We start from the raw sequence: 57,671 nt of genomic DNA on the forward strand, positions 1-57,671 counted from the left end.
GCAGTTGTTGCCGATGGTTGGCTTTCCCTCTGGCTAGAATAAATCAACCCTACCACTCTGGGGGACTTTGAACCTTGGGTTCCCCTTCGCATTGGAGGCAATTCGTCCCCTGATTCAGCAACGCCCGGCTATTAATTCGGCAGCCCCCTAAATCCCCCACGTGTGCAGGACTTTGAGCCGGAAATCTGGTTCTAAAAGTCTCTCAGAATTAGCAGCTTGGGCGGCAGAAGATTCAAGTAACGAATCGGAGATCGCCTTATTGAATTGATGGGGAAATGAAGGTAGATAATATCTGTTTCGTCGCTGCGGGAATGGACGTAAAGTAGCCGTGATAACAGGGCTGATTGGCGATCGCTTGTTCCACAATTTTGATGTAGAGGTCTTCTCCGGGGGCGGCGGCGAGCGTGATTTTGAGGTTACTGAGCAAGGGAATGGGCTGCTCGGTTTTGAGTTCTGCTTGTTTGGGCGAGAGTTTTGTAATCCATCCAGAGCGTTGACTGCCTGAAATGTGTTTGCCGTCGAGAACAAAAAACTGGATAGGAATGGGGGCGGTGAGTTCGTGAAAAACCTGTCCTGTCTTGGGTAGAAATAGATTGAACGGTTCCCCAATACCACCGATGTCGTAGATCATAATTGGTTCTTGAAAGCCTTTGGGCTGGATGGGAATTTGCCCATCAATGCGAACGATCGCCCCGACTTCGTGCAGTGTGGATTCAGAAATCAGAATCTGACCGCCGACGGTGTAAGACTCGATGCGCCCGGTCAAATTAACATTGCTGCCGACGACCCCGTATTTTGCTCGCTTGATCGATCCAATGTTGCCAACGACGACTTCTCCTGTGTTGATTCCGATTCCAGTTTCTAAATTAGGGATGTCTAAAGACTGGATCTGTTGATTGATCTGATTCATGGCCAATTGCATTGCAATAGCGCAGGCGATCGCGCGATGAGCATCATCTTCTGACGGCTGTAGCGCCCCAAAAATCACCAAAATTCCATCACCGATAAACTCATCGATCGTGCCGCCGTATTGGGTGATCACATCGGCCATCACTTCGAGATAAATGTTGAGAAAATGCACGACTTTTTCGGGCGGACAGCGCTCAGAAATGGCCGAAAATCCGCGAATATCGGACATGAGAATCGTGACTTTGCGACGATCACCGCCAAATTTTAGACCGTCCGGCGTTTCTAATAAGCTGGTGACAACCTGTTCGGTGAGATAGCGGCCAAACGTACTGCGAATTCTGGCGGAGAGTTGAGCAAAATAAGCCGTCACCGCCAAAGTCGAACCGCCCAAAGCCAGCAGTCCCGGCACCAAAGGCAGCCACCAACCCACGAGAAACGCTGCATAAGCCGCCCCGATCGACCCCACCGCCGCTAAGGGAATCAGCGATCGCCGCCCAACAATCTGAAGCGGATGCCGAACCTGACCCGTCGGACGCAATAACCAGCTACCTGCCGTTCCTACAATCGACCAGACGAGAATCCACAGTAGCTCGATCGATTTGTCCCAGGTTTTGATCAAGGGGCGATCGTCGAGGGCAGTACTCAACAGTTGGCTGGTCAGATTGGCATGATAATAAACCCCTGGCATCTGAGGAGGCAGTTTGGCAATGTTTCGCAGATCGTTACTGTAGGGTGTGTAAAAAACATCTCTGAGACTTTCGGCAACGGGGCCAATTAGAACAATGCGATCGCGCAGTAAGTTAGTAGGAATTTTATTTGCCAAAACGTCTGACATCGAAACCCTCAAAAAGCTGGATTGAGTACCGCGATAGTTCAATAAAATTTGGTAGCCACCATCGTCCGATCGGACATAGCCACCATCATTTTCACGAAAGGCAGGTAATACAGCTTCACCAAATTTGATCTGTTCTTGCTCAGATACGGTTAAGGGTTTATTTTTCTGTTCTAGATAGATGGTCGCCAGCATTAACGGAAGTGACATCACATTGTTGTCATTTTGATCCGTAAGATAAAGAATTCCCCGTCTAATTTTTCCATCTGAATCGACGATGACATCGTTCGCTGCAACTTGATCGAGTTCTTTTAATTTGGGTGGCGGATCGATTGCGGCTCCTTTTCCATCACTGATTGCTTTTTTGATTCCAATCAGATTCGGGGTGGTTTGAAAAATTTGATTTAGCTGTTGATGTCCCGGTTCGACGGGCAAATCTCGGTAGAGATCCAGCCCGATCGCGGCTGGGGTTTGTTGTCTAATTTTGGTTAATAAATCTGCCAGCATTGTGTCTGACAGGGGCCATTTTTTGACTTTTCTCAGGTCAGATTCCTGAACCTCAACGACGACAATTCTTGACTCTGGCGATTCTACAGGGCGCAGACAAAACAATTGATCCAGGCTCCACCACTCTAGCGGTTGCAGCGATCCGCTATATCGAATGAGCATGACAAGTCCGGCGACACTGGGGGCGATCGCAATCACAATTCGCCATTGCCAGACTTTGTATCTTAACTGCTTCCACATATGTTGAACGCCAAAGATTTGATGTAGTTATCATGCCCACATGCTAGAACCTAATTCCTCTGGAATGTTAGACCGGAGTGCGAGAGGTGGAACGTTAGACATTATTGGACGTTAGACGTTAGAAATGAGAGTTCAATAATATCGAATCTTGTAGAGTGGGTTGAGCACTAGGGAAAGGCCCCGCCAACGGTTGAAATCGTGGAACTTTGCGTGGCTCAACCTACCTACCAATCGTCGGTTTTATTCAATCTACACTCCTTAAACTCGAACCTTACGTCCAACGTCCAACGTCTTCTTCAAGCCTCCTGTGTTGTATCCGAATATTTACTTAAATGAATTCCGGAGGACTGGATCAAAGCTTTGGTAAATATAAACATCCTCAACCATGTATTTTCTGTAGGGAATAATTTTTTTGGGCTATAACGATTGAGTGTTAGCCGTAATGTTCGCAAAGCTTTTTGTATAAAAATCACAAGACAATCGACAGACTTCTCAATCAAACTACTGTGAAAATGATGCGTCCATTTAGATTAGCGACTTTGATTTTGACGGCCGTTTCTATGTTGACTCTTTCAGAGTTAGCAGCGATCGACCTGACTTCTAATCCTTCGCCCTTGAAAGAAAACGCTGCGATCGCGGCTCCTCGTTCTAATTTTCGCTATCAACTGCCCAAAACCCGGAAGATTGTCAGCACTCAAGGAGCCGGGTCACGGACGGGTGGAGAAGCCTTACGGGTCAAAGTAGAACTGCTGGTGCCCAAAGATCACATAGCATTGACGACGGCTGGGCATCCTGCTTTTTTCTGGTATTTCTCCAGCGTTCCGACGGTGCCCGTAGAAATTGCTTTGTATAAACGAGGCGTGGGCACTCCGATTTTTGTGCAGCGTGTCCAGGTCAAGCAGGCGGGAATCTCGAAAATCGAAATGCCACAAAACTTACCAGAACTCACCCCCAATGCTGACTATCGCTGGTCAGTGTCTTTGATTCGTTCTGAAGATGAACGATCGACCAATCCCACCTATCAAGCCTGGATTCAACGAGTCCAACTGTCTGCCAAAGAAACCAAACAATTTCGGTTAGTTAACTCTGCTCGCGATCGCGCCATGCTCTACGCACAATCGGGCTACTGGTATGACGCATTGACGGCGATAGCCACTCCCTACATCAGCAAACCCAACCCCACATTACAGTCAGACTTAGCTCTGTTGCTCGATCAGGTTGGACTGGCGAGAACGATTCAGAAATGAGGGAGGAGGGAGGAGGGAAGAGGGAAGAGGGAGGAGGGAGGAGGGAAGAGGGAAGAGGGAGGAGGGAGGAGGGAAGAGGGAAGAGGGAGGAGGGATGGGTTCTGTGTTTTAAATTGATCTGAATTTGATGAATTTCTTTGCTTCGGTTGTAAATTCAGATTGCCTCCCAAATCTCCATCAATGAAGGCTCAATTAGAACGCTTGTTTAAAGTCCTCCAGAATGGGGGGGTGGGGGGCAGAAGCGCTAGACAACGAAGCGAAAAATCTCGACCCCTTGCGGGTAACTCGAAGAGATCGAACTACCGTCAAACCACTTATTCAACAGTCATTCCTCAAACCCAAAATCCAACACTCTGAACCCAAAATTCCACATCACCTTTTATCCCTCCTCCCTCCTCCCTTAATACCCTTCATCCTTCATCCCTTAATTTAGAGGTTTCCATGACTACGCTAGTTTCTATTGTGATGCCCAACTACAACCGGGAAAAGTACTTGGCAGCCGCGATCGAGAGTGTTCTCAAACAAACCTATTCAAACTTTGAGCTATTGATTTGGGATGATGGCTCGACGGATCAATCAACAGCGATCGCTCAACAATACGCGCAGCAAGACCATCGAATTCGAGTGGTGACAGCAGAACATCAAGGCGTGACGAAAGCGGCTCACGGCGCGATCGCTCAAACTCACGGCACCTACATTGGCTTTGTAGACAGTGACGATCTTCTAGCATCGACTGCACTCGCACAAACAGTTAGCATTTTGGAGCGGGAGGCGGCGATCGGGCTGGTCTACACCGACTATGTTGAAATGGACGCAGCCAGCAAGATTACAGGATATGGTCATCGCTGTCACATTCCCTACTCTTCAGAACGGCTGCTCGTCGATTTTATGACGTTTCACTTTCGGCTGATGCGGCGATCGACCTACGAACAATCCGGCGGCATCGATCCCAGCTTTTCGGGAACGGCTTATGACTATGATCTATGTTTGAAATTGTCCGAAGTTACCAAAATCCATCACCTCAGCCAACCGCTTTACTTTTATCGTCGTCATGCTGAGAGTATTTCAACCACTCAAAACGTGGAGCAGATTGTTTGGTCACAGCGAGCGATTGAGCAAGCGCTTGAGCGTCGAGGATTAAACGATCGTACAATCGAAGTGCAATGGTCTAATCGTGAGTTTCAGCTACGACGACGGACTGTAAACCCTTCAAAACAGATTCGTCAGGCTGCTGTATGTTCTCTGTTGGCAACCATTCCGTTAATGGCTCTCGTCGAAACACCGCTTTTAGCTCAAGTCACACCTGCGATCGATGGAACGGGTACGATCGTGACTCCCAATGCTACCCAAGTTAACGTCACGGGTGGAACACGCAGCGGAGCAAATCTGTTCCATAGTTTTAGTGAGTTTGGAGTAAGACCAGAGCAGATTGTTAACTTTGAATCAAGTTCGGCGCTACAAAACATTCTGGGGCGGGTTTCGGGCGGAAATGCATCGGTCATTGAGGGGCTGGTGCGGGTTAGTGGCGGTAGTACCAATCTGTTTTTGATGAATCCGGCTGGCATTGTTTTTGGGACGAATGCTCGGTTAGATGTGCCAGGTTCCTTTACTGCAACCACTGCAACGGGGATTGGATTTAACAATCAATGGTTCAATGCAGCGGGAGCTAACAACTACACCACGCTAGTTGGAACACCAAACGCCTTTGCTTTCACAACCACTCAACTAGGAGCGATCGTCAACGCTGGAAATCTCAGGGTGAACACTGGCAGTCTGATGCTACTAGGCGGGACAGTCATGAATACGGGACAACTCACAGCCCCACAAGGACAGATCACACTAACATCGGTGCCTGGGCAAAGTGTAGTTCGTCTCGGTCAAGTTGGGAGTCCTCTGAGCTTAGAAGTAACGCCCGATTCTACTTCCTCAAACTGGAGGCTCCCGATCGCGACGCTGCCCCAACTACTCACAGGTGGCAATCTTAGCAGTGCAACAGGCATTACGGTTAATCCGAATGGCACGATTCAACTGACTAGCTCGACAACTCCACTCCCAACGACACCAGGAACAACTTTAATTAGCGGAGAAGTAGTAGCTCCCGAAATCAATGTATTTGGCAACCAAGTTGGACTAATTGGAGCGAATCTCAATGCCTCTACACCCCAACAAGGAGGAACCATCCGGATTGGTGGTGACTACCAGGGCAAAGGAACCGTTCCCAATGCTGCCCAAACGTTTGTGAGTCCTGACACTCAAATTTTGGCTAATAGCCTACTAGATGGCGATGGCGGGCGCGTCATTATCTGGTCAGATCAGAACACTCAATTTTTTGGGTCGATCGCGGCTCAGGGTGGTAAGAATTCGGGTAATGGAGGCTTTGTCGAAGTGTCGGGCAAAGAGGCGCTCACGTTCAAAGGTCAGGTCGATGTGTCAGCGCCCAATGGTCGTTTGGGTAATTTGCTACTTGATCCAACGACGCTGACCATCATTGATGCCCCCGCAGGCGGAACCTTTGATGCAACAGCGGGAAACATTCCTTTTGGACTACCGGACAATGGAGCAAATACAGTCTCGTGGGGAGCGATCGGCGCGTTAGGATTTGGAGCGAATGTTAGCTTACAGGCGACGGGTAATATTACGATTAATCCGATCACAGGCAATACTCCCGGAATTACAACACCTGGTCTAGCTAGTTTGAATGCCGCTAACTTTAGTTTGACTTCTACCAATGGCTCTGTTATTTTTGCTAATCCAACCGACACTATTCAGGCAAGGGGCGGCAACATTACGATCGCTGGAAACAGTCTAAATTTGGGCAATCTAGATACTCGTTTTTTAGGCAGTACTAACAGTGGCATTGTCACGCTGACTGCAAACGGCAACATTACCGCCAATGATATTATTACTACGGGAAATGGCTATTCGGGTGGCAATATCAACATTACTAGCAATGCTGGAACCATCAATCTCAGAAACATCGACTCTAGTACTCTCGAAAGTGCCGGGCTTGCGCCAGTTGCCGGAAATGTCCAGATCACAGCCCTGGCAGGAAGCACTACGGCAAACTCTGTAAACGCATCTGCGACAAAAATTAACCCAAGTGGAGATTTTACAGCAACCGCAGGAACCATCAATTTAACTGCTAGAAACAACGTTACGGTAAACGGGGATATTAACGCTTCTGCGATCGCCACCAATGTCGATGGAGTAGCAGGCGCGATCGCAGGAACAGTCACTCTCAACTCAACCAATCCAACTCCCGGCAACAATATTCTGTTTAGTAGCATTAACACTCAAGCAACCAGCGATTTTGGAGCAGCCATTCTCGCGGGTGGGGCTGTTCAGATTGCGACCAACGGCCGCATTCAAGGCATCGGAACAACCGCAACAGGTGACACCATCAATACACAGGGGATTTTGGCTGGGGGCGGCGCAGTTCCAGGTGTTAGCTTGCAAGGAGGTGGCGTAACCATTCAGCAGGATGGCGGAGCGAACAATGATCCCTTTACGATCGGGAATTCTGCCCTAAACGGAACAGCCGGACCGATTAATACAGGCGGAGGCACGACGATCGCCGCAGGGACTTTTCCCGTTCTTCCCAATGGTGGCACTGCTGCCGGAACGCCTCCCGGTACTACCATCATCTCGGTAAACACGCCGCCCACCGTCACCACTAATCCGCTTTTATCTAACAATGCTCTCCCCAACCAAGCATTCTCTTTTACCTTCACTGCGAATACAGGAGATACTAACTTAGATAATACAACCGTAATCATTGATGCGATCGCTTCAGGAACACTGCGTCGAGGTAATACGATTCTTAATGTGGGCGATACGATCGTCGTCGGTGAAACACTCAACTACACGCCACCGACTAACACACTGGGCTTGCTGAATGCCTTTCGAGTCCGGGCCAGCGATCAAGTGTCTGACTCAACCCCCCAAGCGATCGCACTCAACATTCCCAGCCCGACAGTGACAAACTGCACAGTTGACTGTGTGAACAATCCTCCTGGCGGTCTCCCCACGCCCGATCAAATTACTCCTGCCAATCAGCCGCTACTCAATCCCAACATCACCCCCGAAGACCGATTTACGTCTTCTTTTGCCGACTATTTGGGAATCTTTAGCCCCGATCGCAAGACCGAAGATGATGGTCAAACCCTGGCTCAAAAGGTTGAAAAAGCCACCGGGGCCCGACCCGCATTTATCTATGCTAGTTTCGTCCCGGCTGACTTGAGTGGCACTGTTAGAACGGCCCGCACTACAGCCGCCCAGGAAAGCGATCAACTAGAACTACTCGTCGTCACTGCCAAAGGGCAACCCATTCGCAAACGCATTCCCGCCGCGACTAGAGCCAAAGTCCTGCGCGCAGCAGACGATTTTCGCAACGAATTGATTAATCAGAGAAACCTGGGAACCGACACCTACTTACAGTTATCACAACAGCTTTATGGCTGGATCATTGCTCCGATCGAGTCCGAACTTCAAACTCGCAACATCAACAATCTCGTGTTTTTGCCGGATACTGGATTGCGCTCAACGCCGATCGCTGCGCTCCATGATGGCAAAGGGTATCTCGTCGAACGGTATAGTGTCGGATTGATGCCCAGTCTGAGTTTGACCAATACAGTGATCACCGATATCAAGGATTCTCAACTGTTGGCGATGGGTGTGTCTCAAAGTACTCAAGGTCAGGAGCCATTACCCGCCGTCCCGGTAGAGTTGTCTACACTGGTCGCTAAAATCTGGCGTGGTCAGCTAGTTCTCGACACCCAAACCACGCTGCAAACTCTGAAAACCCTCCGAGGTCAACAGCGCTACGGCATTCTCCACATGGCCACTCACGCTTCATTCAATCCGGGGCCCGTCGGAGACTCTTATATTCAACTTTGGGACGACAAACTGAGACTTGATCAGGTGCGGCAGTTGGGGTTAAACGATCCGCAGGTTGAGATGATGGTATTGAGCGCCTGCAAAACCGCCCTAGGTAACGAGGAAGCCGAACTAGGATTTGCAGGGTTAGCCGTCCTTTCGGGGGTGAAAACAACGGTTGCAAGCCTTTGGGCCGTCAACGATGCTGGAACGGCTGCTCTAATTATCAAGTTTTATGAGAACCTGAAAACGGCTCCCACTAAATCAGAAGCCCTACGACGGGCACAGTTGGCTATGATCAAAGGAGATGTCTATCTCAAAGACGGACAGATTCAAGGATTAGGGGCGATCGGGGGCATTCCGTTACCTGCTGCCAGCGTCGATACTGTCGATGAGCCACTTTCTCATCCCTACTACTGGTCAGGCTTTACAATGGTCGGCAATCCCTGGTAAGCGTCTGCTGATACAAAAGATTGAAGGTCAAATAGAGGGTTGAATAGGGGCATCCCAATTGTGCAAAATCTCGGATTGCCCTCCTCACGAAGTGGGGCGAAGGGAGTCAGATCTCTGTTCCCTCTCCTTGGGGAGCTACCGTGTACACACAAGTCCGGAATCGCTTCGTTTCAATCGGCTTCAGCCCCCTAAATCCCCCATTCTGGGGGACTTTGACAAAGGAAAGATTTCCAAAGTTCAAAGCCATTACAACATCTCGAAGTCCCCCAAAATTGGGGGACTTAGGGGGCGAAGGGTCTCGGCAATGATCAATCAACTTGTGTGTACACGGTAGCCTTGGGGAGAGGGTTAGGGTGAGGGCAGAAAGACTGTGCTACACAATTGGGATGCTCCCGTTGAATCGTCTTCTGACAGAAGTGTTCAACAGCCGCAAAACCTGTCCTAAAGTGCTGATGTGATTGGTGAGTGATTGCGATCTGGATAAGAGACTTTAGACCATAGACTTCGGACTTCAAACTAAGTAGATTCTTAATTGTCTGTCTAATGTCTTTTGTCCAGGATCTGAAGTCTCTGCTACCCATGCTTCACTTGTTTGGAGGGTAACGGCTAGCCGCTTATCGTTAGCTCGGTTACTCTGCTACTTTGTTGCCACTTAAGAGATTTGTTAGAAACGATCGCGCTTGCTCTAGTGGCACATGTCTGGGCTTGCCTTTGTAGACAATCTGATACTCGCCTTCAAACTCTCCGTCGCCATACCCAGAGATCAAGTGTTGGTGAAAAGCATCTTCGGCAAGTTGGTGAACTTTATCTCTAAGACCAGCGTTTTCTGTAACAGTCATTGCTGTCTCCTTATGTACGCTTATAGTCTAACTGTATTAGATTTTACTTAAAAATACACCTACCTATAGTTCTAGCCCATTGGGAGGAGTTTATTTACAGTTGCTTTCTAATGGAATTGCAGCAAAAATCAACAGCCCACGACAACTTGCAGGGAACGATCGAGACAAAATTTTAGTTAAAGTTCTCCAAACTTGAGAGGCAGAAGCTCTGAGCAACGCAGCAGGAGAAGTCTATCGAATTAAGTTAGGAATCAGTAACACTCAGGATAGCGGCTCAACTCCTTAGATAGACGCAGACGACTCAAGCTAATGTTATCGTCTGATCGCACAAAATTACGGTTTAGCTATGGTTCTTGATCAGGGCACTGATGTCGTTCGCGTGAATGCTAGGAGAACCGATGCCTTCGACATTTTTAGCATTCAATATTATGTTGGGCCAAATCCTTATTTAGAAACAGCGGCAACGGTTTTTGACTTTGCGCTAACAGGGAATGCGGAACTGCTCCCTCTAGAGGAATACATCGCTGGCGTAGGCGATCGCTATCCCCATCTGCGCGAAGACTCTTATCCTACAGTCGCCCATTTATTTGCTCGTACCCTGACAGAAGTCAGCAAACTAGAAATGGATTTGCACTTCGATCGCTGGAGTCTCACCCCTATATCAAATTCTTCTGTTCGCATTGCGGTTCAGGCGCTTCATGCTCGGACTAGTCGCTCGATCGTTTATTGTGTATGGGATTGGTTTGAGGCACTGACCCAAAAGCAGCCGTTTTATCTCGATGATCAAATCGAAGTGCTGCAAGTGCTATTTCGGCAGTCGGTCTATGGTGGCCCGACGGTCTATGCATTGCTCAAAACGGCTCACGAGTTAGACATTCCTGCTTTCTATTTATGGGATGAAGGGCTAATGCAGTATGGCTATGGTCGAAAACAAGTGCGAGGAGTGGCGACAACGTTTGATACTGACAGCCACCTGGATTCTGACTTCACCACTCGCAAAGATGACTGTAAGGCGTTTCTGAGTACATTGGGATTTCCGGTGCCGACGGGCAAGATTGTGGGCGATGTGGAAGCGGCTCTCGCAGCAGCAAAACGAATTGGCTATCCGGTAGCCATCAAGCCTGTGGTTGGGCATAAAGGAATTGGGGTGACAGCAGATGTTAAAGATGCAGATGATTTAGAGTTGGCATTCGATCGCGCCGTTCAAGCCATTCCTTCAGAACAATCGATTCGGGTGATTGTAGAAACGAGTATTTCGGGGGCAGACTTTCGGTTGCTTTGCGTGAATGGTCGATTTGTAGCAGCGACTGAGCGCCGTCCGGCTTCTGTGGTCGGAGACGGGAGTTCTACGATTCAGGAATTGATCGATCGGGCTAATCAGACGGTCGAGCGATCGGATACGCCCACTTCTCCACTCGGAAAAATCAAGTGTGACGATGCAATGGAGCGTTATCTAGAGGAGCAAAATTTAACGTTAGATAGCGTTGTCGAATCTAATCGCACCGTTTATCTGCGTAAGGTTGCAAATTTATCTTCTGGTGGTCTGAGTAGTGATGCAACTCGTATTATTCATCCTGACAATATTGTGTTGGCGCAAGATATCGCCCAGCATTTTCGATTGACTTGTCTTGGGATTGATGTGATTGCCCGTGATCTGAGCCAGTCATGGAAAGCAGGAAACTTTGGCATCATTGAGATCAATGCGGCTCCTGGCATTTTTATGCATCTCAAGCCGTCGATCGGCGATCGGGTTGATGTCACGCATCACATTCTCAAAACCTTTTTCTCATCCAGCACTGATGCCCGGATTCCGACCATTACTTTCAACCGAATTTCTGTCCCACAGCTTGAAGAGATTATTGATCACATTCTGCTACACCACCCTGACTGGACGATCGGAGCCGTTTGTCGGTCTGCTGTGTTTGTCAATCGGTCTAAAAAGAATCTACATCCCGATTACAATACCAATGTTCAAAATCTATTACGCAATCCCAAACTAGATTTACTGATTGCTGAGTATGATGAGGCGGTACTAGACAAAGAAGGAATGGGCTACTACGGAAGTAACCTTGTAGTGTTAGACCAGCCTACTTCTACTGAGCAAATGCTGGCGCGGGATGTTTTTGAGGACTCGATCGTGGTCACAACCGAAGGAGAGAATGTTTCAATCCGCCGTGAGGGTCTTGTCGAACAATATCAACTCGGTGCCCAAGAGCCACTAAGTCGCGTCTATCTCAAGGAGATTGCAACGTTTTTATAGCAGCTTGTTGAGAGTTTAATTAGCAGCGTTGCCGAAGGCTCCTACGAAGCTAGGGTGTGTTTTAAAGCCCTTGGCTGCCGCTGCATTCCACCCGTGATTAGAATCCGGGCTAACAGAACAAAGTCCACTGAAAGGACTGAAACCAAGGAGTACTCCCTTTAATGGACTTATACCCAATCAATTAGTTAATGCTACAGATCCTTCGCCCCCTAAATCCCCCATTCTGGGGGACTTTGAGAATCCGAGACTTCTTTGGCTTGAAGTCCCCTACAAGTGGGAATTTAGGTTGTTCTCCAAGATCTGTAGCACTCAAAGATCAATGTGGTATGAATTCTGTTAGCGTGAACTTTCAGTTCAATGTGGGTCTGCAACAATAGCGAGAGAGTGTTAAAACGCATCCTAATATCACCTGACAGATATTCATGCAGGAAGTCGATTGATTAGATCGTCTAACTTGTCAGTAGCTCAGAAGGTAAGCCACTGGTTTTACCAGTGCGACTTGAACAGCTTTTAGCGTTTCCGGCGTTCCTGAGCGCGTGTAAAGTAACTCCCACGGTGGCTTGAACCGAACCGTAGGAGGATAAACACATGTCGGAATTGTATCAAAGCCTTTCTCACAGCAAGTGGGATTGCAAGTATCACGTGATTTTCGTGCCCAAGTATCGTCGAAAGACCATGTTTTTGGAGTTGCGGCAATATTTGGGGCTGGTGTTTCATGAGTTGGCGCGTCAAAAAGAATGCCAGATCATCGAAGGACATTTGCTGGTGGATCATGTGCATATGTGCATTGCGATTCCGCCGAAACATGCAGTGTCGTCCGTGATCGGCTTTCTCAAGGGCAAAAGTGCCATTGCAATTGCCCGTCGATTCAAAGGCAAGCAGCGCAATTTTGAGGGAGAGAATTTCTGGGCACGGGGCTACGCCGTCTCAACCGTTGGATTTGAAGAGGAGGTGGTGCGTCGGTATATCCGAGAGCAAGAAGTGTTTGAGCAAAGTGGACGATTCTAATTGACTCACAGACACCTTCAGCAAGGACACCCGCCCTTGGGGCGGTCACATTCATCAAGCCACCAGCTTTGCTGGGGGTGTCTGACTGTAGTGCCAAGTCTAGAAATTATTCTTCTTAGTGACTATGATTACAGAGACTCACACCCCAGAAACATGAAAGAAATCACACGTCGTCAATTCATTACAACCGCTACGATCGCGACAGGGTTTGCGCTGGCAGTGCAGCCCGTTTCCGCTAAAACAATCACTACAGATGCGAAGGGGTTAGTTGCAGGCGCAGTCAAGATTCCGGTTAAAGATGGCTCGATTCCTGCTTACAGAGCCGCACCTGCTACAGGGAGCAACTTCCCGATCGTGCTTGTCATCCAGGAGATCTTCGGCGTACATGAACATATTCAAGACATCACTCGGCGGTTTGCGAAGTTGGGCTATTTGGCGATCGCTCCCGAATTGTTTGTGCGTCAGGGCGATGTTTCTAAATTGAGTAGCATTGATCAGATTCGTTCGATCGTGGCTAAAGTACCCGATGCTCAAGTTCTATCTGATCTGGATGCGACGGTCAATTGGGCTACTAAATCTGCCAAGGGCAACGCCAATAAACTAGCGATCACAGGCTTTTGCTGGGGAGGGCGAGTTACTTGGCTCTATGCGGCTCACAATCCTACAGTGAAGGCGGGTGCTGCTTGGTACGGGCGATTGGTTGGGGATGCGACTCCGTTAAATCCTAAGCACCCGATCGACATCGCATCAACCCTGACGGTTCCCATTCTCGGACTCTACGGCGGCAAGGATACCGGGATTCCCGTTAACACGGTGGAACAGATGCGCGATCGACTCAAATCCAGCCGCAATAAGTCTGAAATTATTGTCTACCTTGATGCCCCACACGCCTTTTTTGCAGATTATCGTCCTTCTTATCGAGAGACGGATGCTAAAGACGGCTGGAAGCGTTTGCAAGCGTGGTTTAAGCAGAATGGAGTTGCGTAGGTTAAATTATTTTGTGCTGTTTCTCTCAATTTTATCCATTTGATGAGATTCGATGCGTAGAAAAGGTAGCACAATCAGAACAAGAATAATGAATGGGTTCTGACAGAGGGGCTACCAAAAGACTGATTAAATTTGATGCTTCCGTTTGCCGTCGTGTTTTCCAAGTGGGTGTGGCAAATCATATTAGTTGTGGGAGCCATTAGCACTAGGGAAACGGACGGTGAGCGCGATTTGGCGAGTGATGAGGTTAAAGCAATGTCATTTCCAGAATTATCATCGGGTGCTGAATCGAGCAGTGTGGTCAAGCCACAGGCATAGATTGCAGGAGAATTTGTTGCTTACCTCGGAGGTTTCAGTCCCGTTGCCGGGATTTAGGTTTGTGAAAGGCTTGCCCAGAGTCGGCACGGCTCAAGATGTCACGGAGTTTCAGTCCCGTTGCCGGGATTTAGGTTTGTGAAAGTCAGCCTCACTCAGTCCTTGCCCATTGCGAGTGGCGTTTCAGTCCCGTTGCCGGGATTTAGGTTTGTGAAAGTCCGTCCTCCAATAAAGATTCAATCAAACCAAACATGTTTCAGTCCCGTTGCCGGGATTTAGGTTTGTGAAAGACTCCAGTCTCAAGAACGAGAAAATCGAAGTCTAGGTTTCAGTCCCGTTGCCGGGATTTAGGTTTGTGAAAGCCCAGGCGCAGCTTGAGCAGGCTGAGAGATGATAGAAGGTTTCAGTCCCGTTGCCGGGATTTAGGTTTGTGAAAGGTTTCGTTGAGAAGCCAGGGTTGGGGTGATTCATCAGTTTCAGTCCCGTTGCCGGGATTTAGGTTTGTGAAAGATGGGCGGTGACACCCATACTCTACGTGAAATGCAGTTTCAGTCCCGTTGCCGGGATTTAGGTTTGTGAAAGCTTTGGCAAACCAATCAAAAATGGCGCGTTAGGCAAGTTTCAGTCCCGTTGCCGGGATTTAGGTTTGTGAAAGGTCAGCAACGGCCAAGAAAGTTAGCCCAGAGCAAGCGTTTCAGTCCCGTTGCCGGGATTTAGGTTTGTGAAAGATAGGCGCGACCACACCCGCAAAAGCCAATGTGAGTTTCAGTCCCGTTGCCGGGATTTAGGTTTGTGAAAGGCGAATCAGATTGCCAGTGGGGATGGCAAACGTGAGGTTTCAGTCCCGTTGCCGGGATTTAGGTTTGTGAAAGAGAAAGACAGTCTCGCAAATTAGAAGCCGATGCTTAGTTTCAGTCCCGTTGCCGGGATTTAGGTTTGTGAAAGGTCAGTGTGGGCAATGCCAACAATTCGTCGGGCATGTTTCAGTCCCGTTGCCGGGATTTAGGTTTGTGAAAGCTATGCCTATCTCTACTCTCCCTAATCGTCGCGCTTTCGTTTCAGTCCCGTTGCCGGGATTTAGGTTTGTGAAAGGTCAGTGTGGGCAATGCCAACAATTCGTCGGGCATGTTTCAGTCCCGTTGCCGGGATTTAGGTTTGTGAAAGCTATGCCTATCTCTACTCTCCCTAATCGTCGCGCTTTCGTTTCAGTCCCGTTGCCGGGATTTAGGTTTGTGAAAGGCGTGTTCGCTCTGTTCACGATCGCACCTCCCTTTCTGTTTCAGTCCCGTTGCCGGGATTTAGGTTTGTGAAAGTCGGGCATCATCACGGGCGCAAGTTGGAGCATCTCTTAGTTTCAGTCCCGTTGCCGGGATTTAGGTTTGTGAAAGGATAACTGCGCTCCGCAGGAAACACTATACAATGCCGGTTTCAGTCCCGTTGCCGGGATTTAGGTTTGTGAAAGTTGAAGTTCTTGAAAGTATGGTCAAGGGCGGTGAAATGTTTCAGTCCCGTTGCCGGGATTTAGGTTTGTGAAAGCCGAGCCGCGATCATTCGTGGATCGATAACAAGAGGGTTTCAGTCCCGTTGCCGGGATTTAGGTTTGTGAAAGCGTCGAAGGGAGGTTCGCTTAATGTCTGGAGCTTTTGGTTTCAGTCCCGTTGCCGGGATTTAGGTTTGTGAAAGTGTATCCGTGTCGGTTTGCAGGCGGGACAAGTGAAGTTTCAGTCCCGTTGCCGGGATTTAGGTTTGTGAAAGCTGTCAAATCACCGCTACTGATTCTGCTGAGGTCTAGTTTCAGTCCCGTTGCCGGGATTTAGGTTTGTGAAAGGCCGCGCTCTGAAACATTCCCTGGCAGAGGGTTCTACAACCGATTTTGGCAAACCTCAACTGAAACATTGATTTCAGCCAAAATAATTTTACCAGAGCATATGCGCGATTCTTGAAACTATTGGATTGTCAAGGTTCTGGGGTTTGGCAAACCCCCCAGGGTTTTCGCCCTCGCTTTGGTTTGCCAAAAATCGAATCACGCTCATCATAAGATAATACTCGTTTCCTGTCGAGGCTTTTCTGACCCATAAGAAATCGTCCGCCTCACCGCCCCCGCATCCAACACATAAATTCGCACCGAATCCTCATCCGGCTTGATCAACTTCTCCACTTGCACCTGAAGCTTTGCAAACTGAACCGCACTCAAAAAACACTCAAACACACTGTACTGCGTCCATTTACCATATCCACACAGCAACTTGTGCAGCCGAGTCCGTCGTTTGTTGGCAGCCTTGCTATCCGGCAGATCATAAATAATCAAGTAAAACAAAGTAGACATCATGATTAACGAAGGATCAGCGGCTTATAGTCCACCCCCTCCTGCAAATGCCGCGCCAAAAGCCTTGCCTGCAACTCAATCGATCGCCGATAGGTACAGCGGTACCCAAACACCGGATGCGTAAACTCATCACTCAACTTTCGCTCAAACGCCACCAAAAACGTCTTCCGCCCCCCATCCGAAAGCAAATACGCCCCCAAACTCTCCGTAAAATCCTTGGGTTGAAGCTCCCGATTGTTTAGCACCGACAGCACCACATTATCCGCAATCAGCGATCGCATCTCCTCCATCAGATCCAACACCAAAGCTGGCTGCCCCCGCGTCACCTCATGCAAATAGCCAATATAAGGATCAAGTCCTGCCAAATGAACCGCCGCCGTCACCTGCGACTTTAACAACCCATAAGCAAACCCCAACAGCGCATTTACCGGATCAGTCGGCGGGCGGCGCGTGCGTCCCGAAAACGTCCAAGGTTCCTTCAACATCTGCGACCAGCAGGCAAAATACTCCCGCGCTGCTAATCCTTCCATCCCACGCACCTGGTCGAGCGACGACTGCCCCTCAACACTCGCCTTTCGCTGCTTCAAAGGATGCTCCTTGACCCCGTGACGATACAACACCGTTGATTGATTGTGAATCTTGGCAGTCACGATCGCTTTCACCAACGCCAACTTCTGCCCCTGATCCTCATACCTCCGATACTGCGCCAACCGCAACTGACCATTGCGCGACTCAGACGGCAAAGCAGACCCCAAATGCTTCCCAAAACTGGACAGATAATGCACCGACATCCCCAACTCCAACGCATACATCAAGGCATCGCCTGTCACTTGCGGATTGCCCATCAGCACCACTTGCTCAACCGTCTGCGCGGGAATCGTTTGTTTTTTCCAAGACCCATCCGGTTGTTTGAGCTTAACCGTAAACGCCTCATAGGATTTATTTAGAATGGCATCTGGCTGAGTCACATAGAGAACAGACATCTTAGCTCCTTAATTGCTTTATCTCGATCGGTAGACAAATACTCTGCAAACTACACGCCTGACATTTTGTTTTGTGGTCGATCGGGGCAGGCATCGGACGCGACTCTGCAAGCTGCGCCGCCCAAATCGCTTCCTCCGTCATCTGTCGCAGCTCAGTCGAAAACTCCACCCTCTGTCGCCGCCGATTTGCATGATAGAAAATTTCGCCGAATGCAATGGCCTTCCCAGTACGCTCCTCCAAACACAACGCCGCCGCACAAAGCTGAAAATGATCGCTCAAATGCCGCCCCATTTTCCCCTTCTTGTACTCCAGCGGAACCAGGTTGCCCGATCGCTCCTCCACTGCATCAATGATTCCGCTCACCCGTAGGCGTTCTGACCAAACCCACTGCTGTTGATGGATGACCGTCTCGCCTTCCTGCGTCACCCCGGCTTCATTGATGTTGCGATGCAAATGAGTCCCCAACACGATATGCTCATTTTCCGCCATTTCTCCCAGCACATATTCCAAATAAAACCGCCGCGAACAGTACTCCCAAGCATTCAAATACGAGAGAGGCAGATAGTTTTCAGAATTCATGATTATCTTCTTCGTACCATTCCCATTCCCATCGGTGTTTTCCGGCCCACTCCGGCATACAGTGCAAAATCTGCTAACGTGTTAATCTGCCGAATTGTTTGAGAATCCACATCGCCCAAGATTTGAAACGTCACTTCCCCGACACAGCCAATCAACTTACTGCGACTATCCATCACGATCTCAGTCCGAATATCAAAGTAACTCGGAAAGATCGCTTCAACGATCACGTCAGAAAACGGAATCTCACTGTATTGATTCCACCGCCGCAACAAACTTTGAAACACTAATTCTTTCGTCGGCAATGCGCTGTCATACTTAGTTTGCCGAAACGTCGTCGGCGTACAGAACTGAAATTTAATCTGACGATCGTGCTCTGATGCCTGCTCATACAGTTGGGTATACGACCTAAAGCCTGCCCAGGGCTGTCTCGCTTGCGCCGTTCCCAAAATGCTCGTCACGCTCAGATTGGCGGCTCCCAGATGCCACGGTTGTTTTGGACTCAACGTCAGCCAAAGCTGCGCCAACTGACCAAACAATGCATCATCCAAGAGTGAGATTCTCCACCAGCAAGGGGTTGCAGCGGCGATCGCCCGTTCATGCTGATATTGAAGTACATGACCGCGATTCTGAGTCTGCAAAGCACTGAGCGTAAAGGACTTATCAGCGGTCTGTTTGTGCAGGGTTTCGCTAAGCGTGGGAGAGTGCGATCGTACCAAATCCAAAAACAACGCATGGAGATGTCGCCCACTCAAATGACTTGCGGGAATTGGAGATTGAGGTAAGAGATTTAGGACTAAACTATGAGGCATAAGCTGTTCATCATGGGATAGGAAGAGCAATGCAAATTGATGATTACGCACAGGCGATGGAGCTAACTGAAAAACTTAAAGCTAGTCTCCCGCTCCAGGTTTACCCTACTAAGCAAATGGCAAAAAGGTTGAAGGCCCAGGGCAAATTCCTTGACCCAAGTCGTGAGTACACAGTAGATTCAGTGATCTACGCTGGAGACATGGGTGGCATTACTTGTTCCCTCAAGGGTGATCCTGAAGGTAAGGAAGTCTTTTCAGTTTCAATTACCCATTGGTTGATCCAGCGCATCCTCTAGCAGAAGAGCGACAAGCCTACCAGAGCAAACGTACCCGTGGGCTGGCGATTCAAGATCGAGGTGGATTTGCAGCAGAATTTTTGGGGGAGCGCCCAACGTCTGCTAAAAAGCAGATTAAGAAGGGCTTTGGCAAATCGCTGTAAAGATTACTTGCCATGCCAGTCTTTATCAGCAATATGGTTGTAGCTATGAAGGTAAGCAACTTGAGTCGTCGGAAAATCAGGAAGTGGCTTTAGCTGATCATCGTTGCTACCGTGATCGCCGTAGTACCAGATGCGATTCACGTTTAGTTGAATTGAGCATTTCTCAACTTCAATGATGTCATTGTAGCCGCCTTCATAGCCGCGAACAACCACGGGAGTCGATGGATCAAACTGAGAAAGTGCTTCTATGAGTTCTGCGATCGTCATCGTAAATTTTCCTCGCTGTATTGCAAACTTAGAAGGGGATTGTAAAATAAATTGTGTCAAAGGTCAGAAGTTGAGATCTAATGAACTACTGAACCGGAGACATCAAACCTATGATCTTTCAACCTGAATTACTGGACGAACTCCTTAAAGGCTACAAGACCCCCGAAGACTTAATCGGAGAGGGTGGAATTCTGAAACAACTCACCAGTGCCCTAGTTGAACGCTGCTTAAACGCAGAACTGAAAACCCATCTAGAGGAGCAAGACCCTGAACCATCGCAGACGGGTAAAGCGAGTCGCAATCGCCGCAATGGACACAGTAAAAAGACGATCAAAGGCGAGTTTGGAGCGGCACAAATCAGCATTCCGAGAGACCGGAATGGGGAGTTTGAGCCAATCATTCTCAAGAAAGGACAGACCCGGTTCGACGGCTTTGACGACAAAATTCTGTCGCTGTACGCAAGGGGCATGAGTGTACGGGACATTCAAGCGCAACTGCAAGACCTCTATGGAGTGGAGGTATCGGCAGGACTGATCTCCAACATCACCGATGCGGTGGAAGAAGAGCGCAAGCTTTGGCAGAATCGGGGGTTAGAGGCAGTCTACCCGATTGTTTACTTCGATGCCCTGGTCGTCAAAGTGCGGCAAGAGGGGCGTGTTGTCAACAAAGCGATCCACTTGGCGCTGGGAGTTAACCTCTCTGGCACTAAGGAGCTTTTGGGGCTATGGATGACCCAGAACGAGTCTGCGAAGTTTTGGCTTCAGGTGCTGACCGAGTTGCAAAATCGGGAGCTGAAAGATATCTTCATTGCTTGCTGTGACGGGCTGACGGGATTTCCCGATGCGATCGAGGCTGTGTTTCCCAAAACCCAGGTGCAACTGTGTATCGTTCATCTGGTGAGAAACTCCTTGTCCTATGTGTCCTACAAAGATCGCAAAGCGGTGGCGGCAGACTTGAGGTTGATCTATACCTCCGCGACGGAGGCAGAAGCCGAACAGCAATTGGTGGCATTTGCTGAAAAATGGGACAACCAGTACCCTACCATCAGTCGATCGTGGATGAGTCACTGGACAAGAATTATTCCTTTCTTTGCTTTCCCACCGGAAATTCGTAAAGCGATCTATACGACTAATGCCATTGAGTCCGTGAACATGACCTTGAGGAAGGTGCTGAAAAATCATCGGGCTTTTCCCACTGATGAATCAGTGCTCAAGGTGGTTTACCTGGCGATCCAGAATATCTCCAAACGTTGGACGATGCCGATCAAGGATTGGAAAGCTGCTTTAAATCGTTTTGCGATCGTATACGAAGACCGATTTCCCCTCTAACTTTTCACCTTTGACACAAAACTATTGACATACCCCTTAGAAGATCAGAAATTCTTCATCATCTGGTAGTTTAAGCTTTACGCCACACATTGCCAAAGTTAAAATTCCTGGCAATCCCGGCAAAAAAGCGTACTCTCTCTCAAAATCTTTTCCACTAACAACAATTGGATACGCTGTAATTCTCTCTTGCCGAAGGCGATAATAGGCAGGTGCATTGGCAATTTGACACATCACAACGCCTGGAACTAGCTCTTTTTCCAATTTCTTTAGCAGCGGGGTGGGTGCGATCGCATTGTCTCTTCTGCGTTCAACCCGACAGTTTTCAAACGCTTTCAACTTATTCATCTGAGTTGCTAAAAAGCTCAAACGATCACCGTGGTATCGGAGGCGAAAACTGATTTGATAGGGTGGTTCAGATCGATCAATGATTTCAGTTTCTTCATTCTGACTTGCAAACTCGTAGTAGCGCAGTAGATGAATGGGATCAATCAATGTCTCCTCTGAGAGATCCAGCACAAAACCCTTTGGATCTTTAATGTTGAGGCTCTCAAATAGGCTAGAGCGAAATCCAAATAAAGGAGCATAGCTTGCACTAAAGGACTTACAAAATTGCTTCAGCGCCGCTGCTGCCTCAGAATTTTCTTTGAAAACGGTTTCATACTGTTGAAATGTTGTTCGGTTTTCTTCAAAATCTGCCCATTCTTCGGGACACTCTGCTTTCAGAAATGTCGTAACGAGTTCCCGTCTAGCTTTACCCTTGACAAATTTGAGTGGGTCATCTGTCAGTTTTTTCTCGTTTGCGATCGACTCCGCCGCTTGCAAAGCTTGCATTCGCCTTCGATAATAAGCCCAATCCCGCTTTCCTCCTAAAACTCTTTTCAGAGTGTTGTAAAGCTTGGGTATTAGCTCACTTTGCGCTAGTCCTTGCATCATTTCTTCTAATTTTAGAAGAGGACGAGCAATTTCCAAGAAGGCTTCAGATTGCCAATAAATGCTGAGAAAAGGTCGATCGAGACAAGCAAGTTCAGAAAGTTTTTGCTGAAGGCTGAATCGTCCACCAGAGCAATCTAATGAACCTAATCCTTCTTCCCAGGCTTTTTCAGAAAGATAAGCGATCGCTTCCGAAGGTCTGTCTGTTTGTTGTCTACCTAAAACTCGTCCAACTCGCCCAATGCGTTGCCAAAATGCAGCGCGATCGCGGGCGGAAAAAATTAGCCAATCTAAAGTTTGGCGATCGGAAGCAGGATTGCGCTCAAAGTTAAAACCAACATCAACCGTGCTAGTCGCTAGAATAATGGGGCATTGGATGGCGCGTTGACGATCTGCTAAGGGAGACGGGCCTGTGATGCGCCCAACTTGATTAGCTAATCCTTTCTTCTGAAGTAAATCTGAAAGTCGATTAATCTGATCTAGGGAATCTAAAATGACTGCACCATATTGATCAGGTCTAGATTGAAAGCGCTGAACCACTTCATCTCTCAATTCCAATAGAAACTGATCAGAGTCAGGCTGAGGAAGTAATTCCAGATTGACCCCTGTTTGAGAGGGTAAAAGATGCATTGTGCTGGTTTCCCCATCCACAAGCGCTATTTTAACCCCCTGATTCTTCAAACTAGCAAGTGCAGTATCACAGGCAGGCTCAGGCGTTGCAGTTAGTAGAACAACTCGACGACCACTGTTAAAAAATCCGAACTCATGAGATAGCGCTAAGTAGAACAGCAACCCGACTAGTTGTTTAGCATCGTACAGGTGAAACTCGTCGAATATTACTGTTGCAAACGAACTATAAAATTGACTAGCAATGTTGACTCGATCTAACCGTTGATAGGCAAAAAATGTTGCATAGTAGAAGATATCAGGGTTTGTGACTAATAGAACTGGGCGATCGCCTCCCACCTCTGGAAAGATCGTCGCAGGATTTCTCAAGAGGTTATAAATCTTTTCCCCTCGACGTATTCCTACTTGATCAGACCAAGTTCTGACCTCCTTCGCAGAAGCCGCAATCACAAAATGAGGTAAGCCTGCTTTTCGTACAAAATCCTCAGCCGCCTGCTTCTGTTGCTCAACGAGCGCATTGGTGGGAGCAATGTAAACAGCATTCCGATTGCAATTGTTCTCGTGTAGAAGAACCGTGAAAGAGGCTTTCGTCTTACCTGTTCCAGTGGGAGCAAGATCAAGAATGATATCGTGATCACGAGCCATTTCAAAGACATCGACCTGATGCTGCAAAGCTTGACCCATGAAAACGAGTTCAGGAGGTAGATCAGTACAAGCAGAAATACTTTTAGCTTCTAATTCAATGGTTAATTTCTTATGTGCCATTCGTAAGCTGTCCTCCACAGAACCGTAGATTTGCTGGAACGATGAACTCACCCATCTGCCATGCAGCACCTTGAAATCGAAGATTCTTGACCAACGATACGGGTGGTATGGCAATGAGATCGAATGCTAGAAGATTCAAATCAGGCGGTAAATCAGCCGTGTTAAGCAAGGCATGACTTGTATACTCACCGACAGGCAAAGCCACTAATGGAAACTGCTGTAGAACAGAAAGTCGAACTTTGCTCCTAAATTTCCCAATCCGAAAATAGTCTGGCAGTTCACGATCACCAAAAACCAACGTCTGGAAGCAATTTCCTCGATCGATCATGCGGAGTCGTCCTGTTTGCGGAAAATTGCTAGGACTGAACGATCGATGCTTTGGCTTATCTCCCTTTTCTTTTTGCAAGCGTCGATATTCAGGTAAGTTCTCGCGTGCAGTTGCTACCCGATTATTGGTCATGGAGTACCAGTAAGCATCCGATAGTGCGTTGAATCGCTGAAACCGAAAGGAAACTTGTCCGTTTGATGACCACGCTGGGAGAATGTAGGAAGATTGAGCGATCGGGACTAAATCCTCTAGATACGTGGGTCTACCTGTTGCCTGTCCTACTAAACGGTAAGGAGAACTAGCCCAATCTAGGGCGTAGGCAAGAGCATAGTTTCCCAGTACGCCTTCTGTGTAATAACAGTCAGAGATTTCTCTAGAAGCAAAGAACACAGGTTCTGCACACCATAGCTCAATTAAGCGCACTTGCTTGAATGTTGGTTGTGATGATTCTTGAGATGACAGTAAATTAAGTTGCTGAGTTGTCACCATCTCTAACTTCCTGCCTCAACTGCTGCATTTTTACCTTTCCCTTTCGTCTTTTTAGTTTCTGTTGCAGGAGGTTTACGGAAAGTTTCATAGGACTGATCTAAGCGTTTCAAGAATGCTTCTCGATCGGTATCTGACCAATGGCGATCGACATCTGCGATCAAAGCTTTTACTTCATCTTCAGACAGTTTCACTGACACTCCTCGCCGATTTTTCCAGCTATCAATGACAGTTTCAACTTGAGCGATCAATCCACTCATTTCTAGTGGATGCTCTAACAGTTCTTCGCGAGTCGCCATTGCATCATGAACAGATTGAACCAATTCTAGTGAACTAGGCAACTCAGCAGTTCCACCAAACACGCCCAGAATCTGATTTTCCATCCGCCCTACTCGACTAGAAACTGCACCATAGCGGCTAGTGAGCAGAATATTACCGATCGTATACCGTAATTCATCGGCAGTCACATCCTTCAGGGTAACAACATCCAGAAAATGGACTCCTGGCTTGATGTATTCACTGGTATTGAGTGATGTAGAGGCTTTGTCTTTATCTTCGTCTTTGCGTAGGCGCATAGTGCCGTTTTCATACACCCCGTTGAGGGTACGATCGCCAATCAAATCGTTAGCAGGCAACAGACTAAAAGCATCCTCAGTCCAAACTCGACTTTTTTGGGCACCACCACCACCCGCCGCGAAACCGTAGAGAAAGCAATCTACGCACATTTCACAGGGAGCATTTGTATTAAGAGAGCAAGTGAGTTCTTCTTCTTTTTTCTTGACTTTGTATAGGAGATCATAAGCCCTGAGAAATTCACGCCCGCGACGACGCTCTGGTGCAACTTGCTTTCGCTTGGTCATCACCAGTCGCTGAACCAGTTTTTTGCGGCTATCACCAGCCAACCCAGCTTGCACAAATTCTCGACACATTGGCTCACCCGTTCCTTCAGTCCGAAGAATCAGTTCAGACATTGATGTTCTCAGAACTATTAAGCCAATCATTCGCCCCTTGGGAAAATTCTCATAGGTAGGTGCAAGATAAGCATTCAACTTTTCGATCAACATTGTTCAGTTCCTCAAAATTAATGGTTGTGCAAATTTAAGCTGCTTCGTCCTGAGCATCAGTCTCAGAATCTTGTGCATCATCCTTTTTCTTTCTCAACGGCTCACGAGCTTCCTCTAGAAAAAAGAGGTATGCAGCTTCGAGCGTTTTCTGATCGGCTAGAAACTTCTCAGGGCGGGCTTGGTAAACTTCCTCGAACAATTTACGCAACACATTGTAGTAGCGTTTAATCTGTTCAAGTTTAGTTGCCCCTACACCATGCTCACGAATCCGATCGAGACGAGTGTGGTATTGCTGAACTAAAGCAGCAAACAGCACATCAAGAGGCATATGCTCCTTTTTGCTCCGTAATGCAGACACCAGTGCAGCAAAAGGTTCTAAGGACGGACTGCGCTCCCAGGAACTACCCCAAATCCTCCCTTCGGCAGCAATCTGAGTTGCTTCTTTGAGATATTGAGTCAAATCATCAGTTTCACCAGGCATAAGGCTCTCCAGTAGGTTTTTCAAAGGTTCACGGATTTGCCTCCAGAACATGATCAGGTTTGGCTTATCATGTTCTCGAAGAATCCAACGTAAAAGAACGTGATACAAACTCAATGGTGTAGAAGTTGCACGAGCAAGGTCATAGAGGCAGTCATCAAATTTAGGAATACTGACAACTGCTTGTACGAGATTGCCCAGCCATCGGAGGCGATCGCGCACAACCTCTGCATCTTCCCGGCTGTATCGTCCAGATCCCAACAGCCGAGTGAACGAGGTTGGAATGCCCTCTACCCGCCCGTAGAATTCTGTTGACGGCTCAATTTGCAGACTTGAACTCAACACAAAAGGAAATCCAAAATCTAGAGCGAGTGAAAGCTCCAAGGCTAATCTCAATGATTTTAGTAGAGCCACTGAAGTATTTGCTTTCCCCCAAACCATTGGTAACACAACCGTATTGTGAACAAATTCCGGACGTTTTGGGAAAGCAAAGCCTTCACCTTTACCAGCCTGAAATTCAACTGCATTATCCTTGTAAAGCTTGACAGGATTTACAGATACCACGTCTTCTGCATTCGTTGCAGCAAAGTCCCGTAGGCATTCTCGCCATATCCGTAATAGTTCTGGGCAGGAGCCTTCTGGAAGTGTGAGATGCAAATAGCACGGCGGCTCTTTCTGCTTTTTGGGGAAATTAGCCCCAATACTTAGAAGCTGATACGCTTGAAGTGTTGTTGGTTCTGCTTGTCTTTTTGGTTCCGTTGTTGAGCCACCGGGAAGCCGATTAGAGAATACCTGAACTTTAGTACCTATAGGCATTGCAACCGAAACCATTTCACTGGTTTCATTGATTGTAGAACCAAGAGAACAACGTTTATTAGGTCTAGCTTTAACATAAGCATTGAGTTCATCGAACCCTCTTAAAAAGTTTGTATTTGGCAAATTTAAGGTTCGATATGTTAATTGAATTAACTCTTCATCTACTTCAGATTCTTCTGATTCATCGCCAATTGAACCTTTTCTCATTTCCAGAGATTCCATGAGAGCCGCTTGAATTCCTTCTATCCCCTTAGTGATTGCTCGTGCAGCAAGGAGCGATCGACCATATTGCTCATCAAAGGGTTGCAAAGCTTGACGCTGCTGTTCTGATAAACCCACATGCTCAGCTATCTTGTCCCATACTTGATCAACAGGAATTTCAGGTTTAACCTTCCGATAGCTCACGAAAGCTGCTTTCAGTCCCTCTGATAAAGCAAATTCCTCAGCATTGCTCACTGGTAACATTCCAGCTTGGTTCGCAGTGTCTAGAGCCGTTTGATCGACTTTGGTAATATGTTTGTTGACCTCTGCTTGAACTTTTTCTGCTTTGTATCCAGCTTTTTTCTTCTCCAATTGATATAGAACAACGCTAACAACTTCCTTTAGATCTTGCTGAACAGCTTGAGACATGATTCTAATCCCGTTATTTCCGGGCTTTACAAGCTGATCAATGTTGTTACCAAAAACCGCATCAATCTTAGATTGCCAACGAGCAGCAATTTTAGGAACAAGGTCAATGTCTGGAAAATCGCCGCCTTCAAACAATTCCCCATCTGGAAAAATTGCCAGTGGAGTCAGTTCGTATTCAATTAAAACTTCTTCGCAAGCCGCCAGCAGCAAAGCCGTCATATAACCCCGATCTTCAGAAACCCGAATCCTATAAAGCTTGCTTGGACGATTCAGCGCTACAGTTAATTCCTTTTGCAGTTTCTTGGTCAAATCCTGGGCAGGTAAATCCAAATCAAACAAATCTGCGGCAATTAGAATGGATGCCCACCGCTTGATTCGTGAATCTTCGGGTAAAAACAATGCGCCATCGCTGGCGTTATGTCCTGAATGTCGCTCAATCAATCGCCTCGCCAATTCAAGTTCAGCTTCTCCTGGCACAAAACTGATTACCCCAGCTTTTTCTAACTGTTCTCGTAGAAACTCTTTGCTCCTGGCTAAAGTCTTCAGATTACGCCCAGACTCATCCAACTTATTCAGATCATGTACGGCTGTAGCAGCAAGGATCACAGAACGCTTATCATCTGGAACCCCTGCCATTCGGCTAACTGTCAAGACAAATTGGCAAGCAGAATCAAGATGTTCTGCCAAAGTATGTTTTTCTCTGGTTCCCCATTGATGATGGGTTCCATGCCGTTCGTAGAGCAATGGGCGAATTTCACTGAAGTAGCGTTCTTCGAGAGTTTTCGGAGGACGGTTTAGCAATCGCATCGCAAATATCCTTACTTTTTCTACTTTTGATTTTTCGCTGCAACTAACAATCGATACTCAAATTGGTTGCCAGACGATCGCACTTTCTCAATCTGGTAATGATGCTGATGAATCGCAATATGAATGGTTGCTGAGAACCGATGACCCACAGCTTGTACCAATTCTTCGGTCGAATGCCAATTTCCATCCGCCAAAATGCTCTCTAATTTTTCAAGCTTTGTCATAATTTATACCTGCAATCTTAGTTAGTGCATAGAGTTTAGTAAAGTTTACATTTCTGATTTGCCTTTATTTTCTGTCCGTCAAAACTTGATTGACTCGAATATAACAGCGATCATAGAGATTGAGAAGACGTTAAACGGACAAAGTACACGGACAAATTATGAGTCGAAAAGGTCAGTCAATTACATTGTCAATTTCTGAACGGGATAAAGCGCAACTCGAAAGTCTTGCCCTGGAATTAGGCATGACCTGGGGCGATCGTGCCAACATCTCGAAGCTAGTGGAAGCGATCGCACGTCGTCAGTTGCTGATTGCTCCCAATCACGACTGGAAGATTGAGCGGATTAATGCTCTAAACCAAGCCAGATCTGCTTTAGTCGATGCTGGAAGAATTGAGGCTGCTTTGGCGATCGCACAGCTTTTACTAGAGCGCGGTGAACTCACGATTCCTTTGAGGATGCAGTTAGAGCAATTTGTGGCCCAGCCGACTCAGCCCTGGCGATTGGGGGTAGAGCAATATATCCGACAGCAGCAACCCTTTCAGTTGTCGTATCAGGATGCGGCGGAGCGGTTGTGGCAGTTTACGATTCGCTATGCTGCGATCGCGCCCCACGAGGATCGGCAATATCTCGATTGTTGGTGTGAGGAAACGGAGGACACACGAGGATTGCCAGAGTTACAGCACAATCGATCGTTGCGGATTGATCGGATTACCGATGCGGCGGTTAGTCGTGTTTCGGGGCAATGGTTGTTGTCTGGGTTGACCACGATTCCGGTAGAGTTACATTTGTTTGGAGGGTTGGCGTTTGCTTATCGAAGTAAGCGTGCGATCGATGAAGTTAATGAGTGGCATGAGAGTTTGCCGCAGGTAAAGCGGGTTGTCCGGCAAGTGTCGAGTACGTTTTGGCTGATTCGGGAGATTCTGCGATATGGACAAGATTGTGAGGTTGTTTCGCCGGGGTCTGTGCGCGAGTTGGTTAAGCAGGAAGTGTTGGGGATGTGCGATCGCTATGAGTTGCGGTAGATGAGGGTTGTTGGGGTTATGGCTGGTTGGAAAAACATCGACAGATCAGGAGGTTGGGTTTATGATGTGGCAAGTGACTTTTGGCAAACCAAAGCGAGGGCGAAAACCCTGGGAGGTTTGCCAAACCCCAGAACCTCGACAATTCAATAGTTTTGAGATGGAGCTAAATTATGTCGCTAAATGATTTTGGCTGAAACCAATATTTCAGTTGAGGTTTGCCAAAATCGGTTTTGAACATCCCTCCTCGTGGGGGTTTTAGCTGACGGGGTTTCACAAACCCAAATCCCGGCAACGGGACTGAAACACTTTCTTGCAGGGCGATCGCAACCTTACTATGGGGTTTCACAAACCCAAATCCCGGCAACGGGACTGAAACAGAACACCCGCGATCGTACTCACGCTTCCCAGTCCTGGTTTCACAAACCCAAATCCCGGCAACGGGACTGAAACCAGCGATCGGTATGCCTGTACTCCAGAAATGCCAGGTTTCACAAACCCAAATCCCGGCAACGGGACTGAAACAAATGGCTTGCCGATCGGGTTTCTGTCAGCATCAACGTTTCACAAACCCAAATCCCGGCAACGGGACTGAAACTCAAGTTGCGAGAGGTTGAGCATGTCTGAGCAGCAGGTTTCACAAACCCAAATCCCGGCAACGGGACTGAAACATAGCGATCGTGCTCCTGTTCTGCTTCAAGTTCTTGGTTTCACAAACCCAAATCCCGGCAACGGGACTGAAACTTCTTGGCATTGCTCGTTATGTGCGTTACTATATCGTTTCACAAACCCAAATCCCGGCAACGGGACTGAAACTGGATGAGTGCGAAATAGCCGAAGCTCCCGCTTGGGTTTCACAAACCCAAATCCCGGCAACGGGACTGAAACAACTGTAGTCACTACAGAAAATTAATCTTCTTTCGGTTTCACAAACCCAAATCCCGGCAACGGGACTGAAACTTGTAAGTCTGATAGCCTGCCGTAATGAGGATTGTGTTTCACAAACCCAAATCCCGGCAACGGGACTGAAACAAAATTTTCAGCGTTTAAATCTTCAATAAATAAACGTTTCACAAACCCAAATCCCGGCAACGGGACTGAAACTTTATGATGAAGCAATAGAAAATCAAAATATTGGGTGTTTCACAAACCCAAATCCCGGCAACGGGACTGAAACATTGAGCGAAGTTACATGGGCTTGCCCCTCTTAGAGTTTCACAAACCCAAATCCCGGCAACGGGACTGAAACTTTCCAGCAAAGCCCTGCCGCTTCCCCAGTCCTACGTTTCACAAACCCAAATCCCGGCAACGGGACTGAAACGTCTATCCAGCCGATCGTACTCCCAAAGCCCCCCGATGTTTCACAAACCCAAATCCCGGCAACGGGACTGAAACACATAGCTGGAAAAGCTGGAGCCGTAGTGATTGCGAGTTTCACAAACCCAAATCCCGGCAACGGGACTGAAACGTTGTGCAATAGTCCCGCTTGGCTTGCCTGTTGTAGTTTCACAAACCCAAATCCCGGCAACGGGACTGAAACTAATGACGCTACCAAGTCGGTGCCTCATGGAGTGGCGTTTCACAAACCCAAATCCCGGCAACGGGACTGAAACTCTCCTTAGTTATGACATTGTCATTGTAACGCGTAACGTTTCACAAACCCAAATCCCGGCAACGGGACTGAAACCTAGAACCAGGCGGAAGCAACGCCACGATCGAGCGTTTCACAAACCCAAATCCCGGCAACGGGACTGAAACTCAGGGAGTGTGGAATGAAACTAACATCCTATGAAATCAAATGTTTCACAAACCCAAATCCCGGCAACGGGACTGAAACCAGCCACCTGAACGAAGCGATCGACGATGATAAAGTTTCACAAACCCAAATCCCGGCAACGGGACTGAAACAAAAGGTTGACCCTACACCAGGGATGAAAATTGCAAGTTTCACAAGCCCAAATCCCGGCAACGGGACTGAAACCCCCCTGCAACCAGGCTGACAGTTACTTAGGTCTGTAGTTGGATACCGACTTGTGAAGATGCCCAGGAAAGCAGAGCGATCGCGCTTTCCACATTCAGCTAACTTCTAGCTTAGGCGATCGAATGTTCTCCTAAATTGATTCATTGCCTTCAGACTTTGAGCTTCTGGGGGCAATTCATTTTGAGTGCGTTGCTTGTAGTCCGATTGATTTTCGACATAGGCTCTCGATCGCCGCCCTTTGGGATAGGTTATCGCAAAGCGCAACTCCGTGGAAACGCAAACAATCCCATCTGTCGCATCAGGCGTTGAACTCATTTAGCGATCGAGCCGATCATATTTGATTGCATTTTCTAGCGAATAAATTCTGTTGGGGCGGGATGAGCATTCGTGCGGCGGTTTTCAGGAAACGCTAAGTTGTTTGGATTGGGAGCTTCTGGTGGAATTAGATAGCGTCGTCCCCAACCGCCATTAATATCTTTGTCCTGTATGGGCGGTGGCGTAGTACTGCCTGTGGGCAAAGCAACTGTCAACACCTGATTGGACTGGAGATAGCGATCGCCGACGACTGTTTGCCGAATCAAGGCAGTGTCGATTACCTTCTTACTCTTCTGCAAACTAACTTCGACCTGCTGGAGTTGATCAGCTTTATCACCCGGAGCTAGGGTCGCCAGAAATACAACATCTGAAGCTGGTTTGAGGGAGAGTTTTAGTTTTTCGTGGAGTTGCCAATCCTCCTGAAATTGACCATTGGGGGCAACTTGCCAGAGGTTCAGTTGTGCTTGCCATTGTCCCTCTTTCACCTCTGTCGTCTGATAAGCCAGAATGGAGTACGTGGGTTTGGGAGTCAGGCTATTGGATGCCAGGGTTGTGGGATAGAGATATCGGACTGCCGCAACGCGAATTTCGGTCTGGTCGGGCAGATCAGCTTTACCGACTACTTTGTATGAACCGGATAGATCACCCGGCGTTACTTGAAACTGAAGGTTAGCTTGCCCTAATTTTTCGCGCCACAAATTTCGCACCTGCGTACAGCCGCCCAGCAAAACCAAGGGAAGGATTAACCAAAGAGTACGATGATTGTGGTGCATAATTCCTCAAGCAGGCAAACAGTAATATCAGCGATCGAGCACTATAAATCTTGCATCCCATCAGTCAATAGCTTGTGTGTAGAAGTCCCTGCCTCTACGGCTCATTAGCCAGGATGGTATCTGTCAAGTTAGCTTCTAGCAAATTAGCATTGGTTAACTCAGCGTCTTCTAAAATAGCACCCGTCAAGTTAGCGCCCCAGAGGTTAGCCTGAGTCAGATTTGTGCCCGTCAAGTTAGCGTAACTCAGGTTAGCTCCCCAGAGATCAACACTTTCAAAGTGAGCATCGCTGAGATTGGCGTAACTAAGATCGACCCCGACTAACTTGGCTTCACTTAAATCCTGACCGCTGAGGTCAATGCTAGGAGCAATTAAAAGCGCTCCCAACTTAGCCGGATCAACGCCTTCAGGAAATTGGGTATCAAGGTCGTAGAGCGCTCCTTCTAGTTGGGTTTCACTCAGGATAGCCGTGGTGAAGTCTACTCCAAACAGGTGGGACTGCCGCAAATCAGCCCCCGTCAGGTCAGTGTTGATCAAATTAGCATGATTGAGCAACGATCGCCGCAAATCGGCACCCCTCAAATCGGCAGCTTGCAGATTAGCACTACTCAAGTTAGCAGCGCGTAAGTCCGCCTCGGTCAAGTCAGCAGCGGTTAAGGTTGTTCTTGTGAGAATGGCTTTTTGGAGACTAGCCCCAAAGAGAGTCGCTTGCTGCAAATTGCTTTGAGTGAAATCAACCTGAGTGAGGTCTGCCCCACTGAGGTCGGCATCTGCTAAATCAGACTGGCTGATGACTGCACCCGGAACTAGCTTAAAAGCTGCGATCGGCTCATAGTTACTCGGAAACAATGTGGTGTCATCATACAAAGCACCTTGTAAATCAGCAGACTGCAATTGAGTTTCCCGCAGATCGACTTCGCGCAGGTCGGCTCCCCGCAGATTAGCGCCCGTCAAATTAGCGCCCCGCAGGTTTGCCCGTCGCAGGTTTACTTGTTGCAGGTCGGCTCCCCACAGATTAGCGTCGCGCAGGTCAGCAGCCCATAGATCAACGCCTCGCAACAGCGCCCCACTTAGCTCAACTGACTTTAGCTGGGCAGCAATAAGGGACTGGTCACCGACTTGTTGTTGTAAATCGTAAACATTCATAGATTTAGCAGATCGCAAATTGAGATTGTTTTGTTGAGTGCCGAACTTCGGTTCCTCTAAATCGCCCTGCAAAGGAGAGACGTTGCCTCAAAAAGACTGACTTTGAATCCGGTTCCCTCCCTTTTTAAGCTACCGCGTACACACAAGTCGTAAATCGCTTTGTTTCAGTTCAGCCCCCTAAACCCCCTACCCGTGAGGGACTTTGAATCCGTGAGAAATGGCTTGAACCGTGGAAATCTTTCTAGTTCAAAGTCTCCCTGACTGGGAGATTTAGGGAGCGAAGCATCTTGGCAATGAATGATCAATCCACTTGTATGTACAGGGTAGCCTTTTTAAGAGGGACTAGGGGAGATCTCATGACTTAGGGCCGACTAAAAATCCTCACTTGCGATCGTACTTAGCTTTAGACCTCCCAACCATCTTTTTAGACTCATTCCACATCCCCTACTTCAAAGGTTTCAACCGATGCTTGCAGTTCTTGAGCGACGACCACGGTTTGACGGAGAGCACTCGATACTTGCCGAGACGAATTAGACGTGCGCTCTGAGATTTGAGTCATGTCTTTAATTAACAAGGCAACCGATCGAGAAGTCACCGCCTGAGACACCGTTGCTTGAGAAATAGCTTGTACCAGGTTATCAATCTGACGAGAAACTTGCACCACTTGACCCAAACTTTGTTTTGCCGCTTTTACCCAATCCGCCCCTTCGATCACTTGAGTGGTGCCCTGGCTCATCGCAACCACCACCGCATTCGTTTCGCGCTGAATCGTTCCTACAATCTGTTCGATTTCACGGGTAGCCGCCGCCGATCGCGCAGCGAGTTGTCCCACTTCTGAAGCGACGATGGCAAAACCACGTCCCTGCTCTCCGGCGCGAGAAGCTTCCAGTCCTGCATTCAGAGCGAGGAGATCAGTCTGAACGGCAATATCATCAATGAGAGAGACAATTCGAGAAATCTGCTGTGTGGCATCTCCTAGCTGCTTAACTTGAAGAACGGCTGCATCGATCGTTTCCCGCAGAGTAAGAATGCTTTGCACCGTCTGATCCATCGCAGCTTCCCCACTAGCGGCCGTTGTAAAAGCGGTCTTAGCCACCACAGCAGCCTGACTAGCATTGTCCGCTACTATCTGAATAGATTGAGTCATGGCTTCCACCGAGTCCAAAATCCGGCTAGTCTCCTCCGCCTGCTGGAGGGCTTCTTCAGACAGTTTTTGCATTGCGCCTTCGTTGGCACCCAGTAGACTGTTAACCTGCACCGCAGAGTGTTTGACACTGGTTACAATATGGCGCAAGTTTTCGACGATCGCATTAAAGAAGTCAGCCACAATGCCAATATCACCCGCCGTCACATCAGCCCGCACTGTCAAATTACCGCCCGCAACTCCTTCGACATTCGCTAAGAGCGCCACTAATTGCTGCTGCAACATCTCTTGTTGACAACGCTGCTCCTCAAATAGGGAGGCGGCTTGTTGTTGGGCTTGTTCTTGCTGATACAAGGTGTCTGCCTGGTCAAGCGCATAGCCAATCTGAGCAGCGAGTTGCTTAAACATTGCCACATCGGAGGGTTGCCAGAGTCGAGGGCCGTCACATTGATGGGCACCCAGTAACCCAAGCAGTTGGTTGTCTTTGAGAATGGGAGCAATCATGCTGGCCCTGATCTGAAAGTTGCTCAAAATATCACGGTGACAGTCAGACAATCCTTCAGCATTGACATCAGGCATGACTCGCACCCGTCCGTTGCGGTATTCCTCTATTAACCCTACGCGAAAGGGGTCGTTGACGGTTTCATTGAGAATGGCTTTCCAACCAGGTTGCACTGATTCAGCCACGATCGTACCGCTCCAATCTTCGTGAAACTGATAGATGACGACGCGATCGGTTTTTAGAGCCTGCTGCACTTTTTGCACCGTGATCCTGAGAATGTCTTCTCGCTTTAAGGACTGTCGGATTTGTAACGTAATATCGCTGAACTGTTGAGCGCGTTGGGCTTCGACGGCCAGGTTGGCTTCTGATTTGACAATGTAATCCGCCATCTGGTTAAAAGTCATTGATAGCTGCCCCACTTCGTCAATAGAACCGACCTCGGCGCGAGCATTACGATCGCCCTGCACAAAGTTTTGGCTAGTCTGGTCGAGATGGGTGATGGCATTCAGCACAGTGCGCCGAAAGATCACACTCCAGGCGACGATCGCAAACAGTGACAGCAAGATTAGTAGTGCTTCTTGATGGAGGCTGTTCCAGAGCAGGGTGTCGAGGTTGGCTTCAGGCGTACCGCGCACTAAGAAGGCAGTGGGGGTGGCACTAAACACCGGAGTAGATCCATCAGGCGTTTCAATGATTCGTTCTGGTAGCGCAATGGCAGCCAGCGTATAGGCCTGGTTATCGATCGTCAGACGTTGGGTGACTGGCTTTCCGTTTTCAGCGGCCGCGGTCTGCGTCAACAGCGATTGATCGGGCAACTCTATTTGTAGGCGAGGCGGGGCTGCGAGGCTACTGCGCTCCAGGGCTGTGGTCAGGGTAAATTGTCCTGTAGACTGGCGTGAATAAACAGCACTGTAGCCGCCTCCTAGAGCATTGACGGTGCTTTCGACGATCGACGGCTTACTGTTGACAACATCCCCAAACACCAGTGCGCCAATCACTTCCTGAGTATCGGGATTTTTGATCGGGGTAACCACATAGCGGATCAGAGCGCTGCGAGTTTGCGGGTCATAGGTGCTGGGCAGGGGCGCGCCTTCTTGAATGAGTTCTGTTTGCTCAACTAGCGTACTAGCTCTTACTTGTCGAGCATTTCTGAGCACGTCACTCACTAAACTATGGGGATCAAAAACCTGTCCGGCTCGATTGTTGTTAGCATTCACAATGATTTTGCGATCTTTGCCGACAAGGGTGGCGTATTCCATTTTGTGGGCTTTGACTTCGCTTTGCAAAATTTTCTTGGCCTTTCCCTGCAAATCACTCGGCAAGCCGCCCTCAACATTGCTTTTAGCCGCACTAATCAACGCGATATTGTCCGATTGTCCTCGCGCACTAAAGCTCATTTGATTGACTTTGACAGCATAAGTCAGGTCGATAACAGCGACTTCAGACTTTGCCTGGTCAGACAGTTGGGTTCGCAAACTATTGGTTAGCACCAGGGTAGAACCAACCCCCAACCCCAAAATGGGGACTAATTCACAGGTGACTAGCGCGATCGAGTGTTTACGCCTAATTGGAAGATTTGCAAACCAGTCCCTAAAGAACGATCGACGAGGTGAACTAGCAAGTGGTCGTGATTGGATCTTTGGCTGACCAATAGGAGCCTGCGGACGGGACACGATCAGAGGCGCTGGTTGTTCGAGGATTTTGGAGCGAGTGCGATTGTTCATACGAATTGGGGGAAATAGACGATCGGGCTGTCGAGAGTTGCGCTCTAATGGGCGGCGGCGATTATTTGGGTCAGGGTATTGAGGAGATCCTGTTCGTTGTAAGGCTTCGTAAAGTAAGCAACGGCTCCCAATTGAGTTGCGAGTTGACGATGTTTGTTGCCATTGCGAGAGGTGAGCATCGCGACTGGAAGGTGACTAAACTGCGAATGGGCTTTTAGTTTTGCTAGAAAGCCGAAGCCATCTAGTCGAGGCATTTCCACATCACAGATCACGGCGGTCACCGACACAGTGTTTAATCGTTCCAAAGCCTCTTGTCCATCTTTGGCTTGTTCGACTTGATAGCCTGCCCGCTCTAACATCAAAGCCAGAAAGCGGCGGACATGAATGGAATCATCCACAATCAAAATGGTCTGGGTGGACGAGACATGCGGCAACTCAGATATCAGGACGGGGTTGGGCGAGTCGGGTAGCGGAGTGTCTGCCCCAAACCGCTCGTAGCTGGCGATCCACTTGAGCAGGTCGGGAATATTTACCAAAGGCACAACCCGACCATCACCCAAAATAGTGCAGCTACTAAAGCCAGTAGGCAGGGGTAAAAGCCCTTCGACTCGCCGAATCGTGACTTCTTGCTCGTCCCAACAGCGATCGACCTGTAGCCCAGCTAGTTGATTTCCTTGCTGCACAATCAAAACGCAAGCAGAGCGGATCGTAGCGGGCGTTTCAAAGTTGTGGGGAGGGTGCGGACAGTTAAAGTCTAACCAGTGGTTTAATCGCACCAGTTGCACTAGCTTACCCTGCCAGTTGAGAAGTTCATTGCCAACACTAGAAATGATCTGCTCTGGTTTTAGCAAAAACATCTCCTGAATCATATCTGTTGGAAAGGCCAGCAACATCCCATTGCTTTCGGCTAGCAAAATGCGAACAACAGACAGCGTAAAGGGTAGCGACAGCGTGAAAGTCGTGCCGACACCAGCCTGAGTATTCACGTTGATTTCCCCGCGAATATCTTTGAGATTGCTCCGCACAACATCCATACCGACCCCCCGACCGGAGAGCGTTGTGACTTGACTGTTGGTACTAAAGCCAGGTTCAAAAATCAGTGATAGCAATTCTTCATCGCTGGCGGCATCTAGTAGTGTCGGATCGAGTCCCATCTGCTCGGCTCGATCGCGGATTTTGTGAATCGGAATGCCTTCACCATCGTCTCGGATCGTAATAATGGTACGATTACCCCGATGTACAGCATGAATTTCAATCTGTCCAGTCTCCCCTTTGCCTCGCGATCGACGAGTTGCTGAATCTTCGATACCGTGGTCAAAGGCGTTTCGCAATAGATGCATCAGCGGATCATTGAGGGCTTCTAGAACATTGCGATCGATCAGAGTATTAGCCCCAGTCACCTTTAGATCAACGGGTTTACCAAACTGCAAAGAGAGGTCTCGGAGTGCCCGTGGAAAGCGATCGACCACATCCGCGAGGGGACGCATTCGCAGTTGGGTTAGCCCTGTTTGTAGTTGTTTGGCGGTTTTGTTAAGGACACGAGTTGTTTGTTCGGTGTCATCCAGGCTCAAATCCACGTCATCGGTGATTTCTTGAATCTGAACGATCGTTTCCATCACCTGTTGCGATAGCGTGTGTAGATCGTTGTAGCGATCGAGTTCTAAGGCATCAAATTTGAAACTAGCAACGGCATGATTAAAGCTGCTACTTGCCCGACTAGTCGAATAATCGCCATTGTGCGAGCCACTCAGGAGAGGTAAGGTTGGATTCAAGGTTTGCCCCTGATCATAGGCAGTGCGAATCTGGGCGTTGATCTGTTCTAATGTTTGCATCCGTGAGCGAAGCGCTTTGCTCAAATGGCGCAACCGATTAACGTGAAGATTTAAGCCATTGCGCTCGATCGTCAGTTCCCCAAACAAGTCATTGAGTTGATTGAGTTGCCGAACTGGAATTCGCACCGTGCTATCGGAGTTGTCGGCTCCCTGCGTTGTATCAGGCTGAGTATCTAGAATTTTGTAATGGGTGATCTGCGGCGAGTGGGCGGCGAATGGCTCCTCGTCTACGGATGGCTCGACGATCGGGGAAGGTTCGGGTTCTGCAAAAGATTCGACCGCAAACACAAAAGGTTCAAACTCAGCGTCGGAACTAGTTAGATCAGGTGGGGTGGTCTGAGGAATCTCGAAAGGCTTGGAACTCGCGATCGTCGTCTCCCATACAATCGTTTCCTCTTGAAAGGTCTCCTCTACAGTCATCTCTTTAACGAAGAAAGTCTCAACAGTCGGAGCAACTTCCTTGTCTGTAACGATGATGGGCAAAGGGGCTGGTGGAATCCAATCTAGCGTAGTGGGTAACTGTTCTGATTGTCCGACTAAGATGAGAGCCTGCGATCGTCGCCAAGCCTGTAAAGCTGCTTGAGTAATGGATACGAGGTGAGTGGGGTGCGTCTGGAGTGTTTGGGCAACCGTAGTACACAAGTGCAGAAAGGCGGGTAGTTGCAGCATTTCGCCGAGGCCACCAAGTTCTTGCACTACAATGTCTAATTCTTCGGCCAGGTCAGGATGAGCAGGATTATCTAACACTGTCTCCAGGCGCTGCAAACAGCTTTCAACCTCGGTTTCAAACAGCAGTGGGATAATATCTTGACCCTCTTCTGGTGACAGTAAAGAGGCCGCATTTTCATCTTGAGGATCACCCAGGCGTTGATGTAATTGCTCAAAAACGGGATCGATCTGAGCGGCAACCCAATGGGGTTCGATCGCTTGATGCTGTCGATCGTAAGCGACTACCCAGCGCAGTCGGTCGATCGCAGTGAGCAAAAGATTTTCGAGGGGCGGATCAATTTCGAGAGAGGTATCTACCTTCAAAACTTTGAATGAATCTTCGAGTCGATGTGCCAGAGTACTCAGCACCTGAAACCCCATCATTCCGGCTCCCCCTTTGATAGAGTGGGCGGCTCGCAGGGCAGCATTAATTTTCTGCGGATCGACCCGCCGATTTGACAATCCCAATAGAGAACTATCCAAAACGCTCAAGTATTCTTCGGCTTCCTCGAGGAACTGGTGACGAATTTCAAGTTCCTTATTCTGTGTCATAGGGGTCTAGGGGCGTGGAGTAATGGGGCTGTAGGGTGAATTTGATGGAAACTTACCGTCAATTGTTTTTTGATGCTCGTTTTTTAATGGTCGTTTTTTGATGAATTAGCGCGATGTGCAACTTTAATTTCATGTCCCCTTTTTTGAAGGGCTACCGTGTACACACAAGTCGATTGGTCAGTTATTGCTGAGGTGCTTCGCTCCCTATATCCCCTAGTCTGGGGGACTTTGAAATAGAAAGATCTCCACAGTTCAAGCAATTTCTCAGGGATTGAAAATTTAGGGGGCTGAAGCCGACTAAAACGAAGCGATTAACGACTTGTGTGTACACAGTAGTTTTTTAAGGGGAACTTAAAGAAGTCACCTCTACAAAGATGGTGGTTAAGTTAGCTGATTTTGAATGTGCCGACAGATGCTTGAAGTGCCTGGGCGACTTCGACCGTTTGCCGCAATGAGTGAGAAACTTCCAGGGAGGATTTAGAGGTGTTGCCAGAAATGTGAGCAATTTTTTCCATCAAAGTGGTGATAGTTTTGGAGGTTTGCACCTGAGAGACAGTAGCGGTAGAAATCGACTGTACTAGCTGATCAAGTTCGCGTGAAACCCCGACAATGTTCTCTAAGCTTTGTTTAGCGCTTTCTACCGATCGCGTCCCTTCTACAACCTGAGTCGTGCCCTGTTCCATTGCTTGCACAACTTCGCTGGTTTCTCGCTGAATCGTCGCAACAATCTGTTCGATTTCGCGGGTAGCAGTGGCCGATCGGGTCGCTAAATCAGCCACTTCTTCGGCCACCACCGCAAAGCCCTGACCATCTTCACCTGCACGAGCAGCCTCGATCCCAGCGTTAATGGCCAGTAGATTGGTTTGCATAGCGATCTGGTTGATCAGCGACACCACTTTAGAAATTTGTTGAGACGATTCGCCCAACCGTTTCACCTTTTTAGTGGTTTCGCCAATGGTTTCCCGCAGACCCAAAATGTTGCGGACTGTCAAATCCATTGCTCCCCCTCCTGCTTCGGCGGTGTTGAAAGCAGTGCGGGTGACGGCGGCAGCTCGTCGAGCATTGTCCGCAATTGACTGAATAGAAGACATCATCTGCTCCACCGCATTTAAGGTCTGAGTCGTCTCCTCGGCTTGCTTAAGCGATGTGTCGGCTAGATGGCGAATAGATTGTTCATTGTCGTTGAGGGCAGTGTTGACCTGCACCGCAGACTGCTTGACCTGAGTCACAATCTGCCGGAGACTTTCAACGATCGCGTTAAAGAAGTCAGCCACAATCCCAATGTCACCCGCTGTCACATCTGCCCGCACGGTGAGGTCTCCCTGAGCAGCTCCTTCAATGTCTTCTAATAGCTGCAAGAGTTGAGTTTGTAGTTCCTGCTGCTGGTGCTGCCGCTCTGCTGCCGCCTGGCGGGCCTGTTCCCGTTGACTAAACAGTTCTACTTGTTCGAGTACAAAGCCGACCTGTACAGCCGCTTGACGCATAAAATCGAGGTCAGCATTGTGCCACGATCGCGGGACAGAGCACTGATGCACTACCAGCAGACCAATTAATTGGGCATTCACCATAATGGGAGCAACGATACTGGCTTTGATCTGAAAGAGGTCGAGTTGAGTTCGATAACAGGGATCGAGTTGAGCGGTGTCAATGTCATTGATCGCCTGAACCCGGCCTTGCCGATACTTCTCGACATAGTTTTGAGCAAAGCAAGGATCAGCAATGTTGGCATTGAGTGTCGAGTTAAAGCCAAAAGCAACGGATTCGGCAACAATGCTGCCTTGCCAGGTGCTATCAAACAAATAAACGATCGCGCGATCGACTTGTAGCGCCCCCCGCAGATCTCTCACAGCCGTTTTTAACACGTCATCAAAGCTGACAGCTTGTTGAAGGTTGGCGATGACGCTTCCTAGACGCTGCGATCGTTGGGCATTTAGTGTCTGCTCGTCTAACAACAGTTTTAATTGACTAGCCATCTGGTTGATGTTGAAACCCAGCATTGCCAATTCGTCTTGTCCCTGGACGGGCAGGCGAGTGTCTAATTCCCCTTGTCCCAACTTTTCTACTCGACTAGCCGCGACCAACATAGGTTCGATCATTCGTTTTGCAAGCAGAGCCGCTATCACGCCGACTACTGCTGCTGTAAAGAGTGTGCCGACTCCGATCGCAATCAGCAGTTGATACAAGGGAGCAAAGACGGTAGTAGTATCCTCAACCAACCAGGTTTCCCAACCGAGTGGAGGAAGTCCTTCTAGGGTTGTGGGCGGACTATAGCTCACGAGGTCTCCAGCCCCAGACCCATTGTTGCTCACAACGCTACTAGCAATTTTAGCTGCTCTCAAGGAGGCTAATGAGGGGGTGGTTTGCGGGGCTTCTCGTCCCAAATTCTCTTTACGGGAAGACACAAAAATCTTGCCAGTCGAGTCAGCAAGATTATACTCTCGTCCCTGTGTTAGATAGGGCTGAACGACCTCTCCTAAGCGACTTAAGGGAATCACCGTGCGAACGATCGCAATCGTCTTACCGCTCACAGCATCCATCACAGGAGCCGCCAGGTAAACCACAGGGTCGCGACTGAGGTTAGCAACAACGCTCTCAATGTAGGGAGTATCGCTCTGTAGTACCGCCTGGAAGTAGGCTTCAGTTTTCTGATTAGGAACATTGCGCCCTTTAGACTGTGCGATCGCATCCCCATTCAGGTTGAGTACCGCTACACTTTCATAGATCTCAGAGGCTTCCACAAATTTATTGAGTACGGACTGCTTTTCTTCAGAAGAGGTACTCTCTCGGACTTTTTCAATCGTCAACAAAGGTAACTGAGCCAGAACTTGCACATCATCATAACGCTCTAGCATAAAGCGATTGACCTGATCAGATAGCCTGACTGCATTAGCCTGTCGGGTGGCGCTAATTTGTTGGCGCAAGGAGTGGTCTGTCAAGGTAAACGCGATCGCCCCAACACTGAATACAGGCAACACGCCAATGGTAATCGCCAAGAGTGTCGCTTTATTGCCCAACCCTACTTTCTGCCAGCGCCGCACTAAGCGAGAACGGGGAGGATTAACCATTTCAGAATCGACCTGTGGCATCAACCGATCAGGGGAGCGATCGCTCGGTAACGGAGTCCGCGATTCGTCGGGTTGTAGATTGGGCAGTCCGGTGCGCGAGGAAACAGGTTGAGTCGTCTGCTGAATTCGCTGATTACTAACATCGATTTGGTCAACCATAGGGCAATCGGATTAAGTGAGAACAATGAGAGATGGCAAGTATCAACAACAGGTCAACTAAAATCTTGGGATTGGCGAAGAAGCTGAGACTGTGAACCTTTGATTTTTAGTCCAGAACCTCAGTTCTTAAAGCCTTGTTGAACAAGGAAGACGATGTTGAGCCAGGGGCAAGCAGTGAGCTAATGCTGATGTAAAACTGAAGACTGTAAAATTGCCTCAGTATCTAACGCCAAAAACAATTGTTGTTCCTGAAGCACACAGCCCCGCAAGTAGCCAACCAAATGGGTAGCAGCATGACTGGGGGGTGGTTGAATCTCGTCTGGCGGTAACCAAATCATGCCCTCGACTCGATGCACCGCTAGCGCGATCGCTTGAGCGCCTGAGCGTACCAGAATCAGATCATACTGTTGGGCCCGACTATCTAGCCGACCAATCCCTAACAACTTAGCCAGATCGACCGCCCAGAGAACGTGACTTCGCCGATTTAACAAACCCAGAATACAAGCAGGCATCTTGGGCATGGCACTCAACCGTTGAGCAGGTAGCGCGAGTACTTCCTGAATCGACTTCATCGACACAATGGCGGGGGTGTCAGGGGTTAGTTCAAACTTAAGATAGGCTTCACCCAACACTTTTTGAGGGTTTTGAGCAGCGACGGTCAGTGCTGAAAGTCCCGCCATGACTAGTCTCCTAAAGATTTAACGGCGCGGATCAACTCTTCGCGAGTAAAGGGCTTAGTAATGTAGATGTCAGCACCCTGGCGCATTCCCCACAGGCGATCGATCTCTTGGGACTTAGAAGAGCAAATAATCACGGGCACCTTTGCGGTTTCTGGCTGTTTCTTCAAACTTCGACAGAGTTCAAAGCCGCTCATACCAGGCATCACAACATCGGTAATAATCACATCGGGCTTGAGTTCTATTACTTTATCGAGCGCTTCTTTGGCACTTAAGGCTCCCACGACAGTATACCCCCCTTCCCGCAGATAATGGCTCAGTAATTCCATTTCTGAGAGGGTATCCTCAACAATTAAAACCGTACTCATTAGGGTCAAACTCATATAACGAACCATTCTCCTGAAAGCATCGCCCTGCCATTCTTAGAGATTTGACTAATTGCGGTGTCCAACTACACGCAGCAGTTTAGCAAAGCTTTGAACTTCGACAGACAGTGCAGTTTTTAACCAGCCATCCGGCTAGTATTCTTGTTGGATTAGTTGTCCATTACTGCCCTTTTTAGAAGTAGCCAGCGGATTGTTGAAACCCGCTTTGGACAACTTCGTTTTAGGTCAGATGTTTGAACACCATTTTGAGCAACTCGGTTTGAGTGAAAGGTTTAGTCAAGTACCCTGATGCCCCAACTAACTTGGCTTTTGCTCGATCGATAAACCCGGTATTGCCAGTCACCATGACGATCGGGGTATTCTTACAGTTGGGATGCCGCCGCAGTAGTGAACAAAGCTCATAGCCGTCCAGATTGGGCATTCCTACGTCAAGCAAGATCAAATCTGGTCTACTCCGCACAACTTGCATCAAGGCTTTAACGGGGTCATTGATCATTAAGACCGAGAATTCTTCCTCCTCCAAAAATGAATTAATCGACTGTAAAATTGTGGGGCTGTCATCGATACAAGCGATCGTATGGCGAGTTCTAGAACTGCTTGCTGAAGCGGCTCCTCCATTGCGATTAAAAGTCTTTAACTGAGACGAGGATCGCGAAAATGCTTGCTGTCTGCTACTAGACGTTGGTTCAGGTAAGCGTTCTACTACGGGTGGAGAAGGAACCGCAGCGGGAGACTGTCTAAACTGGCGGACGCGGAGTTGATTGTGACAATGTTCGACCAGCGATCGCAGGTCAAGCTGGCACAAATTTGGATAGTCTGCAAACTCACGCTTCTCGACGACCTCGTAGCTTCCTTCATTGATCACCAAAAAAGACTCGATGACTTCTTTAGCGATCGCTTCGATCAAGGCGGTAGCTTGAGCCAGGTTGAGATAATGTTGTTCAACTAACCAGCGGATCGCTTGAAAGTCGGCATTGGGGGTGAGTCGATGCTCAGGATTGGTTTCAAACAACACTCGCACCTGCACCCGGACTGCACTCACTAACCCTGGAATCTGACGACTGAGGTGACGGAGATGGCGATCGAGCCGCTCAAATGGATCGACGGAACTAGAGGCGTAGGTTAGCCACCCTTGATCTAGGTAGATGAGCCAATCCGTTGATCCATCTACAACCCGGAGACAACCACTGGAGTGGCGGCTAATTAATTGAGCTAACAAACTAAGTGGGTGTAGTCGTTGAAAAGGTTGCTGTTCCACTGTAGACAGGGTGTTCATCATTGTTCTGCTTTTTGTGATGATATCGCGCAAATCACTGGATCAAATCACTGAATCAAATAGGAAATCCTGTAGTCTCCATTGAGAAGAGGGAAGACGATAACCAGGAGCTATGTTAATCAGTTTAATTAAGCTGACCTATTTACTAAAAAGGTTACTGCGAGGATTGCGGACTGAACAAGCAATCTCAAAAGCTAGTAACTATCTCTTAAACATCACCCTATTAAGACCTCATAATATGGATAAATGGGATCAATTGCTATACCTTTAAAGCTGACTTTACATTAAATTTAAATCAAACCTAGTAGAGTAAACCTCTTGCTACTCCTTCCAGGGTTAACACAGGAAAATAACGAGTATTAAAGAGGAGTTTGACGCAGAAATAAAATTCTAAGAAGCAGTGGTTTTATCACTTGTTAGCACCTGAAACGATAGATTTCTGAATGAGCTTTATCGATGAATTTTAGATGTGCTTTAAGTCACTAGTGTCTTGAATTGCCGACCCGTAAAGAAAGCCGCCATTGTTGCTCTCGATTTCATGTTGCTGCGCTGTCAAAGGAACTTAAGTTTGATAATTCAAGATTTGAGTGATTAGAGTTCAATCCGTAAAGTGAATTAGCTATGTTTTAATTTAAACAACTCGCTTACAAATACTCATGTAGAGATATATCTTTTTTCTTGAGAATGTCATCAAGATACATCTATAAATTAGTTCTTCTTGGCTTTCAAAGTAGGCTCAAGTTAGTTTTATGAAACTTCTAAAACTTATCAACAGGTAATTCTTACAATGCACAACTCTAACTTTATGTCCCCCTTCTTAAGGAGGCTGGGGGGATGTAACTTGTTCTGCTACCAGCAATATGACCTTTAAGGCATCCTCTCAGCCTTAATCGGAGGGATTTAGGGAGCGCAGCAGTTGCTTAATCTTGTCAGACTGTTGGCGGTGGAGTGAGTCTGGAAAAATTAGTTCTAGAACAATGCGATCGCGGGTGACCACTGAACTCGGACTCAAATTGCGGCTGATGGTTTGGGGCAAAAATCCGATCGTTTGCACCTGCGCTACTAAACTCTGCGGCGTATATTGTGTTTCGCTTGTCGCAATCAACAGACCCAGCAAAGGTTTTGTTTGTTGGATTAGCGCCAGCTTTAACCAGGGGTAGTTATCCATTTCCAGACGCACCTCTCTAGCTCCCATTGCTGTAATCTTCACCCAGGGAATCTGATCGCCCCAGCCCTCCCAGGAAACTTGCGCTGGTAGCTGCATCTGCTGGCGAACTTTCATCCCTGCTTCTGGTTGCAGTTCTCGAAAGACTCTGATGATGCTGGTAGTGATAAACTTGAGCGATCGTAGATGGTGATCACGTTCTAGACGTTGCTGAGAATACCATTGTTGAACATCTGAGTAGAGTACTACAATCAAATCGTCTAGTTGGGTACGGCTAGGATTAATAAACCTCACGGCTAACAAAGCCTGGAGCCGACTGGTTGCAGTTCCCCGAATAATTTGAGCATTTAACAGCGCTCTGGCACCCCAATCCCCGATTAACTCTACCCGCACTTCGTCGTGAGTATTGGGCCAAACATCCAACATAATTTGACACCCCGTTTCGCTAATGTTTACGGTCTTACCTGTCCAACTTTGGTCGCTGCTGTGAATGATTGCAGTCAACTCGCGAGGTAGACGGTGAGATTGCCGCAGTTGAGGTTGTTCAAAGGCTACCAAGCAGGCGGCGACTACTAATAGCAGATTAAAAATGCACCAAAAGGCATTGATCAGCACAGCCTGCGCCTCACCGGGACTTAACATCAACCAAAAAGGTACGGCTAACAAAGATGCAGCAGTCAGCGTTCCTAAAATCACAAGATACCGCACACTTTCTAAATCAAAGCTCCGCTTGCTGACGGTTAAGCCTTTGTCGGTCACGTTAAAACTTCCCAATTTAGGATTAACGAGCGCCAACAGCGTGACAATGCCCGCCTGGAAAGATAGCGCAAACTCATAGATCTCATTCCAAAACGAAAAGCGTACATGCTTATAAGGAATGTGATTTGTCTGCATCGATAGAATGATGTGAGGTAAGGCATAAAACAGCGTTTCAACGCCCAGTCCTTTGACAGGATTGACTCCCAACAGCAGGTAAAGCGTTGGTGCAACTACATACATCAAGCGCGGAAACCCAAAGAAAAAGTGAGAGGTCGCACTAAAGTAGCAGATTCGCTGTGCTAGACGTAGATTGAGCTTGCGATTAAAGAGCGGATTTTCTAACCGTAAAATTTGCGCCATGCCCCGCGCCCAGCGAACTTGTTGTCCCACATAGGCTGAGAATGTTTCGGGGGCTAACCCTGCCACCATAATTTTGTCGTAGTAGACCGTCTCATAGCCGAGGGAGTGTAAGCGCAGCGAGGTGTGACAATCTTCTGTAACGGTTTCGGTTGCAATCCCGCCAATCTCTAACAAATACTCCCGCCGAATCACCGCAGCCGAGCCACAAAAGAAGGCCGCATTCCAGTAATCATTGCCCTTTTGGAGCACCTTGTAGAACAATTCATTACCAACGGGAACTTGACCTGCGGTGAGTAGATTTCGCTCAAACGGGTCAGGATTGTAGAACCAATGAGGGGTTTGTACCAGCGCTACTTTGGGATTGGTGAAAAAGCCTACCGTATGTTGCAAAAAGCCCCGTGCGGGAATGTGGTCACAGTCCAAAATTAGAACTAAGTCACCGTGGGTTCTTGGTAAAGCCGTGTTGATGTTGCCTGCTTTGGCGTGGTTGTTGTCATCGCGAGTTAGCAGAATACAGTCGAGTTCTTCGCAGAGTTGTCTCAAGGCTTCACGGCGGTTCGCAAATTTTTCGGCTCGCCCATCATCCAGAATGTAGACCTGTTTTTTAGCCATCGGATACTCGATCGCCAGGGCCCCCAGTACCGTTTTGCGAACGATCTCAACGTCTTCGCTGTAGGTTGGGATGTAGACATCTACGGTCAAAAGCTGTTCTGGTGCGAGACTGGACAGAGGAATGGGCTGGCGATCTTTACTTTTTAAGGTTTGAAAGTAAGACAGAAACAGCGTCCCAACCGCATACATTTCTGCAATGTATAACAGCACCGAAAACAGGGTGTTGAGCCAACCATCAAAATTAATGGTGTAATTGGTGCGGTAATAAAAATACCGTCCCGTTGTGAGGGCGCTGATGGTCAGTAGAAATAAGTGCAACTGTTCGCTGTGATGGCGATCGGCAGATTGTTCCTCCCAACGCAACACGATCGCGCCGACTGCGACAAGGATGACTGCCAAGACACCCTGCTCCCAACTAGCCAGACGGATTGTTAGCAGTGGCAAACAAAGCCACAACCCAGCCCCCAACAACATCAGCGTTTGCCGTCGTCCCAATCCTTTTAAAAGGTGGTTTGCAGCATCAGGCAAGTGATCGACTAGCCAGCTTAATAAACCGTCTATTCTCAATTTTGGTAAGTTGGACATGGGCACTAGGAGAATCATGGGGCTTTGAATCTTGAATTAAATCAACTGAAACACTGAATGACTGGGCGACAAATCTACTATTAACGCTTCCGCCTGACAGGTTTTTCTAGTTCTGAATCGACTGTAGGTTGGCTAAAACGTTTTAGATAGGATTGGAAAATGGCGTAGAGGAGAAGTGAGGCAACGATGGTAAAGGGAGCAATGGTAAACCAATTGTTCCAGAGCGATCGCCAGATTTGTCCAAATACATTCGCGTCGGTGAGTTCGCGGGTTTGGCGAGCATTTTGTAAAAACTCCAGGCTGTAGGCTTGGGGATCGTAGGGCGAGGGATTTGCGGTATTGGCTTTAATTAATACCGTGTCGTTTTTGAGTTGATAAAACAAATCGTCGCGGCTGAGTAAATCGCGCACCTGTGCTAATCCTTTGTCTGTTTGTCCGCTTAAGGTGAGTAAGACACGATCGGCGTTCCAGGGTGAGACAATTTCTTTGATTACGCCCTGTTCGTCAGACAAGGTTTGGAGTTGTGCCTCGTTAAGCTGGCGCGAGAAGAGTGCTTTTAAGTTAAACCCTCCGGATTCAAAGCCTTGGGTGAGAGGAAGGTTGTTTCGGGTGCCGATGGCGATGAGATGGCGATCGTTGCGAATCGGGTTGGGTAATTTGCCCTGGTACACATCCAATTTGACGGATTCAGCCCGACTGATGCGGCCTAGTCGTTCGGACAGTTCTAGCATTAACAACAGATCGGCAGACGTAGGGTTTTCGGGGACTGCGATCGCCGTGCGAGACAAATCCTGCGGAGCCGCAAAGGGAAACCCATATTGCAATAGTTGCAGATCAGGAACTTGGGCAAGTGTGTCACGTTTGAGGTCAAAGTGAGTGTCGTTGTGAAGGGTCGCCCACAGTTGTTGATCGGTCGCACGATTGCACGATCGCCGTTCACGAGGATCAAGTTGAAACCGCACCTGAAGCTTAGAAAATGGCTTGATGCGATCTTCTGGTAGCGTTAAGCGCATGGTTTGCCGCACGGCTCCTTGGTCAGAGTCAAGGCGATTACCCTGCACAGCAACTCCATCCAGTTGCACTTCCATCATGGAGGTGAGTGGGTTGACCTGGGGACTATAACTAAAGCGCAAATCCACTACATTGCCCGGCTTAAAGCGATCGTCTGGCAAGGCACGAAAATCGATTTCGATCGGAGGCGCTTCGGCCCCGCGCACAGTGACATCTGAGAATGGTTTGTTGTCAAAATCTCGAAGATCACTCAGGTTAAAGGAATTCGTCGTTGGCAAGTAGGCTGGCCATTCTCGTAGGGGCGGCGTGGGCACTTCGTCTACTGTCTGAATGATCAGGGTTTGTCCAGTTCCTAGTTGACGATCGCGGGCTTGAATCAAAAACTGTACGGCTTTAGCAACCCCTGCTTCCCCATTGCCCGTTGCGACTAAAACCAGCTTTTCGGTTTCTACTTTAGTCCAGAACAAAACACCGACATCGGCAGGAAGAGGCTGTTGTTTTTGATCCAGAATTTGCCCATTTTTGAAAGCGATCGGTGCTTTGAGTGTAGTTAATATGGGTTGAGTTTTGGGTGTCCCAACAATAACTAGTTTCTCATTGGGTTGTAGGGGGTCAGAGGCTTTTAACAAGCGAGTCTCGATCGGGCGAAATTGAGCCAGTCGTCCCAGTGAGGCTTGTAGTCGCGCTGTGGTTGTCAGCCAGGTTTCATTCATCTGGTCGGGCAACAGATAAGAAATCTGGTTTGGTTCTAGACTGAGCTTGTCATAGAGCGGGTAGGGATAGCGGTTAAAGTCTAGCGCCACGGGCTGTGGCTCAAAGTCAAACACCAGTTTAGAATCGGGCAGTACCTCAGTCCACAATGACGGATCAAAGGGATCTTGGGTACAGGTGGGGGAGTTGTTTTGCAGAGCCGCAATTACAATTTCGTTGTAGTCCTGCAAAATGCGAGTCGGCACATCATACACCGCATCAGCTAACTCACCTTCTTTACGATTGAGAGGCACACTTCCAACGCTGGTGCCGTTAACCAAAACAGTGAGATTCGATCGGGTTGCATACAACGCTGGAGAATGTCGAAACCGCAGCATCACTTTTGCGGATTTAGGTTGCCAATTTTGCGGGCGAGTCACCTGTAGTCGCGCTTCGTCATAGATGCCTTGAAGTCGGAGGCGATGTCCCACGATCGGGCTACGATTAAACTCCAACACATACTGACCCGCTTTAGCTGGCTGAATGAATTCTGTTGGTTTGACGGTTCCTGGCTGAGGATTTTCTTCCTGGGGCTGTATGGGTTCTACATTGGGCGACTTGGGAGGTGGCATCTCAGTCGCTGCATCGGGAGCGGTGTCGGCGGCAGGCTGATCGGGAGGTGGGGTCTGAGCCTGAGCGATCTGAGGTGGGGTGACGAATAACTGCCAGCCCAGTGAGCTAAGGAGTATTCCTAAAATAAAAGCATTAAGGATTCGCGATCGCCGATTCATACCCCACTCCTCTGATAGACTCTGTTACCGTCTCTGTTGTTTGTGCTCACTAGCCAGAGGAATGGTTGATTCCCCCTCTCGCCTGCCACCTGTCGCTGTCTCAACCCCATACCTGATATCACATTCATTCTGTTAGTCACCTTCATTCCACAATCCATACACCCTCGACATCACCGAACCACAAACAATTAGACAGAAGTCGCCACAGGTCAAATTGCCATTCCTAGTACCGTTCCCAGGCGGGTTGAAATCCTCGTCGCTTGAGGCGATCGACTTCTAGCTGGATAATGCGATCGGATAGCTGAGAATCTGGTGTTGCTTTCGCCGCTCGTTCAGTTTGGATAGTTCGCAACTGGTGAAGGGCCGAGAAGGCTTGATCTTGGGCCAGATCAATTTCAGCTAGAATCCGTCGGGTCTCCCAATCTGGTTTCAGCGCTAGAATCTTGCGATACAGTAGTCTGGCTTCGTTTAATCGCCGTTGTTGAAAGCGCACTCCACCCAAAGCACTCAGTGCATCTAAGTTGTCAGGCTGACGCTGCACGATAGTTTCATAAGCACGACTCGCCAGATTGAGATCGCGCAACTGTTCGCCTAGTTCACCCTGGATAAAGTAAGCAGTGATACTGTCAGGGTTGCGTTCAATCATCTGACTAACGCGGGATTTTGCCTGTGCCGGATCGCGCATCGCTAACACTTGAATCAATCGCCGCTGAATGGCTAAGTTATCAGGATCAATCGCCAGCAAGGTATTGTATAGGTCTTCTCGTTGGGGAGCAGCAGGTAAAACGCCGACTAAGCTGAATAACTCAGGGGGGGGATCACTCAGTTGAGCTTGCGATCGACTCAGCCATTGATTTAATGCAGCTTCTGCGTCTACTTGAGTAATCCGACGAGCGCGGTAAGCCAGCCCAACCTGACCCAGCCTGATCTGCTCATCCTGCGGGTTTAGCATCAATAGTTGGTCATACGCCTGCATCGCTTCGTCAAACCGTCCCTGCTGCTGTCGAATGCCAGCTAATCCGAGTAGAGCCTGTCTGCGAATTGTCGCTTTGGGATTACGAGCAACTAAGGCTTCGTAGCGTTGAGCACTGACATCTAGTTTTGCTTCCCGTCGTTCAACTTCAGCTAGTAGCAATTCAGTCGTGAGATCCTGCGCCCCGATCGCACTGCGCTGATAGGCTGCGATCGCTCCCTTAGCTGCCCCAAAATCGCCCGTTTGCAACAGCATTTGAGCAATTCGATAGTTGAGAAATGGCACATCCACACGATTCTCTAGTAGGGACTGATAAACAGGCAACAGGTCAGCATCCGGAGCTTCTAACTGCGCCAGCGATCGTGCCAGGCTTTGCTGCTCTGCGACACTCGTGGGTAAGGGTTGCAACAAGCTCTTTAACTGCTGGCTCAATTCACGCCGATTGATGGTTCCTAGCTGTCGCTGTAAGCCTAATTGTTTGATGGTCAGACTGAGATCCGGTTGAGCAATCTGCTGATAACGCTGCAATGCTTCGGCGCGGGTGTCTGGCAGTTCACTCAACACATCTGCAAATTCGATCGCTAGCCCCCTAGATGGACTAGCCTCCTGCTTTAGCGCCAGACGATACAGGTCGATCGCTTGCCGAAGTTGTGTAGTATCTCCGGTTTGACGAGCGATCGTACTCAGCGCTCTTGCTAATGGCAGGGTTGCCTGGGGGTCGGTGCGGAGCGGTTCTAAGACTTCTGCGGCTCGATTGGAGTTACCTGCGAACTGATACGCCAAAGCTAAAGAGGTTCGCAGTTCGGCAGAGGATGTTGCGGTCAACCGGGATTCTAAAAGCTGAACGGCGGCGGCTGGATTGCCCGTTTCGCGGAGGGCTGTCGCATAGGCAGGTAGCGCATTATCTGGCACCGTTTTTCCGAGTTTGCGATAGCGATCAAATAGCCTCAATCCCTCCTGATAATCACCGCTAAACGTGTAGATTTGCGCGGCTCCCAAAATCACCTCTGGTTTAGGACTGCGGGGCAGCACCAGTTGATAATCTGCGATCGCTTCGGTAAATCGGCCCTGATAGCCCAGTAGTAGCGCCCGTTGCGATCGACTTTGATCATCGTTCGGATTTAGCGCTAACAGCGTCGTCAGGGCTTCGATTCCCTTTGCCTGCCAAACCGGACGATAGCTTCCCAGAATGCCTACAGCGGTCAAGGCAGCGCGATTTTGAGGATCTAACTGTAATACCTGCTGATAAGCGTTCCAGGCGTTGGCATCCTGTCCAGCTTTTTGATAAGCGATCGCTAACCCCAACCGATCATCCAGCGATCGAGGATTCCTTTGCAAAGCTTGCTCAAAGGCTTTGATCGCTTGATCCACCCAACCTTTGTTTAATAAGGTGTAACCAGGACTTGCGGGTTGAGCCAGAATTGGAGTGACGGTGCCCAGTGTTAGAATGCTCGCGATCGCAACACTCAACAATCGATAATTGAGCCAGGAAAGCTGACCAGACGGTGCAATCTTCTCTCTAGTAGATTGAGTCTTTTGATGCTCAACGTCTTTGATAACGTCTTTGATATTGTTCATCTTCTCCCCCGTGGACTCACATCAAACTCTGTTCTCAAGCGAAACCCAACCACCGTTTCTGAGAATTCATTTCGTTGTTGAACCATCACCCCAGCCCGCAAAAACTTAGACACTCGCAGGTCGTAATAGACCTCTAAGACATCCGGAACTTTGGCATCCGAATCGCGACGCAGATCTTCGTTGGATAACTGTCGTCCGTAGCCAATCCCCAGGCGATCGTCTCGTCCAAACAAATCTAGCCAGGTCACCCCAAAACTGAAGGTATCACCGCCCTGCCCCAGCGTCATGTTGTCATAGCGCCCATAGCGCCCAAATAAGCCCATTTTTAACTGTGGGATATAAACTTCTGCATTGATTCCGTAAGCAGTCTCTCGATCGCCACTGGCTAACCCAAAACCATCGTCGCGAGGAAACTGAAAAATCTCCCGAAACCCCGTCCGCCGTCCAGCATCTCTAGAAGATACATAGGTGCCCCGAATGATAGCGGGCCCCAACCGCACTCCCAACTCTCCCGCAAAGCTATCTAAAGCAAACTGGCTCAAGTCGCGGTTCGCCGAAAAGGTTGCCGCCTTGACTTCGATATTGTCGGTCAGATTCCAGTTGGCCAGCACTCCAATCCGCGATGAAACTCCCGCCGCACTTAAAGCTGGATTGGTTTGAAACGCTAGATTAAAAAAGTGACTCGCGCCATCTTTGGCGAAACTGTTGCGATCGAAGTAGGAGGTTAAATCCATTAGTCCCACCACAAACCGCAACTCTGGCAGGTTGGCAGGCGAGGTGGCGAAGTACAACTCGTTGAGGTCTAATCCCGTTCGGGGTGAATCAGCAAAAGCATTGCCAGTTGTCAGATCCACGACTGCCCCAAACATAGAATGAGGCGTAATGGCATAGGTTCCTGTTACCCTGGCTCTCGCTGACGATTCACTTCCTTCCTGTTTGAAAACGCCCTGTAGTTGAATCGAGGGCCGTCCCAAAATTGCGCTTCCCTGCCGTCGGACATCCGCTGAAGGCAACGGTTCTGAACTGGCTTGAGCCAACATTGAACCATCAGGCAAGCTAGATACTGTGGAATCTGCACCATTTGAGAACCCGACAAATCGCTCACTGCCAACATAGCTTGTCATATTAGCGGAATCGACCCAAGGCGCACTCGTCGATCGCTCTGGCGGCAGTGTCATCAACCTCGACTCTCCCATCCCTCGAACATCGCCCTGCGCCAGGTCTAATTCTGTCTGTGGCAAGCTACCGCGTGACTCTATGACTGCCCCAAACATAGAATCAGGCCGACTCGAATAGGTCGCCATCACTCTGGTGTCTAGCCTGGGATTGTCTAACTTAGCGCTATCTAATGAATCATTCTTTTGTTTATAAACGGACTGAGATCGAGTAAATGGCGTGGCTGGGCTGTTCTGGGATTGGACGATCGAAGGTGGAGATTCTGCATTGGCGATCGCTGTTTCGTCAGGCAAAATAGACGCAACAGAATCCGGACTAGTCACCTCATCTGAGAAGCTAGCGAATTTCTCACTGCCAAGATGGTTAGTCAGACTCGCTGGATTGATCAAAGGCGCATCTTCTACCAGCTCCGGCGGCAGCGTTGCCAACACTGGCTCACTCAATCCACTAATCCCCGCTCCCGTGAGCGCTAATAGCCCACCTGCTCTAAGCCACAATAACCGATTCAGCCTGCTAGCGTGAATCGAGCGTTTAACCTGAGAATACATACTTTCTCCTCAAAATGGCATGGCACACACAATCAGTTATTTAGAACCGATCGTTAGAACTGAATTCTGGATGTGTGTCATCTAAAAGTCAGTGAATTTGACGTACAAGAAATTTGGCGTTTTTTGCAGAGAGACGGTTTCTCTCAAGCTAAAATGCCGGATCAGCAGGGATTTAGGTTGACAAACTCAGATTTGGTCATTAACCCAGCAATCATAGAAAGTGCAGTCCTGATCAGGTGAGCATTGCTCACAAAACTCTGCGGTTGATGGCAGTTACGGAGGGTAGGCTACAAAATCCATGTATTTTCAACAACTGGGGTAATAATAGCGCGGGTGAACACTGCAACTTTAGCCAGGATGACGTGCAACTAAAAATCTGAAGCCCCTGATTTTCTGAACCGACACAATCAGCAGCCTAGATTGTCGGTACAAGCCCATTAAATCGGTACAAGCACACTAAAACGAATGATTTGCGAACCCTGGTTGGACTGATTCAAAAGATATGCTACCTATAGAGGATTAAAGCCCTGCTAAGTATTGATGCAGACTTATTATCACATCGGTTGCTAACCGCCCAAAGGTGTTTAGACTTTTGAGGTGACATTTATTTCACTAATCCGCATAAATGATTGCACATCAGGAACATCTGCACCTGATCAAAGCTTCAAAATGGTTGCATTCGTCAACGAACAAACGTTGGGTCAATCCCTTCAGTAGTACCACCCACTTGCATCCGACATGTTACTGAATTCATTACCTCAATAGGACTGGTTTGTGAGACATTAATGAAAATCAATGATTATTATGAAGATCAGATAAAGCGACTAGTTTAACTCCGGAGTTCTAGTACGGAGTCGTCCCGTGGTACGTCAACCCGTCTGGCATGATTGTCCAATCGATCCAACAGTTGCTCAAATCAGTGTCAACAAGCTGTGCTTTGTGAAAATTGGCATAGCGAATATCTGCACCCTTGAGATTAGTATTAACTAGTTTGGCTTCAATTAATATCGTTCCGTATAGGCTTGCATCCTGCAAATTAGTCTGATCAAATCGCGCCCGTCTAAAGTTTGCATCGCGCAATTCAGTGTTCACAAATGTTGTATTTTTGAGGATCGTCTTCGTCAGGTTGATGTTGAGAAGCTGCGATCGATTGACATTGGCACCCGTCAAATCAGCTTCTCGAAAATCTGCCCCTTGAGAATTGACGTTCTGAAGGTTGGCACCTCGCAGGTTAGCATGACTCAAAATAGCGTTGCTAAATTGACTGCGACTAAAGTTGGCTCCTGCTAAGTTTGCATTTTTCAAATTAGCGTTGGTTAAATTCAAGCCACTCAAATCAACGCCACTCAGATCACAACCGATACATTGATTAGTGTCTAACAGCGTCTGCCGATTCGCCGCTTTAGTGGGGGCCACCGTGGAAGCAGATGACTGTACCACAGAGGAGTCAACTGGCTGGGCAACCAGTGTTTGATCGAGCGATCGTCGCAACCAGAATGCTGCTGATATTGAAGTGGTCAGCAAGATGAGTGCAACGAACAGAAAACGTGAAGTCATAAATTTTACCCAACACTAAGCTCTCAACTGGCAAAGGTTTCGATCGCAAGATGGCTTGAACGATATTAGAGGAGGTTTGAAAAGTTTCATTAGGGTTCAGCAGAACAGGCTGGTCTTCTCAGATTCCAGGAAGTCTACTCAGTAGAAGGCACCAACAAGACACTGAGAAAAACTGCTTTCACTATATCTAAAAACAAGCTAGTAACCCTGATCAGCAGGGCTAACACAAGGAAATTTTATAATTGAACAG

General features: G+C 48.4%; 36 protein-coding genes and 2 CRISPR repeat arrays. Of the genes, 10 read left to right on the plus strand and 26 right to left on the minus strand.

Going from position 1 to position 57,671, the window contains the following annotated elements:
- Window positions 1–256: 256 nt before the first annotated feature.
- A complete protein-coding gene (locus ACKFKF_RS00005) occupies window positions 257–2,488 on the minus strand; it encodes a CHASE2 domain-containing protein (protein WP_446865808.1) in 2,232 nt (743 codons plus the stop codon).
- Between the two features lie 515 nt (window positions 2,489–3,003).
- Between ACKFKF_RS00005 and ACKFKF_RS00010 the strand changes: the two genes are divergently transcribed.
- Together ACKFKF_RS00010 and ACKFKF_RS00015 are read left to right on the plus strand one after the other, a co-directional pair.
- A complete protein-coding gene (locus ACKFKF_RS00010) occupies window positions 3,004–3,735 on the plus strand; it encodes a DUF928 domain-containing protein (protein WP_446865809.1) in 732 nt (243 codons plus the stop codon).
- 441 nt (window positions 3,736–4,176) lie between these two features.
- Window positions 4,177–9,063, plus strand: coding sequence for a CHAT domain-containing protein (locus ACKFKF_RS00015; protein WP_446865810.1), 4,887 nt, complete (start codon window positions 4,177–4,179; stop codon window positions 9,061–9,063).
- 629 nt (window positions 9,064–9,692) lie between these two features.
- Here ACKFKF_RS00015 and ACKFKF_RS00020 read toward each other — a convergent pair.
- Window positions 9,693–9,902, minus strand: coding sequence for a hypothetical protein (locus ACKFKF_RS00020; protein ID WP_446865811.1), 210 nt, complete (start codon window positions 9,900–9,902; stop codon window positions 9,693–9,695).
- A gap of 346 nt (window positions 9,903–10,248) precedes the next feature.
- Here ACKFKF_RS00020 and ACKFKF_RS00025 point away from each other — a divergent pair, with 346 nt between their 5' ends.
- The 4 genes from ACKFKF_RS00025 to ACKFKF_RS00040 all read left to right on the plus strand — a co-directional run bounded on the left by ACKFKF_RS00025 (window position 10,249) and on the right by ACKFKF_RS00040 (window position 14,475).
- Complete coding sequence (locus ACKFKF_RS00025; RefSeq protein ID WP_446865812.1) at window positions 10,249–12,162, plus strand: ATP-binding protein; 1,914 nt, start codon at window positions 10,249–10,251, stop codon at window positions 12,160–12,162.
- A gap of 588 nt (window positions 12,163–12,750) precedes the next feature.
- Complete coding sequence (gene tnpA / locus ACKFKF_RS00030) at window positions 12,751–13,170, plus strand: IS200/IS605 family transposase (protein WP_446865813.1); 420 nt, start codon at window positions 12,751–12,753, stop codon at window positions 13,168–13,170.
- 153 nt (window positions 13,171–13,323) lie between these two features.
- Entirely contained in the window at window positions 13,324–14,157 is an 834-nt protein-coding gene (locus ACKFKF_RS00035) for a dienelactone hydrolase family protein (RefSeq protein WP_446865814.1), read from the plus strand.
- A gap of 135 nt (window positions 14,158–14,292) precedes the next feature.
- A complete protein-coding gene (locus tag ACKFKF_RS00040) occupies window positions 14,293–14,475 on the plus strand; it encodes a hypothetical protein (RefSeq protein WP_446865815.1) in 183 nt (60 codons plus the stop codon).
- 31 nt (window positions 14,476–14,506) lie between these two features.
- Window positions 14,507–16,300: direct repeats of the CRISPR family, unit length 37 nt; unit sequence GTTTCAGTCCCGTTGCCGGGATTTAGGTTTGTGAAAG.
- A 204-nt stretch (window positions 16,301–16,504) separates the two neighbouring features.
- Here the strand turns inward: ACKFKF_RS00040 and cas2 are convergent.
- The 4 genes from cas2 to cas6 are packed head-to-tail and all read right to left on the minus strand — an operon-like array spanning window position 16,505 to window position 19,170.
- A complete protein-coding gene (cas2, locus tag ACKFKF_RS00045; RefSeq protein ID WP_446859302.1) occupies window positions 16,505–16,798 on the minus strand; it encodes a CRISPR-associated endonuclease Cas2 in 294 nt (97 codons plus the stop codon).
- Window positions 16,799–16,803: 5 nt separating this feature from the next.
- Window positions 16,804–17,781, minus strand: coding sequence for a type I-D CRISPR-associated endonuclease Cas1d (gene cas1d / locus ACKFKF_RS00050; protein ID WP_446865816.1), 978 nt, complete (start codon window positions 17,779–17,781; stop codon window positions 16,804–16,806).
- 1 nt (window position 17,782) lies between these two features.
- Window positions 17,783–18,361 (minus strand): CRISPR-associated protein Cas4, encoded by a 579-nt coding sequence (gene cas4 / locus ACKFKF_RS00055; RefSeq protein WP_446865817.1) that lies wholly within the window; start codon window positions 18,359–18,361, stop codon window positions 17,783–17,785.
- Window positions 18,362–18,363: 2 nt separating this feature from the next.
- On the minus strand, window positions 18,364–19,170 hold the full coding sequence (gene cas6, locus ACKFKF_RS00060) for a CRISPR-associated endoribonuclease Cas6 (RefSeq protein WP_446865818.1): 807 nt from the start codon (window positions 19,168–19,170) through the stop codon (window positions 18,364–18,366).
- 29 nt (window positions 19,171–19,199) lie between these two features.
- Here cas6 and ACKFKF_RS00065 point away from each other — a divergent pair, with 29 nt between their 5' ends.
- Both ACKFKF_RS00065 and ACKFKF_RS00070 read left to right on the plus strand, forming a co-directional pair.
- A complete protein-coding gene (locus ACKFKF_RS00065; RefSeq protein ID WP_446865819.1) occupies window positions 19,200–19,466 on the plus strand; it encodes a hypothetical protein in 267 nt (88 codons plus the stop codon).
- Complete coding sequence (locus tag ACKFKF_RS00070; RefSeq protein WP_446865820.1) at window positions 19,442–19,609, plus strand: hypothetical protein; 168 nt, start codon at window positions 19,442–19,444, stop codon at window positions 19,607–19,609. Before ACKFKF_RS00065 ends, ACKFKF_RS00070 begins: the two co-directional genes overlap by 25 nt.
- 3 nt (window positions 19,610–19,612) lie before the next feature.
- Here ACKFKF_RS00070 and ACKFKF_RS00075 read toward each other — a convergent pair whose 3' ends face one another.
- Window positions 19,613–19,876, minus strand: a complete 264-nt coding sequence (locus ACKFKF_RS00075; protein ID WP_446865821.1) for a hypothetical protein — start codon at window positions 19,874–19,876, stop codon at window positions 19,613–19,615.
- A 110-nt stretch (window positions 19,877–19,986) separates the two neighbouring features.
- Here ACKFKF_RS00075 and ACKFKF_RS00080 point away from each other — a divergent pair, with 110 nt between their 5' ends.
- Window positions 19,987–21,204 (plus strand): IS256 family transposase, encoded by a 1,218-nt coding sequence (locus ACKFKF_RS00080; protein WP_446865822.1) that lies wholly within the window; start codon window positions 19,987–19,989, stop codon window positions 21,202–21,204.
- A 36-nt stretch (window positions 21,205–21,240) separates the two neighbouring features.
- Here the strand turns inward: ACKFKF_RS00080 and cas3 are convergent, their stop codons facing one another.
- From cas3 to ACKFKF_RS00105, 5 genes are read right to left on the minus strand one after another with little or no spacing between them, the layout of a single operon-like run.
- Window positions 21,241–23,526 carry a type I-D CRISPR-associated helicase Cas3' gene (cas3, locus tag ACKFKF_RS00085; protein ID WP_446865823.1) on the minus strand — a complete coding sequence of 762 codons (2,286 nt, stop codon included), beginning with the start codon at window positions 23,524–23,526 and terminating at the stop codon, window positions 21,241–21,243.
- Window positions 23,516–24,343, minus strand: a complete 828-nt coding sequence (cas5d, locus tag ACKFKF_RS00090; RefSeq protein ID WP_446865824.1) for a type I-D CRISPR-associated protein Cas5/Csc1 — start codon at window positions 24,341–24,343, stop codon at window positions 23,516–23,518. The genes cas3 and cas5d overlap by 11 nt, the downstream gene beginning before the upstream one ends.
- 2 nt (window positions 24,344–24,345) lie before the next feature.
- Window positions 24,346–25,404: a type I-D CRISPR-associated protein Cas7/Csc2 gene (gene cas7d / locus ACKFKF_RS00095; RefSeq protein WP_446865825.1), complete on the minus strand. Its 1,059-nt coding sequence runs from the start codon at window positions 25,402–25,404 to the stop codon at window positions 24,346–24,348.
- Between the two features lie 34 nt (window positions 25,405–25,438).
- Window positions 25,439–28,135, minus strand: a complete 2,697-nt coding sequence (locus ACKFKF_RS00100; RefSeq protein ID WP_446865826.1) for a hypothetical protein — start codon at window positions 28,133–28,135, stop codon at window positions 25,439–25,441.
- Window positions 28,136–28,155: 20 nt separating this feature from the next.
- Complete coding sequence (locus tag ACKFKF_RS00105) at window positions 28,156–28,359, minus strand: hypothetical protein (protein ID WP_446865827.1); 204 nt, start codon at window positions 28,357–28,359, stop codon at window positions 28,156–28,158.
- A 158-nt stretch (window positions 28,360–28,517) separates the two neighbouring features.
- Between ACKFKF_RS00105 and ACKFKF_RS00110 the strand changes: the two genes are divergently transcribed.
- A complete protein-coding gene (locus tag ACKFKF_RS00110; RefSeq protein WP_446865828.1) occupies window positions 28,518–29,381 on the plus strand; it encodes a helix-turn-helix transcriptional regulator in 864 nt (287 codons plus the stop codon).
- A 267-nt stretch (window positions 29,382–29,648) separates the two neighbouring features.
- A CRISPR array of direct repeats spans window positions 29,649–31,359; the repeat unit is 37 nt; unit sequence GTTTCACAAACCCAAATCCCGGCAACGGGACTGAAAC.
- Between the two features lie 105 nt (window positions 31,360–31,464).
- Here ACKFKF_RS00110 and ACKFKF_RS00115 read toward each other — a convergent pair.
- The 14 genes from ACKFKF_RS00115 to ACKFKF_RS00180 all read right to left on the minus strand — a co-directional run bounded on the left by ACKFKF_RS00115 (window position 31,465) and on the right by ACKFKF_RS00180 (window position 57,421).
- Complete coding sequence (locus ACKFKF_RS00115; protein WP_446865829.1) at window positions 31,465–31,674, minus strand: hypothetical protein; 210 nt, start codon at window positions 31,672–31,674, stop codon at window positions 31,465–31,467.
- A 35-nt stretch (window positions 31,675–31,709) separates the two neighbouring features.
- Window positions 31,710–32,447, minus strand: coding sequence for a hypothetical protein (locus ACKFKF_RS00120; RefSeq protein ID WP_446859289.1), 738 nt, complete (start codon window positions 32,445–32,447; stop codon window positions 31,710–31,712).
- Window positions 32,448–32,541: 94 nt separating this feature from the next.
- Window positions 32,542–33,591, minus strand: coding sequence for a pentapeptide repeat-containing protein (locus ACKFKF_RS00125; RefSeq protein WP_446865830.1), 1,050 nt, complete (start codon window positions 33,589–33,591; stop codon window positions 32,542–32,544).
- A 430-nt stretch (window positions 33,592–34,021) separates the two neighbouring features.
- Window positions 34,022–36,961, minus strand: a complete 2,940-nt coding sequence (locus tag ACKFKF_RS00130) for a methyl-accepting chemotaxis protein (RefSeq protein ID WP_446865831.1) — start codon at window positions 36,959–36,961, stop codon at window positions 34,022–34,024.
- A 44-nt stretch (window positions 36,962–37,005) separates the two neighbouring features.
- Window positions 37,006–40,053 carry a hybrid sensor histidine kinase/response regulator gene (locus tag ACKFKF_RS00135; RefSeq protein WP_446865832.1) on the minus strand — a complete coding sequence of 1,016 codons (3,048 nt, stop codon included), beginning with the start codon at window positions 40,051–40,053 and terminating at the stop codon, window positions 37,006–37,008.
- A gap of 386 nt (window positions 40,054–40,439) precedes the next feature.
- Entirely contained in the window at window positions 40,440–43,277 is a 2,838-nt protein-coding gene (locus ACKFKF_RS00140; protein WP_446865833.1) for a methyl-accepting chemotaxis protein, read from the minus strand.
- A gap of 179 nt (window positions 43,278–43,456) precedes the next feature.
- Window positions 43,457–43,957, minus strand: a complete 501-nt coding sequence (locus tag ACKFKF_RS00145; RefSeq protein ID WP_446859284.1) for a chemotaxis protein CheW — start codon at window positions 43,955–43,957, stop codon at window positions 43,457–43,459.
- 2 nt (window positions 43,958–43,959) lie between these two features.
- Complete coding sequence (locus tag ACKFKF_RS00150; protein ID WP_446859350.1) at window positions 43,960–44,322, minus strand: response regulator transcription factor; 363 nt, start codon at window positions 44,320–44,322, stop codon at window positions 43,960–43,962.
- A gap of 238 nt (window positions 44,323–44,560) precedes the next feature.
- Window positions 44,561–45,616, minus strand: a complete 1,056-nt coding sequence (locus ACKFKF_RS00155) for a response regulator (RefSeq protein WP_446865834.1) — start codon at window positions 45,614–45,616, stop codon at window positions 44,561–44,563.
- 886 nt (window positions 45,617–46,502) lie between these two features.
- Complete coding sequence (gene bcsA / locus ACKFKF_RS00160; protein WP_446865835.1) at window positions 46,503–49,097, minus strand: UDP-forming cellulose synthase catalytic subunit; 2,595 nt, start codon at window positions 49,095–49,097, stop codon at window positions 46,503–46,505.
- 80 nt (window positions 49,098–49,177) lie between these two features.
- Window positions 49,178–51,589: a cellulose biosynthesis cyclic di-GMP-binding regulatory protein BcsB gene (locus ACKFKF_RS00165; protein WP_446865836.1), complete on the minus strand. Its 2,412-nt coding sequence runs from the start codon at window positions 51,587–51,589 to the stop codon at window positions 49,178–49,180.
- 223 nt (window positions 51,590–51,812) lie between these two features.
- Window positions 51,813–54,140, minus strand: coding sequence for a tetratricopeptide repeat protein (locus ACKFKF_RS00170; RefSeq protein WP_446865837.1), 2,328 nt, complete (start codon window positions 54,138–54,140; stop codon window positions 51,813–51,815).
- Complete coding sequence (locus ACKFKF_RS00175) at window positions 54,137–55,864, minus strand: hypothetical protein (RefSeq protein ID WP_446865838.1); 1,728 nt, start codon at window positions 55,862–55,864, stop codon at window positions 54,137–54,139. The genes ACKFKF_RS00170 and ACKFKF_RS00175 overlap by 4 nt, the downstream gene beginning before the upstream one ends.
- Window positions 55,865–56,707: 843 nt before the next feature.
- Complete coding sequence (locus ACKFKF_RS00180) at window positions 56,708–57,421, minus strand: pentapeptide repeat-containing protein (protein WP_446865839.1); 714 nt, start codon at window positions 57,419–57,421, stop codon at window positions 56,708–56,710.
- Between the last annotated feature and the right edge of the window lie 250 nt (window positions 57,422–57,671).

The organism is Phormidesmis sp. 146-12, from assembly GCF_052939495.1.

Excerpts from the sequence above, each read along its gene's own strand:
- ACKFKF_RS00005 (WP_446865808.1), bottom strand. The coding sequence starts at position 2,488 with ATGTGGAAGCAGTTAAGATACAAAGTCTGGCAATGGCGAATTGTGATT.
- ACKFKF_RS00010 (WP_446865809.1), top strand. The coding sequence starts at position 3,004 with ATGCGTCCATTTAGATTAGCGACTTTGATTTTGACGGCCGTTTCTATG.
- ACKFKF_RS00015 (WP_446865810.1), top strand. The coding sequence starts at position 4,177 with ATGACTACGCTAGTTTCTATTGTGATGCCCAACTACAACCGGGAAAAG.
- ACKFKF_RS00020 (WP_446865811.1), bottom strand. The coding sequence starts at position 9,902 with ATGACTGTTACAGAAAACGCTGGTCTTAGAGATAAAGTTCACCAACTT.
- ACKFKF_RS00025 (WP_446865812.1), top strand. The coding sequence starts at position 10,249 with ATGGTTCTTGATCAGGGCACTGATGTCGTTCGCGTGAATGCTAGGAGA.
- tnpA (WP_446865813.1), top strand. The coding sequence starts at position 12,751 with ATGTCGGAATTGTATCAAAGCCTTTCTCACAGCAAGTGGGATTGCAAG.
- ACKFKF_RS00035 (WP_446865814.1), top strand. The coding sequence starts at position 13,324 with ATGAAAGAAATCACACGTCGTCAATTCATTACAACCGCTACGATCGCG.
- ACKFKF_RS00040 (WP_446865815.1), top strand. The coding sequence starts at position 14,293 with ATGCTTCCGTTTGCCGTCGTGTTTTCCAAGTGGGTGTGGCAAATCATA.
- cas2 (WP_446859302.1), bottom strand. The coding sequence starts at position 16,798 with ATGTCTACTTTGTTTTACTTGATTATTTATGATCTGCCGGATAGCAAG.
- cas1d (WP_446865816.1), bottom strand. The coding sequence starts at position 17,781 with ATGTCTGTTCTCTATGTGACTCAGCCAGATGCCATTCTAAATAAATCC.
- cas4 (WP_446865817.1), bottom strand. The coding sequence starts at position 18,361 with ATGAATTCTGAAAACTATCTGCCTCTCTCGTATTTGAATGCTTGGGAG.
- cas6 (WP_446865818.1), bottom strand. The coding sequence starts at position 19,170 with ATGCCTCATAGTTTAGTCCTAAATCTCTTACCTCAATCTCCAATTCCC.
- ACKFKF_RS00065 (WP_446865819.1), top strand. The coding sequence starts at position 19,200 with ATGCAAATTGATGATTACGCACAGGCGATGGAGCTAACTGAAAAACTT.
- ACKFKF_RS00075 (WP_446865821.1), bottom strand. The coding sequence starts at position 19,876 with ATGACGATCGCAGAACTCATAGAAGCACTTTCTCAGTTTGATCCATCG.
- ACKFKF_RS00080 (WP_446865822.1), top strand. The coding sequence starts at position 19,987 with ATGATCTTTCAACCTGAATTACTGGACGAACTCCTTAAAGGCTACAAG.
- cas3 (WP_446865823.1), bottom strand. The coding sequence starts at position 23,526 with ATGGCACATAAGAAATTAACCATTGAATTAGAAGCTAAAAGTATTTCT.
- cas5d (WP_446865824.1), bottom strand. The coding sequence starts at position 24,343 with ATGGTGACAACTCAGCAACTTAATTTACTGTCATCTCAAGAATCATCA.
- cas7d (WP_446865825.1), bottom strand. The coding sequence starts at position 25,404 with ATGTTGATCGAAAAGTTGAATGCTTATCTTGCACCTACCTATGAGAAT.
- ACKFKF_RS00100 (WP_446865826.1), bottom strand. The coding sequence starts at position 28,135 with ATGCGATTGCTAAACCGTCCTCCGAAAACTCTCGAAGAACGCTACTTC.
- ACKFKF_RS00105 (WP_446865827.1), bottom strand. The coding sequence starts at position 28,359 with ATGACAAAGCTTGAAAAATTAGAGAGCATTTTGGCGGATGGAAATTGG.
- ACKFKF_RS00110 (WP_446865828.1), top strand. The coding sequence starts at position 28,518 with ATGAGTCGAAAAGGTCAGTCAATTACATTGTCAATTTCTGAACGGGAT.
- ACKFKF_RS00115 (WP_446865829.1), bottom strand. The coding sequence starts at position 31,674 with ATGAGTTCAACGCCTGATGCGACAGATGGGATTGTTTGCGTTTCCACG.
- ACKFKF_RS00120 (WP_446859289.1), bottom strand. The coding sequence starts at position 32,447 with ATGCACCACAATCATCGTACTCTTTGGTTAATCCTTCCCTTGGTTTTG.
- ACKFKF_RS00125 (WP_446865830.1), bottom strand. The coding sequence starts at position 33,591 with ATGAATGTTTACGATTTACAACAACAAGTCGGTGACCAGTCCCTTATT.
- ACKFKF_RS00130 (WP_446865831.1), bottom strand. The coding sequence starts at position 36,961 with ATGAACAATCGCACTCGCTCCAAAATCCTCGAACAACCAGCGCCTCTG.
- ACKFKF_RS00135 (WP_446865832.1), bottom strand. The coding sequence starts at position 40,053 with ATGACACAGAATAAGGAACTTGAAATTCGTCACCAGTTCCTCGAGGAA.
- ACKFKF_RS00140 (WP_446865833.1), bottom strand. The coding sequence starts at position 43,277 with ATGGTTGACCAAATCGATGTTAGTAATCAGCGAATTCAGCAGACGACT.
- ACKFKF_RS00145 (WP_446859284.1), bottom strand. The coding sequence starts at position 43,957 with ATGGCGGGACTTTCAGCACTGACCGTCGCTGCTCAAAACCCTCAAAAA.
- ACKFKF_RS00150 (WP_446859350.1), bottom strand. The coding sequence starts at position 44,322 with ATGAGTACGGTTTTAATTGTTGAGGATACCCTCTCAGAAATGGAATTA.
- ACKFKF_RS00155 (WP_446865834.1), bottom strand. The coding sequence starts at position 45,616 with ATGAACACCCTGTCTACAGTGGAACAGCAACCTTTTCAACGACTACAC.
- bcsA (WP_446865835.1), bottom strand. The coding sequence starts at position 49,097 with ATGTCCAACTTACCAAAATTGAGAATAGACGGTTTATTAAGCTGGCTA.
- ACKFKF_RS00165 (WP_446865836.1), bottom strand. The coding sequence starts at position 51,589 with ATGAATCGGCGATCGCGAATCCTTAATGCTTTTATTTTAGGAATACTC.
- ACKFKF_RS00170 (WP_446865837.1), bottom strand. The coding sequence starts at position 54,140 with ATGAACAATATCAAAGACGTTATCAAAGACGTTGAGCATCAAAAGACT.
- ACKFKF_RS00175 (WP_446865838.1), bottom strand. The coding sequence starts at position 55,864 with ATGTATTCTCAGGTTAAACGCTCGATTCACGCTAGCAGGCTGAATCGG.
- ACKFKF_RS00180 (WP_446865839.1), bottom strand. The coding sequence starts at position 57,421 with ATGACTTCACGTTTTCTGTTCGTTGCACTCATCTTGCTGACCACTTCA.